The following is a 55,217-nucleotide window of genomic DNA, read 5'->3' as shown; positions in this document are numbered from 1 at the left end:
TTTGCGACCGATCTCGTGGCCCGAGGCGGCTACGCCGGTGGCGTCGACTTCCTGCTCGAGCAGAAGCTGATGGCGCCCAATATTGTCACCAACCCGCCGTTCAAGCTGTGGCAGCAGTTCGCCAACCACGCGCTCGATCTCGGCGCCGAGAAGGTGGTGCTGCTCGGCCGCGTGCTCAATCTCGAAGGCAAGGCGGCGTCGGCGCTGATGCAGCGGCGCGGGCTGGCGCGTGTGCTGGTCTCGGCCGGCCGGGTCGACATCCTGCCGCCCGGCGCCAAGTCGACCGGCAAGGGCGGCATCATCGCCTACGCCTGGTACGTCTTCGAGCGCGGCTTCCGGGGCGATCCCGTCATCAAGTGGTTCACGCCGGAGAAGGGCTGACATGCGCAAGGTTCGTGTCGCCGACCTCCTGTGCGGTGCTGGCGGCTCCTCGACCGGCGCCGTGCGCGCGCTGGAACCGCAGGGGTTCGACGTCGAGCTCTATTGCCTCAACCATTGGGAGCTGGCGCTGGAAACCCATCGCCGCAACCATCCGAACGCGCGCCACATCTGCCTGCCGATCGAGCACGCGCGCCCGACGGAGCATGTGCCGTCCGGCCATCTCGACCTGTTGATGGCGTCGCCGACCTGCACGCACCATAGCCGGGCGCGTGGCGGCCGGCCGACCAGCGACCAGCAGCGTGCCGACCCGTGGCAGGTGCTTCAGTGGCTCACCGAGCTGCGCGTCGACCGGGTGATGATCGAGAACGTGTGGGAGTTCGTCGATTGGGGGCCAGTCGACCCACGGACGGGCCGGCCGATCAAGAGCCGCAAGGGCGAATACTTCCGCGCGTGGCTGGGCGCGCTCGATGCCTGCGGCATGGCGCTGGAATTCCGCAAGATCAACTTCGCCAACTTCGGCGACCCGACGACGCGCGAGCGCTTCGTCGGCATGGCGCGCCACCGCCGCCTTCGGTCCAGGATCACCTGGCCGGAAGCGACGCATGCCCGTCGGCCGACGGGCGAGTTGCACCGCTGGGTGCCGGCGCGGGTCTGCATCGACTGGACCATTCGCGGCGCCAGCATCTACGCCCGCGACCGTCCGCTGTCGGCCAAGACGATCCTGCGCATCCATGCCGGCGTGACGAAGTTCGACTGGCCGGAACGCTATGTCCGCCGGCTCGAGCACTACATGCTAATGCGCGGCATCGAGATCCCGGCGCGGCGGCGGGCGACCTCGCAAGGCTCGCTGGCCTTCATCGACGTTGCGCGAAACAACGCGCACGGCGTGTCGTGCGACGAGCCGCTGCGCACGATCGCGGCGGGTGGCACGCATCATGCGCTGGTTGCGCCGTTCATCCTAGCCCAGGGCGAAGGCAGCGAGGGCCGCCCGGTCGACCAGCCCATGCCGACGATCCCGTGCGGCGGCGCGCATGCGCTGATCGCGCCCTATTACGGCAGCGGCTCGGGCACGACGGCGCAGTCGATCGACCGGCCCTTGCCGGCCATAACGACGCTGGCGCGATTCGGATTGATCGTGCCGGTGATGCACGGCGGCGGCTTCGATCGCGTGCACTCGCTCGAGCGCCCCTTTCCGACGATCACGACCGCGAACCGCGGCGAGCTCGCCTTCATCACGTCGAGCATGGGCGAGCGCGACGGCCAGTTGCCGCGCGTCCACAGCCTCGAGGAGCCGATGCCGGCGGTGCTGGCGTCGGGCTACAAGCCATTGGCACAGGCGGCCGAGGACGACGACCTGCTGTACCGGATGCTGCAGCCGCCCGAGCTGGCGCGCGCCATGTCGTTCTCGTCGCCGAAGTGGGGCGAATACCAGTTCGCCGGCAACAAGACGCAGGTGACGAAGCAGATCGGCAACGGCGTGCCGTCCGAAGGCTGGCAGGCGCACGTCGCGGCGCTGTGCAGCGACCTGGTGCGCTGATGGACGGTCTCGAAATCACGCGGCCTGCGGTGCGCTGGTACGGTGGCAAGTATCGCCTCGCGCCGTGGATCATCGGCCACTTCGCGCCGCATCGGATCTACATCGAGCCGTTTGGAGGGGGGGGCTCGGTGCTGCTGCGTAAGCCGCGCGCCTATGCCGAGATCTACAACGATCTCGACGACTGGATCGTCAACCTGTTCAAGGTGCTGCGCGATCGCGACCAGGCCGCACGCCTGATCGAGCTGCTGCGCCTGACGCCGTTTGCCCGCCTCGAGTTCGAGGAAAGCGATCAGCTGGCCGACGATGCCGTCGAGAACGCCAGGCGCATGGTGATACGGGCGTTCATGGGCTTCGGCTCCAACGCGCACGCTTCGGCGCCGGCGTCGCGTTCCGGCTTCCGGTCGATCGTGCGCGGTGTCAACCACAACGATCCACGAACCGGGTTCCGGTCGACCGGCTTTCGCGCCAACAGCAACCGCAGCGGCACCACGCCGGCGCAGGACTGGGCGAACTATCCGAACGCGGTCGGTGCGCTGGTCGAGCGCCTGCAGGGCGTGGTGATCGAGCATCGCGATGCCTTCGAGGTGATGGCGCAGCACGACACGCCGGCGACGCTGCACTACGTCGACCCGCCCTATCTGCCGGAGACGCGCTCGCCGTCGAACCGCTACGATCTCAAGTACCGCATGTACCGGCACGAGCTGACAGTCGAAGATCATAGGCGGCTGCTGGACGTCGTGCGCGGCTTGTCGGGCATGGTGGTGCTCTCGGGCTATCCGTCGGATCTGTATGACCAGGCGCTGAAGGGCTGGCGGCGCGTGACCAAGCGCGCCTTTGCCGACGGCGCGCGCGAGCGCACCGAGGTCCTGTGGCTCAACCACGCGGCACACGAAGGCCTCGACGGTGGCCCGCTGCTCGCGAGGGCCCATGCCTGACGGCAGCAAGCCCCCCGAGAGGCCGAAGCTCGACGAGCTGGCGGCGCAGTTGTCGGAATCGTTGAACAAGGCGGAGCCACGGCCGCGCCGGCGGCGGGCGAAGGAAGCCGATCCGCCGCAGGAGCCGCCGCCGCCCGATCCGCCCGACGATGACGGCGGCGGCGATGACGATGGCGAGAACAGCTACTTCCGCGTGCCGCGCGGCTGCCCGGTGATCCCGCTCGGCATCGACGGCAAGGAGTTCCTGTTCATCGACGCCAACCGGCAATACGTGAAGGTCCATCACCGCGATTTCGGCGGGCAGGGGCTGTCGGCGCTGTTCGGCAAGTTCCAGCTCTATCTCGACAGCGCCTGGCCCCGCACCAATGCCAAGGGCACGGCGCTGGGGCTCGACAAGGATCGCGCGGCGCGCTCGCTGATGGCGGCCTGCGCGCTCAAGGGCGTGTTCGATTCGGACAACAAGATCCGGGGCGTCGGTGCCTGGACCGATGCGCACGGCCGGCTGATCTGGCACCTGGGCGACGTGGTGCTCGTGGTCGATGCAGATGGCCGCCACACCATGGAGCCGATCGGCACGGTGGGCGACCATGTCTATCCGCAGGGGGTGCCGCAGGTCCGGCCGGCGCTGCTGCGGCGCGATGCGCGCGCGGCGATCGACCGCTTCTACACGCTGCTGCAAAGCTGGCACTGGAAGCGCGGCGAGCTCGACGCGCGGCTGCAGCTCGGCTGGATCGGCTGCGCCCTGATCGGCGGCGCGCTCAAGTGGCGGCCGGCGGTGTGGGCAACGGGCGGGCAGGGCACCGGCAAGTCGACGCTGCACGATGCCGTGCTGAACCCGGTGCTGGGCGGCACGCCGTCGGTGGTGCAGACCGCCGACGCGACCGGGCCCGGCCTGTACCAGGCGCTGCAGAGCCGCAGCACGCCGGTCATCTTCGACGAGCTCGAGCCCGATCCCGAGCTGCGGGCGCGGATCGAGGCCACGATCAAGCTGGCCAAGATCAGCGCCTCGGGCGCGCGCATCGTGCGCGGCACGCCCGACGGCACGCACAAGGAGTTCGTGGCGCGTGCGGCGTTCCTGTTCTCGTCGATCCTGGTGCCGCGGCTCGAGCCCGAGCTGGCGATGCGCATCGGCATCCTCGACCTGCGGGCGCTGGGCGATCGCAAAGAGCCGAAGATCGCGGCGGCCGACATGCTCGAGACCGGCGCACTCTTACGCGCGCTGCTGGTCGAGCGCTGGCGTTACTGGCCCGATCGGCTGGAGCGGCACCGCCAGGCGCTGCGGACGAAGGGCTTCGAGGCGCGCATCGCCGACACGTGGGGCACGCTGCTGGCGATGGCCGACCACCTGCTGTCGGCCGAGCCCTCGGCCGAGGAGGCGCCGGCCGACACGTTCGACGTGTGGGCCGACGAGCTGAAGCCGTGGCTCGATGCGCTGGTCGAGCAGGCGGGCAGCGATCACGCGCGGCTGCTGCAGACGCTGCTGACGACGACGGTCGATCCGTTCGCCAAGGGCCAGCGCTGGCCGCTGTCGACCCTGCTGTCGATCACGGCAAGCCGCAGCGTGAGCGGCGAGGACCCGACGTCGAAGGATCCCGAGATGACGCACGAGCGCGCGGCGTCGGGGCTGGAAAGCCTGGGAATGAAGTACATGCTGGTGACGCCGCCCAGGCCGGACGACGCCGACGAAAAGGCACCGCCGCCGGCGAAGATCTGGGCGGTGGCGATCGCGAGCAACCACACCGAGCTGAACAAGCTGCTGAAGGACACCAAATGGGGCCGCGGCGTCTACACGCAGACGCTGCTGCGCATCCCCGGCGCGTGGTCGACGCAACAGCGCATCGCCCGCCACAAGACGCAGTGCGCGATGATCCCGATCGACCTGGTGCTGCCACCGGAGGGCGGGAGCGAGGGGTTGTTCACATGACGCTTCGATGCATCGTCCCTTTCTGCCCCAAGACCGGTCGCGGTGATCCTGACCAGGAGGAGTTCATCTGCCGGGCGCATTGGCGCCGTGTCGATCGGGCGACGTGGCGTGCCTACAACGCAGCGCACGCCAAGGCCTCCGCTGCTGACCGCCTGCCCGGCCCGCCGGACACGCCGGAGAAGGTCGAGGCCTACAAGGCCGTGACTGACCTTTGGGAGCGCTGCACGGCGCAAGCGCTCGCGAGCATTCATCTGGCGCATTAGGAGAAGGCAATGGCAGACAAGCCAACCCCCGGCCCCTGGGTGGCGATCGAGATCGGCAGCCTGCTGGGCGGCGAACCCGGTCCGGCCTTCATCCGCATCAAGAGCGCCGACGGCGCGCGGATCTGCGACCTGATGGTTCACGGCATCGTGGGCGGGCCGGGCGTCGCCGCCGCGCGCGCTAACGCCGCCTGGATCATCGAGCACGGGCCGAAGGAGTAGCCATGGGTGAGAACACCGCGATCGAGTGGTGCGACCACACGTTCAATCCGTGGATTGGCTGCACCAAGGTCTCGCCCGCCTGCGACCATTGCTACGCCGAGAAGCTGGCGACCTTTCGCGGCTGGGCCGAATGGGGGGTGGGCAAGCCACGCAAGCGCACGGCCCGCTCGAACTGGCAAAAGCTCCAAGCCTGGGACAAGGCGGCGCGACGGGCGGGAGTCCGTCGCAGCGTGTTCTGTGCGTCGCTCGCCGATTGGGCAGATCCCGAGGTGCCTGAGGATTGGCGTCGCGAGCTGTTCGAGGCCTTGGGCGAGACGACGAACCTCGACATCCTGCTGTTGACCAAGCGCCACGCGCTCGCCCGTCGCTACCTGCTGGAACACTCGTTCAACAAACGGATCGATATGCGCCGCCGGCTTCGCATCGGCATGACGGTCGAGAATGAGACGCTGGCCCGCATCCGGCTGTCTCGGCTGGCGCAGCTGGCCGATGACGGGTGGCGCACGTTCGTGTCCTACGAGCCGGCGCTCGGGGCGGTGAACTGGCGGCCGTGGATCGAGCGGGGCGCAATCGGCTGGCTGATCGCGGGCGGCGAAAGCGGACCGCATGCCCGGCCGGCGCAGCCCGATTGGTTCCGCGCGGCGCGCGATGCCTGCGCTTCCGGCGGTGTGCCGTTCTTCTTCAAGCAATGGGGCGAGCACGTGCCCGTCTGGGTAGATGAGCTGCCGGGCGACCCGGTCGTGCAGATGCGCAGAGTCGGCAAGAAGGCGGCCGGCGCCATGCTCGAGGGGCGCCTGTATCGAGAAGTTCCAGTCGCCTAGGGTCGATCGGCCGACTACCGCTGCGGCTACGATCGCAGTCGAGGCACTTCGCGCGCAGGCGATCGCCGCGCGCGGCGACCTGGTCGGCGGTTAGTTCATTCAACTTACGAGGGCGTCTGGCTTCGCAGCTGTCGGCCATCTTAGTCCGCCCGCTCCTCGGGACGGCGGCCGACGCATATGCGGCGGATCTCACGTTGGTTCGCGGTCAGGTTGGCGACGAGGTCATCGTCCAGGCCGGTCAATTCACACAGCCGGCTAAGCTCCACGCCTCGTTGCCAGTTGCCGCCCTCGGCAATCAGGAACAGCACGAACAGTATCCATGCGAGGGGATTCTTCGAGAAGCTCTGGCTGAGGCGGGTGAGCATCGCTGGGCCATCATATAGTTCGCTCGCGCGCTTGGTAACGGCACGCGCGGCTCGGCCGCGCGTCTCATGAGAATAACTCCGGCGCGGTGACCGCACGGATGTTGTCACGTCGTCGCCTTGGGCGACGACGTGGCGCTGGCGATCGCTGCGCGCGCCGCTTCCGCTCCCTCTCCCTGATCCCAAGGCAAGATTTGAATTCAACGTTAAGTTGTGCGCAGTCGGGGTCGCGCTCGACCCCAACCCGTTCCCATTCCTTCCTAGACAGAGCTTCGCGCTTGCGGCAGCATCCTCGCCGCTCGAGCGCACTGGTCGGAAAGACAGACCAGACACCCCCGGGACAGGGGGAAGACACTCAAGCCATTGTTTCATAAGGATAAATCCGTCTGTCTGGCGTGTCTGGTCGCAAATGGCCGTCGCGTGACATGCGCGCGTGCGTGCGCATGCGCGTAAGGACGGAGCGACATGGCCAGACAGACCAGACACATACTTAATAGATATATATATCAATGGCTTAGGTGTCTTTGCTGTGTCCCGCGACTGTCTGGCGTGTCTGGTCGCGTGGTCTAGGCGATGGCAAAGAATGCCGGAAATAGGGGAAAAACCGCGCAAGCCGGGACGCATCGGGAGGCGTTCGACAGGGCGGCGGCGTTGGAGGCGCTGGCGTGGGCGCAGGGCGGGCAGCAGCTCGAGCTCGCGGGGTTGGGCGTGCAGCGGTTCGTGGGCGTGGCGGGGCTGCCGGATGACGCGGTGGAGCGCGGGCCGGGCCGGCCGCCGGGGGCGAGGAACCTGGTGCCGCAGGCGTTCCGCGAGTACCTGGTGGCGCGCTACGGCAGCGCGATCGAGGGGCTGGCGCAGGACGCGACGCGGCCGATCGTGGCGATCGTGGCCGAGCTCGCCCAGGCGTACATCGCGGCCTGCCAGGTGTTCGGGCGCGAGGTCGAGCCGACGTCGGCGCAGATCTCGGAGTGGGTGCAGTTCGCGAAGAGCCTGCAGCTGCAGGCCAGGCGCTACGTGGCGCCGTACCAGCACACCCAGGCGCCGCAGCCGATGACGGCACCGCCGGCGGTGACCCGCATCGGCGTGGCGATGTTCACCAACGGCACGCCCTCGCCCGGCCAGGTGCAGGCCGCAGGCGCGACCTTGGCCGGCCTGCTGGGTATCGAGCAAAATCAACAGGTTGGCGACGCGCCAGCGCTAGAGTTGGACGCGGAGGAGTTGGACGCGGATGGCTAAGCCCTTGTTTCAGCGGGCTTATGTGCCCGCGCCCCGCTCATTCGTGATCAGCTGGCCACCGCCCCCGCCCTCGATCGCCCAAGGGGGGCCCCAAGCCACCCGGCCCCCCCATTTCGCGCCCCGCCGGCTCGGTGCGGGGGTGTATTGCCGGGCACCGGCACCCGGTAGCGGAGCCCGGGCCACGCGAAAAAAATTCCAAGGGTCGGCCCGGGGGACGGGGGTTCGGCGATGAGCGGCGTCGGCGCGATGCTGAACGGCGTGCTGTACGAGCAGCGGGAGTGGATCTCGCCCGGCCCGACGATCGACGCCTTCATGGACTCGATGGTCCGGCCGCGCGCGCTGCCGACCTCGCGCGACGTGCGGATCCTGACCGGCCCGGTCGGCGGCGGCAAGAGCACCGGCGGGATGGGCGCCACGATGCTGAACGCCGCCCGCCAGCCGCGCTGGCAGGACGGGATCAGGCGCTACCAGCTGATCGTGCTGCGCGACACCTACGTGAACGCCTGGTCGCAGTTCGTGCCGTTCTTCCAGGAGTGGTGGCCCGACGGCAAGCCGGGGATCGAGTACACCGGCCCCAAGGGCGGCCCGCTCGACGTGACGCTGAACCTGCGCTTCCCCGACCCGATCGGCAACGTGGACTACATGCTGAAGCTGCGCGCCCTGGGCGACCATCGCAGCGACGAAGCGATCGAAACATTCTTCCGCGGCCTGCCCACCACCGACATCTGGCTCGAGGAGGGCGATAGCCTGCCGGAGGCCGTCTACAACAAATCGATCACGCGGCTGGGCCGCTATCCCGCGCGTGCCGTCGACGGGATCGGCGCGCGGCATCCGACGCTGTTCGTGATCAGCAACCAGTTCCTGATCGGCTCGTGGCCCTACCTGCTCAAGATGAGTGGCGCCTGGCGGCCCGGCCTCGAGCTGTTCGAGCAGCCCGGCGCGCGCTCGCCCAACGCGGAGAACCTGCACAATCTCAGCGAGGGCTATTACGAGATCATGGTCGCCAAGTCGGACGAGCGTACCGTGCGGCGCCAGGTCGACAACGAGCATGTGCTGCCGAACGCCGGCAAGCCGGTCTATCCCGAATTCGCCGACCTCACGCACTCCAAGCCGGTGGTGCTCGATCCTCGCCTGCCGCTGCGCATCGGCTTCGACGGCGGCACCCAGACGGTCAACCCCGCGGCCGCGATCGGCCAGCGCGGCATGGCGCGCCAGCTGCGCTTCAAGGCCGAGATCACGGTCGAGCACGGTACCGGCGTCGAGCGGTTCGCCGCGGCGGTCAACCAGGAGCTCGGCAAGCCGATCTACGCGCCGTGGGTGCTCGACAGGAAAACCATCATCTGCACCGTCGACCCGTCGGCCCAATGGGGCGCCGACGCCAAGGCGGGCCAGGCCAATTGGATCATGGGCATGGAGGCGCGCACCGGCCTGCGCATCCGGCCGGCGCGCACCAACAAGATCGCGCCGCGGCGCGAGGCGCTGCGCAAGCCGATGACGACAATGATCGAGGGCTATCCCGGCATCGTGGTCGATCCCGACGGCTGCCCGGTACTGCGCGCCGGGCTCGGCGGCCTTTTCCACTTCCCGCGAATCCGCGCCGGTCTCGGCTCGCGCGATTCGGACACGCCGGCGAAGAACCATCACAGCCATGTCTGCGAGGCGGCGGAATACCTCGCCCTCGACGATGAAGCCTATGGCGAGTTCGAGGGCCGCGCCGCCGGCGCCAAGCCCAACGGCCCGCGCCAGACCGAAGCCGAGACCGACTGAACGCCTTCACGGGGGACACCATGTCGACCATCCACCGCCTCGAGATCGTGATCGACCGCGCCGCCGACCTGGCGCCGCAGGTGATCGTCTATCGCAGCATGGGCGTGCCGTGGAAATTCCTCGAGCGCCTGAGCGGCCGGCCGAAGAACCGGCTCGAGGAGCTCGTCGCGCGCTTCGAGCGGGAGAGTGCCGCCCGGGCAATTTCGCCCGGCCTGACCCTCTTGCGGTGAAACACGGACATGGGACAGTTTACCGGTCGACATGCAGTCGGCACCCTCTCCTCCCGCGTTCATCTGGCAGCAGCCCTCGGCGCCGCCGGCGCAGACCGACCCGTCGGTCGAGGAGGCCGCTCGGCGCGAGCGCGTGATCGAGGCCGGGCTGGAAGGGCGCGGCTCGACCCTGCTGGCCGGCGGGGCGCAGACCGATCCGACCCGCCGCGTGGGATCGCGGCTGCTCGGCGACTTCGGGGCGCTCGGATGAGGGCGCAAATCTTAACATCGATTCTGAGAGGGGGCTTCGCGCCCCCGTTCGTGACGGTCGCCGGAGAAGTCGGCGATCGCAGGGAGGCGGCCGGCGTGTACGTGCCGGTCGCCTCCCCTTGGCATAACCCCCGCGAGCAACTACCGGCCCGGGGAATTCGCCCCGGGCCGGGCGAGGTGCGCAAGGGGCACGATGCGGGCTCTCGCGCCTCAGAAGGCGCTGCCGCCCGCCGCTGCTTTATCGGGCATGGTTCCCATGCCCGATAAACAGCTCGACCGCCTTCTCGGTGACCACGACGCGATGAAATCGAAGCGCGTCGGGCACGAGGCGTCGTGGCATCACATCACCGAGATCCTGTATCCCGACGGCACCTCGCCGTTCGGCATCGGCACGGCGGGGCAGGCGACGCGCGGCGAGATCTACGACAACACCGGCGAGGATGCGGCCGAGACGGCGACGGCGGCGTTCCACGCCATGACGACCAATCCGGCGACGCGCTGGATGGAGCTCGGCGTGTTCGATCAGCAGTGGGCGCGCGACACCTACGGCGGCGCCTGGCTGTACGAGCAGACCTCGCGCCTGTTCCGCAACTTCCGCCACCCCTCGACCCTGTTCAACCTCGCGATGGACGAGGACAACACGCAGCTCATCATGCTCGGCAACTCGTGCCTGCATGTCGAGGAGCGCTCGGGCAAGCTGCCGCTCTATCGCGCCTGCCCGATGGCCAATATCTGGTGGGACGAGAACAGCGACGGCATGATCGATGAGGTGCATCGCGAGTTCGAGCTGACGGCGATCGCCGCTGTCGAGCGACCGGGCTGGGCCCGTCAGCTACCCGAAGAGGTGCTGAAGATGGCCGACGCCAAGGGCCAGGCCTATAACCCGGTCAAGTTCCTGCACGTGAACGCGCCGCGGCGCGAGCGCGATGCGTCGAAGCGCGACCGGTCCAACATGGCCTTCCGCTCGATCTACATCTGCCTCGACTTCCCGGCGATCATCGAAGACGGCGGCAGCCACGAGCTCGAGTATGTCTGCTCGCGCTGGCGCCGCCGCGCCGGCGAGATCTACGCCCGCGGCTGCGGCCACAAGGGCCTGGGCGACGTCGAGGTGCTGCAGCGCATGAACCGCGTCACGCTGCTCGCGGGCGAGCGCACCATCGACCCGACCATCCTGGCGCCCGACGACGGCATCACCGGGGCGATCTCGCTCAAGGCCCGCGCCATCGTCTCGGTGCGCGCCGAGTATCTCGCCAACGGCGCGGCGCCGCGCGCGCTCAACCCGAACACCCGCGTCGACATCGGCATGGAGCTGATCCAGGACCGCCGCGAGCTGGTGCGCCGCAGCTTCCTCAAGCAACTGATCGAGATCGTGCGCGATCCGAAGTTCACCGCCACGCAGTTCCTCTCGATCGAGGGCGAGCAGAAGCGCGGCCTGGCGCCGATCCTCGGCCGCCAGCAGCAGGAGCGCTTCGGCCCGCTGGTCGAGCGCACCTTCAACATCCTCGCCCGCATGCCGGGCGTGCTCGATCCGACGCCGCCCGAGCTGCGCGACCAGCCGCTGCAGCCCAACTTCGACAGCGAGGCGGCGCAGGCGATGCGCATGGGCACCGCGCGCGCCATCGCCCAGGCGTTCGACTCGATCGGCCCGATCGTGACGGCGACCGGCGACACCGCGCTGTGGGACAACTTCGACCTCGACGACAACGTTCGCGCGATCGCCGAAGGCGTCGGCATGCCGGCGCGGCAGATCAAGCCGGTCGAGGTGCGCGACCGCATGCGCGTCCAGCGCCAGCAGATCGCCGAGGAGCGCGCCCAGCTCGAGAACGCGAAGGACTTCACCACCTCGCTGAAGAACGCCGCGCCGATGGTGCAGGCGCTGACCGGCGCGGCGGCGAACCAGAACGGCAACGCGCCGGCGGAGGCTGCAGCGTGACCCTGCGCGATACCTACGGCCACTTCAGCCACCGCCCGCTGGCCGAGCGCATCGCCAGCATGGGCGGGCTGACGGACTTCGAACCCGGCATCGCCGACAAGGTCGACCGCATCGACGGTATCGAGCTGGTGCGCCAGCGCGCGGCGCGCGACTTCGCGCGGCAGCTGCTGGCGGAACTCGGCTGGACACTCGAGCTGAAGCCGCCCGCGGCCGCGGCGCCGGCGCGCCAGGCGACGGCCGAGAGCGATGGAGTGGCGCATGAGTGACGGCGAGCCCGAGGTCGATCCGCTGGCGCTCGCCGCGCTGCAGTCGCAGATCGTCGACCTGCGCGAGCTGATCGCCGGCCTTGCTGCGAAGCTCGACGAGCTCGCCCCCGCCGATGCGCGCCTCGCCGTGATCGAGCGCGTCGCCTGCATCGTGTCGGCGATCGCCGGCGAGCTGCACACCAACGTCGCGCGCAGCGATATCGCGCCGCTGGTCAAGGAGCTGAAGGCGCTGGTCGCGCCGTTCCTGAAGGAGGATGTCCGTGCTGCTGCGTAGGAGGTTTCTGTATGCGCCCGATGGCGAAGGGGCTGGCGCGGGCGGCGGTGCTGGCGCTGGGAATGGTGCTGCTGATAGCGGCAACGGCACCGCAGCGGGGACTGGCGGTGGGGCTGGGACTGGTGCTGGTGCTGGCGGCGGCGAGACCGGATCTGTTGCGGCCTGGCGGGCCGCCATCGCGCCGGAATATGCCGAGGTGCATCAGGTCAAGACCGCCAAGGATCTGAACGACATCATCAAGTGGGGCGTGAACGCCGAGAAGATGGTCGGCGCCGACAAGCTGGTGCTGCCGGCGAAGGACGCCAAGCCCGAGGAGCGCGACGCCGCGCTGGGCGCGATCTGGGACCGGCTCGGCCGGCCGAAGGACGCCGCGGGCTACAGCTTCCCCGAGGTCAAGGATCGTCCCTACACCGAGGCCGACAAGGCGCTGCAGAGTGAGTTCGCGCCGATCGCCCACAAGCTCGGCCTGACCCAGGAGCAGGTCGCCGGCATCGCCGAGTTCCAGACCGGCCTGGCCATGGCCGGCATCAAGGCCGCGACCGAAGGCTATGCCAAGGCCGAGGCCGACCTGCGCAAGGAATGGGGCAACGATTTCGACGCCAAGTCCGCCAACGCCAACAAGGCGCTGGCCATGGTGCTGACGGCATCGGGCATCCCGGTCGCGGAGTTCACCACCATGAAGCTCGCCGACGGCACGTTCGTCGGCGACAACCCGCGCATGGTCAAGCTGTTCGCCGCGATGGGCGAAGCGATCAGCGAGACGGGCTTCACCGGCGGCAGCGGGGGCGGCGGCAGCGGCTTCGGCGCCTTCACCTCGCCCGCCGCGGCCAAGGCCGAGCTCGACAAGCTCTATGCCAAGGATTTCACCGATCCCAAGCATCCCTACAACGACCGGTCCAGCCCGCAGCACAAGCACTGGCAGGATCGCGTGATGAAGCTCACGGCCAAGTCGACCGAGCCGCCGAAATAACCCCCGCCCCGAAGGCGGCCGGGCAGCCCTCGCAAGAGGGTCCGGCCGCCACCGGGCGAGACGACGAACGCGGGGAGTGGCCGGGCCGGCCATCCGCCTGATCACGGCGCACAGCGAGCGCCGTCGCCGACACGGGGTGTCCCCGTGAGGTCTCGGATCCTGCAAATCGCAGGGGAGTCCTGACCGTCCAGTAGTGATTTGGACGGAGACACAACCATGTTGACCGACACCGATCGGATCAGCTTCCAGGACAAGTACAGGCGCGACTACATGCTGCTGTCGCAGCAGATGACGGCACGGCTCGTGCCCTACTGCGATCCCGAGCCCGAGGCGATCGACGCCCGCTACTTCTGGTTCGACTTCATCGGCAAGACCGCCCCGCGCGAGAAGCAGGGCTTCGGCGGGCCGACGCCGAACATGAACCCGCAGCACAGCCGCATCCGCGGCAACGTGGTGCCCTACGAATGGGGCGGCAGCTTCGACGAGGCGCAGCTGCGTACGCTCGTCTCCAACCCGCAGGCCAAGCACAAGATGGCGGCGATGGCCGGGTTCAAGCGCAAACAGGACTCGATCATCATCACCGCGGCGCTGGGCACGCGCGTGTCGTACAACGCCGACGGCACCACGACCGACAATGCCCTGCCGGCAGCCCAGCTCATCGCTCACGGCTCGGCCGGCATGACCTTCGACAAGGTGCGCGGCGCCAAGCGCCTCCTGGACGCTGCCGAGGTGCTCGAGAACACGCCAGGCGGCAAGTATGTGATGGTCTACACCGCTGCCCAGGCGTGGGACCTGCTGGCCGAAGCCAAGGCGACCAGCCGCGACTATGTCGGCCCGGCCGAGATCCTGGTCGCCGGCGAGATGACGCACTGGATGGGCTTCGACTGGGTGCGCAGCGAGCTGCTGCCGGTCGACGGCTCCTCGCGCCGCCGCTGCTTCGCCATGGCGACCGGCGGCGTCGGCCTGTTCAGCGAGCTCGAGCCCCGCGTGAACATCGGCAGGGACCCGAGCTCTTCGTTCATCGAACGGCTGATGCTCGACCAGAACATGGGCGCGACCCGCACGGAAGACGTGAAGGTGGTCGAGGTGCCGTGCGTCGAGACCGCTGTGACCTGATCGGCCGGGGCGGCTTCGGTCGCCCCTCCCGCAACCCTCTTTCACGGAGACTCCAATGGCTGTTCGCAAGTCCACCATGATCACCGAGCTGGATGCCCACACCATCCAGGGCACGGAGAAGTTCGGCGGCGCGCTGCATCGCATCGCCGCCAACGGCGCCAAGGCCGCCGGCGAATCGACCAACGACATCTACCCGGTGTTGCGGCTCTTCACCGGCTGGGTGATCAACTCGCTCACGCTGCAGACGGCGGCGTGGGGCACCTCGGGCGTGGTCGAGATCGGCTGCTACGACACCGCCGAGAACGGCGGCGCCGTGATCGACGCCGACGTGTTCGCCTCGGCGGTCGACGTCTCGGCCGCGCTGGCCAAGATCGACCTGGTGATGGAAGCCACCACCCAGGCGCCCGACAAGGTCAACACCAAGCTGCGCGACCTGCTCGGCATGTCGGCCAGCGCTGCTGACAAGTGGGTCGACGTCTGCCTGACGGCGACCAACATCGGCGCGTCGCAGGCGGCGAAGTTCGCGCTGACGGCGACCTACACCGGCCACGCCTGACCGACAGGCGCGCATCGTGGGCGACTGGTCGAAGACTTCGATCTGCAACTCTGGCCTCGGCATCCTGGGCAAGCCCGACCTTGTCCGCGACGCCGAGAGCGGGGCGGCGCAGGAATACGGCATCGCCGCCACCGTGGTGCGCGCCTACGACGAACGCATCGGCCGGGTGCTGCGCTCGCACCCGTGGAACTTCGCCATGGCGCGGGTGTCGCTCGACGCCGACGCCACCGCGCCGCCGTTCGGCTTCGCCCGCCGCTTCCCGCTGCCGTCCGACTGCGCCCGCGTCTGGAAGCTCGACGAGACGCGCCACGGCCGCGACCCGAAATACGCCGTCGAGGGCCAATGGCTGCTGACCGACGAAACCGCGCCGCTGCTGCTGATCTACATCCGCAACGAGCGCAACCCGTCGAAGTTCACCGACGACTTCGCCGAGGCGCTGGCCGGCGAGATCGCGAAGAAGAGCGCGGTTGCGGTGCTCGGCTCGCTCGAGGCGGCCGATTTCTTCCGCAAGCTGGCAAAGGAGGATGTCGGCGAGGCGAAGACCAACGATGGCCAGGAGAACCCGCCGCAAGAGCTCGATGAGGGCTCGTGGCTGCGGGGGAGGCGTACGGGATGACCGTGCAGCTGATCGAAGCCGGAAACAGCGGCGAGCTCGACCCCCTTCTGCTCGGAAGGCGTTCTCTGCCGTCCTACGCCACCGGCCTGCGCCGCGGCCTCAACTGCATCGCCCTGCCGCATGGGCCCACGGTGCGCCGGCCGGGCAACCGCCGCGCCGGCACTGCGGCCAGCTCGACCCGCTGGACGGCCTCGTTCGTGTTCGGTGTCGGCGACGCCTACACGATCGAGTTCCTCGACAGGAAGCTGCGCTTCTGGCGCAGCGACGGCAGCCGCGTGATGGACGGGCCGATGTCGCCGCTCGAGGTGAGCACACCGTGGACCGCCAGCCAGGCGCGCGCGCTGCGCTGGGTGCGCTCGGGCGACGTGATGTGGTTCGTCCATCCCGACTTCCCGATGCAGGAGCTGAAGCGCACGGCGCTCGCGCCGGCCGAGGCCTTCACCCTGGCCGAGGCCGACGAGAAGGACGGCCCCTACTTCAGCGAGAACAGCACCGAGGCCTTCGTCACCCTGTCGGGCACCGGCACCGGCGACCTCGTCGTCACCTGCAGCCGCAACATCTTCGACGACTCCTCGCCGTCGAAGGACATCGGCCGGCATTTCCGGGTCAAGCGCGGCCATGCCGACAACCAGTCGTGGGCATGGGGCACGATCAAGTCGGTCGCCGACCGCAAGCACGCCACGGTGACCTTCGTCACCGAGGTGATCAGCGCGACCCAGACTGCGGCGTGGCGGCTCGGCCTGTTCTCCAAGCGCACCGGCTACGCCAGCTCGATCGCGATTTTCCAGGAACGCCTGGCGCGCGGCAGCAACGTGCGCGGCTCGTTCCCGCGGGTCGACCTGTCGAAGTCCGGCAACTTCCTCACCTCCTCGCCCGGCACCGATGACGACTTCGGCATCCAGGCGGTGATCGCCATCACGGTCGACGACAACGGCGTGCCGGTGATCCGCGACCTCCGGCCGTCGATCGGCGCGCTGCTGGTCGCCACCGGCGCCGGCATCCTGCGCATCGCCGCCTCGGGCTCGACCACCACGCTCACGCCGCTCAATGTCGATGTCGGCCCGGTGCTGGGCAGCACCGGCTGCGGCACGGTGCCGACGATCGGCGCGCGCGGCAGCATGCTCTATCTCGACCTGCAGGGCCGCTCGCTGGGCGAGATCCGGCCGACCAGCGCGGTCTATCCCGATTCGCTGGGCTATCGCGAGATCTCGATCCGCAACGGCCACCTGCTGCGCCAGTCGCCGATCGTGTCGATGGCGTGGGCCGACAAGCCGTGGGGCCTGATCATCATGGCCCGCGCCGACGGCGGGCTGGTGTTCGGCACCTATGCGCCCGATCAGGAGGTGGTCAACTTCACGCCCGGGCGGCTCGCGGCCGACGGCCGGGTCGAATGCGTCAACGTGCTGCCGACCGCCGACGGCAACGAGCCGTGGATGCTGGTCGAGCGTGGCGGCGTGCGCGGGCTCGAGGTGCAGACCAACCTCTTGCGCGAGGACCAGCCCGACCGGCTGGCGGTCAACCTCGATTCGGCGATCAGCAGCAAGGTTGCGCCGAGCGCGACCTTGACCCGCACCGGCCCGGACACCTGGCAGGCCTCGGCCGCGGTGTTCGTCGCCGGCGACGCCGGCCGCGCCATCCGCGTGCTCGAGCCGGGCGAGCCCGATGCGCTCAACATGCCGACCTGGCTCGCGCGCACCCTCCGCATCCTGACAGTGCCTGCGGCCAATACGGTCACCGTCACGGTCGAAAGCGCCGCCGCGCCGGCCTCGCCCGTGGCGTCGGGCGAGTGGCTGCTGTCGCGTACCACGATCGAGGGCCTCGACACGCTCGACGGCCAGTCGGTGCTGGTGCTGGGCGATGGCGCCGAGCTTGGGCCGTACACCGTCGCGGCCGGCGCGGTCACCACCGAGGTCGAGCTGTTCTACGCCACCGCCGGGCTGGCCTACCGCAGCGAGGTCCAGCCGATGCCGCCCAACCCGCAGACCCGCAAGGGCAGCGCGCTCGGCCGGCCGGTGTCGGGCCAGAACCGGGCCACGGTGGTGCGCTCGGGCGGGCTGAAGCAGGCGCGCGAGTTCGGCGTGCTGTCGGGCCTGCGCCCGTTGCGCCACGGCACCCAGCCGATGGGCGTGGCGCCGCCGTTCTACACCGGTGACCTCGAGCTGGAACCGCTGCCGGCGTCGGATACGCCGGTCGGGCCGCTGCTGGTCGCCGATGGCGCCTACCCGTTCTGCATCGCCGCGCTGGCGCCCGACTACACGGTCGGAGAGCTGGGATGAAACAGTTCGCCTTTGTCCCGCTCGAAGCGTGTCACGTGAAACAGGTTCGCCCGCAGAGCGCGCAGCAGACCGTCAAAATCGACCTGCACGATGCCCTGGCGGCTGAGCTGGCGGCCGGACGCGCGGCGGAAACGCTGCTCTGTGACGGGTTCCCCGTGGCCTGTGGTGGCCTGCTCGACGAACAGGCCGGCCGGGCCAAGGCGTGGACCCTGATCGGCGAGGCGATGCCGCGCGCGGCGTGGCCGGCGCTGGTCGAGCGCATGCGCACCGAGATCGGCAAGGCGCTCGATCCCGACGCCGGCTGGGCGCATCGCGTGTGGGCCGAGACGGTCTACGACTGGGCGGCCGGCCACAAGCTGCTGCTGCATCTCGGCATGGAATACGAGGGGCTGACGCGCGGCACCTTCGGCCGCGATCGCCATGCCGCGATCTACGCCCGCGTGCGCGGCGACGTGGCGGCGCTGCCGATCCGCGTGCGCTGCATGAACATGACCGCCGAGCGCTGCCTGTGGGAGGACAGCCTGGGCGGCGACGTGCCGTGGCCGGTCGAGCAGGCGATGCGCGAGCGGAGGGCTGCCTAATGCAGACCGCCGCCGCCGTCGGAAGCGTTGCCAGTGCCGGCCTTCAGATCTACGGCGGCCTGCAGCAGGCGAGCGCCGCCAACCAGGCGGCGAGCGTCAACTCGACCCTGGCGCTGCAGCGCGCGCGGACGGCGCGCGACGTGGCCGCCGCCGATGCCGCCGACATCGCGATCAACACGCGCAAGACGCTGGGCAGCACGCGCGCCGCGGCCGGCGCCTCCGGCCTGCTGATCGAGGACGGCTCGCCGCTCGAGGCGCTGATGGACAACGCCGCCACCGGCGAGCTCAACCGCCAGCGCCGCCTGTGGGCGGGCGAGCAGGAAGCCCGCGGCTTCATGGTCGACGCCTACGGCGAGCAGGTGCGCGGCTGGCAAGGGGCGCAGAAGGGCTATGCCGCGGCGGCCGGTGGTGCGGCCGGCCTGCTGACCGGCGGCAGCAAGCTGTACGGCCTGCTGAACGGTGGGGGGAGCTGATGGCGCTCAAGCTCCTCGCGGTCGATCCCGTGGGCGGTGGCGGCGCCCGGCCGGCGGCCTCGCGCGTGCCGATCGCCGACGGCGGCGGCAGCGACGCGCTGCTCTATTTCACCGCCAAGCTGAACGACACGCTGGAGCGCGAGGCGGCGATCTCGCGGGTCAGCGCCCTGGCCGATGCGACCTCGGGGCTGCAGAACGCGCTCGACCAGAAGCGCATCGAGCTGTCGACCGATCCCGACATCGCCGGCCGCGAGGCGAAGTTCCGCCAGTTCGCCCAGGCGCAATATGCCCAGGCGTCCGGCGGCATGGACCGCGAGACGGCGGCGCTGTTCAAGCGTACCGCCAACCCGATGGCCGACGCGATGTCGTCGTCGGTCCGCCATGGCGCGCAGAAGGACACGCTCGACAAGGCGCTCGGGGCGCTGAACGACAGCACCGACAAGCTGGTGACGGCGTCGGGCGACGCGCGGAACGCCAACGAGCGCGCCGCGCTGCTCGACCAGGCCGACACGCTGCTGAAGCAGGCGCGCGACGGCCAGATCCTGAGCGAGGCGCAGTACCAGGCGGCGCGCAAGGCGACCCTGGGCAAGGCCGACCAGGCCTTTGCGCTGAAGCTGATCCGCGACAATCCGGGCGGCACGGCGGCGGCGCTGGGCAAGGCCGAGTTCCTGCCCAACCTCGATCCGGTGACGCGCCAGAACCTGGTCGACCGCGCCGGCGCCGAGGTGCTGCGCCGGACCAACCTCGCCTACACCCAGGAAGCCCGCCGCGAGGTCGCCGAGCGGCGCGCCACGGCGCTCAACTCGAACACCATCATGAAGGAGGTGGTCGACGCGGCGGCGACGCCGGACGGCATCTCCGACGATCTGCTGGCGCGCGCCAAGGCGGTGGTGCCGTGGCACGACTACCAGGCGGCGAAGAAGCTCAAGGTCGGCGGCGGCGATGTCGACAGCAAGGCGGCGCTGGCCACTATCGTGCCCGACATCGACACGCGCGACGTGTCGAAGGATCTGTCGGACGCGCTGCTGAAGAACGAGATCACGGGGCCAACCTACAAGAGCCTGCTGGAACGCAACCGCGCGGCGCTGAAGGACGATCAGCCGCAGAGCCCGTACCGGCAGGGCCGCGACTACATCAAGACCGTGCTCGATCCGGCCGCGGCGGGGTTCGGCGGTGGCGGGGCGCTGGGCGGCATCACCGCCGGCCTGCGCGCCGATGCGCTGATGGAATACGACACCTGGGCGGACGCCAACCGCGACAAGATCAAGGCCGATCCGCGTCTCGCCAGCGATTACGCCCTCGAGGTCGGCCGACGCTACAAGCTGGCCGAGTTCGCCGGCACCACGCAGACCCTCGGCCTGCCGCGCTTCACTGAGGTGCCGAAGGCGCAGTTCGACGAGCCGGCGCTGGACGCGGCGACCGCCGAGACCAAGCGGCGCTTCGAGGCCGGCGAGATCACGCCGGCCGAGGCCATCGTGCAGGCCCGCCTGCTGCAGCAGTGGAAGGCGGCGCTGCAGTCGCGCAAGGCGGTGCCGGGTGAGCCTGCGAAGCCGGGCGGTGCGAAATGAGCACGCCGCCGCTCGAAATCACCATCCGGCGATCGAATCCCGACCAGCAGTTCGCGCCCGACATCCTGCGCGAGGGCCAGCTGCCGGGCGGCCCCTCGCGCAGCGACGATGCCGGCAATCAGTACATGGTCCAGCGCCAGACACAGGAGGGCGAGCGCCTCCTGCAATGGCTGCAGTCCGGTGGCGCCGCGGCAACCTCCCCCGCGGCTGCCCCGCCGGCTTCCCCCGCCGCCGAGTCCGTGGCGGCGGGGGGAGAGCCTCTTTCCACTATTACGCCTAGTGTAACAGGCGCGCCCGGCGCCGCCGTCGATTCGACCGCGATGGACGGCCCGCCTGCCGACGTCTCCTCCATGGGCGGCGACAGGTCGCCCGCCGACCTGGCGCGCGCCGTCGGTCGCAACGTCGTCACTGCGCCGCGGGCGGCGGCGGCCGGCGTGGCGGCGGCCGGCAAGGAGCTGTTCAACGCCGTCGATTCGCTGGCGACCTGGCTGAACGACAACGTCGCCGACCTGAAGCTGAAGGTGCCGAAGACCGGCAGCGAGACGGTCGACGACGTGCTGGCCAATCCGGCCAAGGCGATCGCCGCGGCGATCCCGCAGCCCGACACGCCGAACACCGCCACCGGCCCGATCGTGAAGGACATCGCGCAGTTCCTCGCCGGCATGGTGGCCGGCGGCAAGCTGCTCAAGGGCATGGGCGGCGCCACGCAGGGCGCGCGCGGCACGCTCGCCGCCGGCGTGATGAGCGACGCGCTGTTCTTCGACCCCAAGGAGGAGAACCTTTCCGCGCTGCTCAAGAAGGTCCCCGCCCTCGACGGGCCGGTGACCGAATTCCTGGCGACCAACCCCGACGACAACGAAGCCCTCAACCGCCTGCGCCGCGCTGTCGAAGGCCTCGGCCTCGGCGCCGCCACCGAAACCCTGCTGCTCGGCCTGCGCGCCTACCGCGCCCAGCGCGCGGCGCTGAAGGGCGAGGGCGCCCCCAATGCGCAAAAGGGGCCGGCCGATCCGATGGCCGCCGACAGGGTGAAGTACGGCGAGCTGAAGGAAGAGGACCTCGCGGCCAAGCTCGGCGGCAACGCCGATCCCGAAGCCAAGTTGGTCGAGTTCGGCGCCAAGGTCGATGCCAAAGCCGGGCCGAGCGCCGAGCAGCTCGCGGCGGCGGCCGACGATCCCGCGCGCCAGGCGGCGTTGAAGGCCGAGCCCAAGCCCGCGGCGGGTGACCTGCCGGGCGGCCGGATCGCGGTCAACTGGGCGCGCATCGCCACGCCGGACGACGTCAAGGTCGCCATGCGCGACATGGCCGATCATTTCCGGGAGGAGATCAAGGCGGCGCGGCGCGGGCGCATCAGCGAGGGCGAGACGAAGGCGCTGGCCGACGATCTCGGCCTCACGGTCGACGAGCTGTTGCAGCGCCGGCAGGGCCAGGCGCTCAATGCCGAGGAGACGCTGGCGGCGCGGCAGCTGCTCGCCATGGCGTCAGAGAAGCTGCTCGAGGCGGCGCGCGCCGCGGCGGCGCCGAACGCCGGCCCGGTCGACCTGTTCGCTTTCCGCCGCATGCTGGCCACCCAGGCGGCGATCCAGAACGAGGTGCTGGCGGCGCGCGCCGAGGCGGGCCGCGCGCTCAATGCGTGGAAGATCCCGGCGACCGCCAAGGGCGACGTCGAGCGCTCGCGCGCCGTGATCGAGGCGCTCGACCAGGGCGTCGGGCGCGACGCCGCCGGCAAGGCGATGAACGGCGAGGAGTTCGCCCGCGACCTCGCGCGCCGGATCTCGATCCTCGCCGACACCGGCGCCGATGCCGCCGGCATCAACGCCACGGCACGCACCGCGGCGCTGGCGACGCGCTGGGACATGGTCAGTGAGGCCTGGGTCAACGCGCTGCTGTCGAACCCCAAGACGCACCTGGTCAACATCACCAGCAACACGGTCACCCTGGGCCAGCAGATCCTCGAGCGCGGCCTCGCCGAGAAGGTCGCGAGCGTGCTGCGCGCCGAGGGCGGCACCGTCGCGGGCGTCGCGCCGGGCGAGGCGATGGCCATGATGCAGGGGCTGATCTCGGCGCAGAAGGATGCCTGGAAGGCGGCCTGGCTGGCGGTGAAGAGCGGCGAGACCGGCCATGCGCTGGGCAAGGTCGACCAGACCCATTCGGCCGCCATCAGCGCCGAGAACTTCCGGCTCGAGGGCGGGCCGATGGCCGCCTTCGTCGACTACATCGGCGCCACCGCGCGCGTGCCGGGCCGGCTGCTCGGCGCCGAGGACGAGTTCTTCAAGTCGATCGGCTACCGCATGGAGGTCCATGCCCAGGCGCAGCGCCAGGCAACCATGGAAGGCCTGTCCGGCCAGGCGCTGCGCGAGCGCTATGCCGAGCTGGTCGCCCATCCGCCCGAGAGCATCCGCCTCGCCGCGACCGATGCCGCGCTCTACACGACCTTCACCAATGCCGCCGGCGATGCCGCGCGGGCGCTGACCCGGCTGCGCGAGGCGTGGCCCGCCACCGTCTACATCCTCCCGTTCATCAAGACGCCGATCAACATCCTGCGCTACAGCTTCGAGCGCACGCCGGTGGCGCCGCTGATGAGCGGCTTCCGCGCCGACGTGGCGGCCGGCGGCGCGCGCGGCGAGCTCGCCCTGGCGCGGCTCGCGACCGGCACCTCGATCATGCTGCTGGCGGCCGACTACGCCGATCGCGGCCTGGTCACCGGCCGCGGCCCGACCGATCCGGGCAAGCGCGAGGCGCTCGAGCGGCAGGGCTGGAAGCCCTATTCGATCCGGTCCGGCGACCAGTGGGTGACCTACGACCGGCTCGATCCCTACGGCATGCTGCTGGGCTTCGCCGCCGACATGGCGGAATACGCCAACCGCTTCGAGATCGACGGCGACAAGCTCGACGAGTTCTCCGAGATCTGGGCCGGCGCGATCGCCGCCGTCTCGCAGACCACGGTCAACAAGACGTACCTGCAGGGCCTCTCGGACTTCATGTGGATGATCGAGGACCCCAAGCGGCGGGCCTTCGATTACGCCGGCCGTCTGGCGGGCAGCACCGTGCCGGCCGGCGTCAACATGATGCGGCAGCTCGGCGATCCGGTGGCGCGCGAGCACATGAAGCTGTGGGATTACGTGCAGGGCCGCATTCCCGGCTTCTCCGAAGGGCTGATCCCGGCGCGCGACCTGTGGGGCCGCGAGCGCCAGCCCGACCCGGGCAACGGCCCGTGGTTCAACACGCTGTCCCCGGTGCAGGTCTCGGCGCTCAAGCCGTCGCCGATCGACGCCGAGATGGGCCGGCTCAACATCGGTATCGAGAAGATCGACAAGCGCGCCGCCTTCATGGGCGCGCAGATCAACTTCCGCGACTGGCCCGAGGTCTACGATCGCTGGGTCGTGCTCGCCGGCAACGGCTTCAAGAACCCGCTGTGGGGCGACAAGGGCACGATGGACCATCTCAACGAGGTGGTGCAGGGCAAGGGCGTCGATGGCCAGCTCTACCGCATGGCCACGGACGGCCCCGAGGGCGGCCGGGCCGAGCTGATCCGGGGCATCGTCGCGACCGGCCGCAAGCTGGCGCAGCAGGCCATCCTCGCCGATCCGAAGTTCGGCGCCTTCAAGGATGCCTGGCGCCAGCAGCTCGATCTCCAGAACGAGCGGCGCGCCCCGCTGCAGGGCATCGCGCCGCCCTCGACACCGAACGTGCCCATTCCCATGCCGCCGGGTGGCCGGCCGGCGACGCCGCCGCCGTCGATCTCGCCGATGAGGACGCCCTGATGCTGACCACCACCACAGGCCCGTGGACCTTTACGGCGTCTGGCGCGTCGGGCTCGTTCGTCGTGAACGCCCCGGTCTACGATGCCGCGGCGCTGGCGCTGTACGCCTTCGATCCCGCGACCGGCGCAACCTACCATCCGGCGGCCGTGGTCACGCTGGCGGCCGATCTGAGCGGCGCCACGGTGACCGTCGCGGCGGGCCTGACCAGCGGCCACACCGTCGTCGTCCATCGCGTGCCGATGCAGACCCAGCCGCAGCGGCTCAACCCCTCGGGGCCGTTCCCGGCGCCGAGCGTGGAGCGCCAGCTCGACCGCGCCTTCGCCGACATCCAGGCGCTGCGCGCCATGGTCGAGCGCTCGCTGCGCATCGCGCAAGCCGATGCCGCGGTCGAGGAGCTGGGCGTGGCGCTGCTGCGCGCCAACAAGGTGGCGGGCTTCGACGCCGACGGCCTGCCGGCGCTGCTGTCCAACGTGCCGACCGGCGCGGTGGCGATCGCGGCCTACATGCAGACCGCGCTGGGCAAGAGCAGCGCGGCGGCGCTGCTGACCTATTTCGGCATCTCGGCCTATGTCCAGACGCTGCTGTCGCTGACCGACGTGGCCGCGCTGCAGGCTGCGCTCGGCATCGACTACGCCACGGCGGCCGAGGTGCAGGCGGCGGTGTCGTCGGTCAAGACCGTGACGCCCGCTTCGCTGCTCGGCCTGTGGCAGAGCGGCAGCGCACTGTCGAGCGCGGCGACCCTCGACCTGACCGCAGGCACCGACGGCTACCAGCGCACGATCAGCGACGCCGCCACCGCGATCGCGACGGTGCAGGGCACCCAGCCGCTGGTGCGGCTGACGGCCGGCGCCAACGGCGTGACCTTCACCCATCACGCCAGCAACCTGATCTCGCGCACCGCGTCGGACATCGTGATGCGCAGCGGCGATTCGGTGACCCTGCTGCGCATCGGCACCAACCAGTGGCGCGAGATCGGCTTCGATGCGGTGCCGTCGTGGAAGACCGGCAACCTCAGCGTGGCCAACGGCACCATCCTGTCGCCGGTCAGCCACTATCTCGGCAAGCGGGTCGGCGCCATCCGCCTGATGGGCGCCTGCACCGACGACGACGCGAACTACACGCCGTCGATGTTCAGCGGCGGCAAGCGGATCGAGTTCGAGCGCGGCGTGCAGCAGAACCTCGGCTGGGCGTCGATCGTGTCGGACACCACGGTCACCGTCCAGATCGCGGTCGACGGGCTGGGCATCGTCTACGGCAGCGCCGGCGACGGCACGGCGGCGATCGACCCCTCCAAGTGGAACCTCTGGCTCGAAATCGACGCGCGCTGAGCACGGAAAGGAAGACTCATGGCCACCAAAGCTCCTCCCGATACCATTTCCGCCGGCCTCACCACCGGCGCGCTGACCTCGGACAGCTACGCCAGCGCCGGCCCGTTCGACGTGCTGGTCGAGGGCACGTTCGTGGGCGTCGTGCATGTCCAGTCGAGCAAGGACAACGACGCGACCTGGCAGGATCTCGCGGTGCTCGCCGCGCCGGGCCGAATCACCGTCAAGCCGATCGGCACGCCGCTGGTGCGGGCGACCATGTCGGGCAGCTACACCTCCGGCACGGCCAACGTCTACATGGGCCGCCTCGGGGCGGAGGCTGCGGCGGCCGTGCAGCTCGTCGATACCGTCGCCGGCCGTCCCGTCACCTACGGCTTCACGCCGACCCAGATCACGACCAGCGCCAGCACGCCGGTCAAGAACGGCCCCGGCATGATCGGCTCGTGCAAGTGCAACAAGTCGGGGTCCGGCGACACCGTCACGGTGTACGACGCGCTCTCGGCGACCGGCACGCCGATCGCGACGATCACCGGCGCGACGGTCGGCATGGTGTTCTGCGAAGGCTACATCTTCAACGTCGGCTGCTATGTCGTCACCAGCGGCGGCACGCCCGGCAACTACACCTTCGCCGTCGCATGATGTACCGGCCGCCCGCGCTGCGCTTCGCGAGGCCGAGCGTTTTCGAAGCCTGGTCGCCGCTCGACCTCGACGAGGACCTGCTCGCGTGGTGGCCGGCCGATCGGCCGGACCTGGTCACGAAGGACGGCAGCAACGTCGTGACGTCGTGGCGGGATGCGGTGCACGGCTATGAAGCCACGGCCGCCGGCAGCGCGCGGCCGACGTGGCAGGAGACCGGCTACGGCACGCGCAACGCCATCTCCTTCGACGGCTCGGCCAACGTCATGGCCTACGAGAGCATGGAGGGCCTCCCGACCGGCGCGACGCCGTGCGAAGAGTGGATGGCGGTCGATCAGCGGTCGCTCGCCGCGGCAACCTCGACCACCGTGCTCGGAACCGCCGGCGGCACGAGCACCGGAACACGCCGCGGGATCAACCGCGCGGTCGTGTCCGGCGTCAACCGCCTGCAGGTCGGCGACACCAGCGTATCGGTCACCGTGAGCACGGTCGATTTCAGCGGCCCGTGCGTCGTGCGCTCGATCGCGACCGGCTCGACGCTGAACGCCGAGATCAACGGCGTCGCCGGCACGCCGGCCGCCTGCACGCCGAACATCGGCACGGTGCGCGTCCGGTTCGGCGCCAACCAGGCGACCACGCCGGCCTCGAACGCGACCGCCGCGATAGCAGACCGGCTCTTCACAAGAATTCTATCCGCGATGCAGGCGGCCCTGCTCCGCGCATACCTGGCGAGGGTCTGACCATGCAGCGCGATGCCGGCACCCGCTACGCCACCCGCGAACAGGCCATCGCCGCCGAGCTGAAGCACGCCGCGATCTCGCCCGACACGCTCGGCGCGACGCTGGACAATCGCTTCGGCAAGACGTTCGTTGTCCAAGGTCCCGAGTCCCATGTCGGTCCCGTCACCCAGGGCTATGTCGACGCTGTCGCCGAGCTGAATGCCGCCGGCGGTGGACGGCTCGTGTTTCCACAACGCAAGGCACTCCTGCGCGTCGGCATGGCCGCCATCACGGTCGGCAACGTCGAGATCACATCCGTCAACGGCACGGAAATCATCGCCGACCAGGCGTTTCCGGCGAACGGCGCCAGCCTCATCCAGATATCAGGTGCCGGTATCGGCAGCCCGCTCGCGACGCTGACGACGTCCGTTACCGACCCGCGCAACACCTACGAGATATCCGTGTCGAGCGAGGCCCCGTTCGCGCCCGGCGATCTCGTCATGATCAAGGCGCGCCCGCACGCGTCGAACTATTTCTACGGCATCTCCAACCGGCCAGGCTTCGCGCCCGTCTACTATTCGGAAAGCGTTCGCGTGCGCGATACGGCCGACGGCCTCCTGAAGCTGGCGGCGGCGCTGCGCTACCCCTATGCCGTCGCCGAAGGTGTCGTGGTCGACATCTACAAGGTGTCGTCGCTCAACAACGTAAGCGTATCGGGCCTCCGCGGCGTTGGCCTCGGCCCCGGACCCGGCAACATCTGGAACGGCTACACCGGCTCGCATTTCATCCAGGCCCTGCACGTCGAGGGCTTCACCGCCGAGAGCATCGACGCGCGGCGGTTCAACAGCGCCGGCGTCAACATGACGAACGTGCGCAAGAGCAATCTGCGCGACATCAACGTCATCGGTATCGACTACAGCGATCCGAACGCGGCGGGACTGATCGACAACGCCCACGCCGGCATTCAGTGGGTGGGCTGCGAAGACGGCCTGTGGACCGGCGGCAATATCGAGAATGTGCGCCACGCGACGGACCTGTCGTCCACATCGACGACGCCGATCTGCAACAACACGATCGTCATCGGTGTCACCGCGGACGGCGTTGTCGGTTGCGTGTTCGGCGGGCACGTGTGCGACAACCACCGGCTGATCGGGTGCGGCGCGCAGCGCGGTGGCGCCTACATGCGCGGCAAGAACTGGGCCGTCATCGCGTGCGACTTCGACGCCAGCGGCTCGCTCGACGAGGAGACGGGCGAAGGCACCGACACGAGCGGCGGTATCGTGGCCGGCAACGGCTACAGCACCCTGGAATACGACCAGAGCCCGAACATGGGCATCTGCCGCGTCATCGCCAACAAGATCCGCGGCGCCAACGGCGTCGTGCTGCGCAACTCGTGCGACGGCCTGATCGTCGAGAGCAACCAGTTCGATTGCAACGGGACGTGCGTCAACGCCTACGGCAAGTCGTTCCGGGACTTCCAGTTCAACGGCAACACCTTCGACATGTCCCGGCGCGTCGGGAACCGCTACGCCGTGCAGTTCGGCTACAGCGATATCCCGCTGCTCGAGACACTGTTCAACATCGGCGGCAACGACAATACGGCGATCGAAGCCACGGCCGTCTATCGGATCGCCGGCACCCGATACGCCGCCAATCCGGCCGATGCCATCATGTTCGTGGCGACGACCATGATCAACGTCGCAACGACGCCGTCCGCCGTCGCGAGCTTCCGACAGGGCTTCTTCGGCTACAGCTACGGGGTGGACGGCATAACCGTCGTCGGCAATGTGCCGAACGACATCGTCAACCTCGACGATGAGCTCGGCCGCCATGCCGCGCGTCCGCAGATCTCCGGCTACAACAGGCGCGAGCAGCGGAACGTCGGCTACAGCAACAACCTGCCGACCCTGCCGCGGCAGAACATCGGCTTGTTCGACACCTGGCAGCGCACCGGGTCGGTCACTAAGCATATCTGCACGGTGCCGGGAACGATCGGCACGCTGACCGGCGTCACCGGGTCGATCGCGGCGACCTCCAACGTGCTCGCCCTGGCAAGCGTCGAAGAGTTCGAGGTCATGCGGGGCATGTACCTGCTGGTGCCCGGCGCCGGCGTCGCGTCGGCCGATCTCGTCGGGCGTGTCGTCTCGGTGACCCTGACGCCGGGCACCAACATCGCGACCGCCTGCGTGCTGGACACCGCGGCCGGCACGGCGGTCAGCAACGTCGCCATCGCCTATCGCAACCCGACGTGGCAGCTCGGCGCGTCGTTCGACACCGCCGACGAGCTCGCCGCGCTCAACGCTTCTGTGGCCGATCTAGAGACCGGCATGGCGACTGCGGCCGTCGCAGTGGCCACCGTGACCATCCTGAAGACCCGTGCCATCCCGGCGAACGGGACGGTCGCCTCGACGCGCGGCCGCCTGGCGGCGGGCGACGGCGGGCGCGGCGACTGGATGTTCTCGACCGCCGATTGCTCCGCACTCGTCGCGCGCGACCCGCTCAATGGCCTGTCCGCCGCCCCCGCCAGCGCGCCGACCGGCGCGAGCGGCGCGTGGCTCCGTCAGTATAGCGGCCGAGCCAAGACGTGCTGGTGGGGCGACACGATGGCGGCGATCCGCGCGTGCTCCGTCGCGCTTGGTCCGAATGCTCAGTACATTGAGGTCACGCCAGCCACCTACACGTCTACGACAGTAGGAACGCCCGTCATATCGGCGACGAATCAAGATTTCGACGTCGACTACAGCAAAGCGAAGATAGTCCCTGTCGAGGGCGGGGATACGTTCATTCAGGTCGTCGGCGACTTCGAGGGCGAAGCGACGGTAACTGCGATCAACGGCAACGTGCTGACGCTTTCAGGCGGCACCACGCCGCCCGGCGGCACCGGCCCTGCAGACTGGTTCGAAAAAGGTGCTGTGGCGGCGATCTCCGACGGGATCACGCCGCACTACTTCCATCAGCGGACTACCGTACAAGGCGTTTACAGCGGGGCTTTCCGCGCGGGTGAGAACGTCGTGGCCATCGCCGGCAGTGGATCGACGCTGACCTTGGCCAAGGCCCCGGAGTGGGCAAGCGATCGCGTCCCGCCGTACCTCGCAACGCTGATGAACCGCGACATCAGCTCGGTATCGGACAACGGTTCGGGGTTGGTTCGGATCGTCACCACCAAGCCGCACAGGATGACGACCGGCTTGAATTCGTTCGTTGCCGGTCTGACCGGCACGCCTTTGGCGAACGGCTATCAGCAAGTTATCGTCATCAACCCGACGACCGTCGATCTCGTCGGCACGACGTACATCGGGTCTGGCGTCACCTCGGGCACGATCCGCAAAGCGCTTACCTATTCGACGCATGCGGCGGCCGGGCTCAAGATCGGCAAGCTGCGCAACAACGTGCTGCGGATCAAGTCCGGTCTTTTCTTGGCCGACAAGTCTATCGTGGACCCCGGCATCCTGATCCAGGTCGTTGCGCGCAAGATCGACGAGATCACCGCTCCGCTCATCACGAAGGGCGGCGGGACGCCCGTCATCACCACAACGGCGTGCTACGGCGGCAAGATCGGCGCGCGCGGTGGCGCGACCGGGCAGGCGGGCAACACGCTTGGATACATCGGGCGTGCGAACGGCGGCTCGTGGACCGAGTGGGAATTGCATGTAAACGCTGTTCGGCACGGGTTCGACACAAACGAGCCGTCCGGCGATTTCGCGGTCGGTCTCGCCGGTGCTGGCGTGGCCTCCTACATGACCGTGCGCGGCAGCAGCCTGGGTGCGGTCGTAGCGCCGTTTGCAATGCACGCGCAGTACCGCACGAGGATCAAGGATGTCCGTGTGGGGCAAACCCTGAGCGGCGGCGGCGCATCGGCTCGCGGCGTCGGCTGCACCGTCGATGGCGTGCAAGTGTCCAACGGCACGGGATTCGCAGGCTTCAGCCAGTACAAGGGCACGATCACGTCGATCGAGAACAACGGCTCCGGTCTCGTGCGCGTGAACTATGAGTGCGACATCGCGATGCTGGATGATGACAAGATCCGGCTCATGGGTGCGACCGGCACAGCCGGTTCGGGCGCCAGCACGATCAACAAGGATTGGTACATCCTCAACGCCACCGGCACCTGGAATGGCAGCACGTACGTTGGTCGCTTCGATCTGGAGGGCTCGACCTTCACGTCCACTTCGTCGATCCAGGAGGCTTTCTTCGACGCCGGGTTCGATTTCAGCGACGAGCTCCGCGTGGTCAATTGCACCGGCGAAGACTTCGAGACGGCCTTCCTTGGCGGCAGCAACGCCGGTGTGCAGGAGATGCAGGGGAACCGCTTCAGCAGCCGCACGATCGGCGTCAACATCGTCGAGGCTGGCCGCGAGTTGTACATCAAGGATGAAAACTGGCGGTTCGGCACCGTCACCATCCCGGATACCGGTCAGCGGGGTGTCATTCAGGTGCGCGCACAAACGCGGCTCATCGACATCGACAATCTGACCATCTTCGCCGCGAGTGATCTTCCTCACTTTATCGATGCATGGACTTACCGCACGACACATACCGGCGACCTGATCCTGCGTATCCGGGACCTCAAGATCATCAACCCCGGCTACTCGATGTTGTCGCTGTTCCGCAATTCGGTGGGCTTCGTCCCGTCAGCGGGTAGCAGCATCGGCAACGTCACGATCGAAGGCACGCTCTCCGAATATCTCGGGGGCAAGCTTCTCGTTCTGGACGAGTTGATGCCGTTCATTAAAGGCACGCTGAAGGTCAACGGCAAGATCGTCGCGCGGCCGGGCTCCCTGATCACGTCTCGCAGCTTGGGCACGGTCACGAGCGGCACGCTCACGCTCGATCCTGCAGGCTGCGACATCCAGCACTACACCAACAACGGCGCGCACACGCTGGCGCCGAGCACGGACGGGGGAGACTTCACCCTCGATATCACCAATGGCGCGAGCGCCGGCGCAATCACCACGAGCGGCTGGACCAAGGTCGCCGGCGATTCTTTCACCACCACCAACGGCCACAAATTCCGGTGCCGCTGCACCATCGGCAACGGCGGCTCGCTCCTCGAGGTGAGGGCGATGCAATGAACCGCCAGGATCTCCGCGATCTGTGGGACGTGCTGTGGCCGTTCGTGCCGCCGTCGATCGGCGCCTACTTCGGGCTGCGCCAGTCGATCGAGCGGACCCGCAAGGAGCAGGTCACGACCTGGTTCTGCTCGGCCTTCCTCGCGCTCTTCCTGGGCCAGGCGGTCGGCGAATACTGGTCGCTCGGGCGGGCCTCGACCTCGGGCGTGACGATCATCATCGCGATGGGGCTCTCGGATCTGACGGCCGTCCTGTTCGCGGCGCTGCGGCAGTTCTCGGGCGATCCGGCCGGCGTCTTCCGGCGCTGGCTCGACGCGATTCTCGGCAGAGGAGGCGGCACATGACGGGCATCGATCTGTTCATCTGGGCGCTGGTCGCCGGCTACCTGCTGGCCCGGCGGCGGCGATTTCACCTGCAACTGCAACGGAGGTATCGGAGATGACCCCTGACCTGTTCAATACCCGCATCGTCGAGCCGACGCTGCAGTTCATGGCGGCAAGCCCGAGCATCGGCATCCCCGTGACGGATGCCGCCCGCGTGGAGGTGATGGCGATCGCCGGGCAGGAGAGCCGCTGGAAATACCGCAAGCAGATCGGCGGCCCGGCGCACAGCTACTGGCAGTTCGAGCGCGGCGGCGGCGTGGCCGGGCTGTTCAGCCATCCGGCGACCAAGCTCAAGCTCGGCACGGTGTGCGCCGCCCTCGACATCGAATACGACCCGGACGTCGTCTACCAGGCGATGATCTGGAACGACACGCTGGCCTGCGCCATGGCGCGGCTGCTGCTCTACAGCGATGCCGCGCCGCTGCCGGCGGTCGGCGACAAGGAGGCGGGCTGGGCCTACTACCAGCGCACCTGGCGGCCGGGCCTGCCCCATCCCGAGGCGTGGCCCGGCGTCTACCAGCAGTCGCTGGCGGCGATCGGGCGGGCCTGATGTTCGCCTTCCTCGGCACCATACAGGCCAAGATCATCGCCGGCCTGCTCGCCGTCGCGCTGGTCGGCGGTGCCATCGTCTACATCTACGGCAAGGGCGAGCGGGCCGGTTCGAGCGAGATCAAGGCCAGGGTCGCGACGGAGACGGTCAAGACCCTCGACGCCGCCCGCATTTCCAAAGAGAGGACCGATGAAGAAGTGCACCGCACTCCTTACGACGATCGCGCTGACGGCCTGCGCTGAGGGCGCGCCGGTGGTGACCACCGTCGACACGCTGTGCGTGGTGACGACGCGCTACCACGCGACCGATGCCCAGGTCGCCGCCTTCAAGGCCGACAAGCCGCTGTGGGAACCGCTGGTCGACTGGCTGCTGGGTTTCAACAAGGAGCGCGACAAGCGCTGCCTCAAGCCGACGGAGGGCCCGTGATGCCGATCCCCGAGGGCGACATCGTCTACAACAGCACCGTGCCGCTGGAGATCAACCGCTCCATGCCGGGGCTGGCGGTCACGGCCGGTGCGGCGGCGAACTCCGTGGCATTGCCGGAGCCGAGCTACAGCAACCTCGGCGACATCATGACCGTCTACTGCGAGGACGGCGTGGACGTGTGGTTCGCGATCGGCGCTGCGGGCGATCTCGCGACGTTCGCCTCGGTCGTGGCGCCGGCCGGCCCGCCCTCCATCTACCTGCTGGGCCGCGACATCCAGGGCGCGACCCACATGTCGTTCCTGATCCGCGAGGGCACCGCGCGGGTGACGGTCAACTTCTTCCGCCGAGGGCAGTGACGGCGTCCAACCGGGCTCGCCGGGAGGGCATTTTCGGGCGGTTCGCGTCCAACTCGCGACGTGGCGAAAGTGCAGGCCGGCGTGCGTTTTGCGCTGTTGGACAGTGCCTACTCTTAATCAGCGGGTCGTAGGTTCGAGCCCTACTGCGCCCACCATTCGCCGGAAGGATAGAGAGAAGCCCTGCATTTGCGGGGTTTTTTGCTGGGCAATCAGTTAGCTCTTTAACTAAGTATTTCTTCCTGATACTTAGCCATATGGAACAGTATTCCAAGCGGCTGGACGGCGTCTTCCAGGCGCTTGCCGATCCGACGCGGCGGGCCGTGCTGGGGCAATTGAACAAGGGTCCGGCCAGCATCAGCGAGCTGGCGAAACCGTTCGGCATGGCGCTGCCGTCGTTCATGAAGCACATCCGCCTCCTCGAGGAGAGCGGCTGGATCCAGACACGCAAGGTCGGCCGCGTGCGGACCTGCAGCCTGGAGAAGAATGCGTTCATGGCAGCCAATGCGTGGCTGTCCGAACAGCGCACCCTGTGGGAGGCGCGCTTCGATCGGCTCGATGCATTGGTGGAAGGAAGGAACGATGAGTGACGGCAAGCTTGATCTCGAGATCGTGCGCCTCGTCGCGGCGCCGCGCGCGAAGGTGTGGCGGGCCTGGCAGGATCCGGAAATCCTAAAGCAGTGGTGGTGCCCCAGGCCGTGGAAGACGGAGGTGCGCGCCCATGACTTCCGCAGCGGCGGCGCCTTCCATACCTTCATGAGCGGCCCCGACGGCGGCGAGAGCGATAATCCCGGGGTGTTCCTGGAGGTCGTGCCGATGGAGCGCATCGTCTGGACGTCCATGCTCCTCGGCGGTTGGCGCCCCGCGACGCCGTGGCTTCCCATGACCGGGATTTTCCTCCTGGCCGACGAAGGGGCCGGCACCCGCTACACCGCGCGCTGCCTCCACAGGGACGATGCCGATCGCAAGAAGCACGAGGAGATGGGCTTCTTCGACGGCTGGGGCACCATGATCCAGCAGATGGAAGAGGTCGCCCGCGCCCTGCCGTGAGGCGGCGCGGTCAGGCCCGTCCCGCTTCGACCTCGCGCTGATGGTAGAGCAGGTCGAGGACCAGGCCGCGATGGCCGAGGGCGCACAGGATGGTGTGTGCCTGGCCGCGATGATGGGTCTGGTGATTGAAGAAATGGGCGAGGGCCGGCTCGAGGGCCTGCACGAATTCCTCCGGCGTCGAGACGCGGCGATAGCGGATCGTGCCGGCGAGCTGCGCCTCGGTGAGGCCGTCGACATAGTCGACGATGCGCCGGTCCTCGGCCTCGCGCGTGCGCCGCAGGTCGGCGAGCTGCTCGTGATGGATCATGTCGAGCCGCTCGGGTGAAGGTCCCTGGCCGGTGAAGCGGTGCATCCAGACCCAGTCGGCGGTGAGCAGATGATTCAGCGTGCCGTGCATCGACTTGAAGAAGGCGCCGCGGTCGGCACGGTAGTCCGTATCGGAAAGCTCGGCAGCGGCGTCGTAGAGGCGGCGGTTGGCCCAGGCGTTGTAACGGGCAAAGGCGGCGTAGTGGGCTTTCATGCCGCCATCATGTGACAGCGGAGACGGGCGGCAAGATTGATTCAGCCGCTCAAGCTTCTTTGTCGATAGGACGGCGGCACAGGAGACATCTCATGCTCTTCCGGACCGCGAGCCTCTGGCTCGCTCATGCGCATGAGCGAGCCAGAGGCTCGCGGTCCGGAAGAGCATAAATGCATCTTTTCTTGCTTCCTGCTCTCAGCCGCAATAGCCGCGTTTTCCCGCATCTCGCAGCCACAACCGCACCAGATGGCGTTTGCGCTCGCGCTCCGGGAAGTCGACGAACTCCGTGCGGGCGTGACCCGTCGCTCGGTTGTTGACGTATTGGATCTGGCCCGGCGCAAAGCCCAGCTCGACATGCAGCTCGGGCTGATCGAACACCGACTGCACGGCCGAGAGTGCAGCGGCCGTCTCGTTGTCCAGCCGCTCGCCGCGCAGCTCGTAGCCGGCGTGGATCTCTCCCAGGGCCAGCCGCGCCTTGATCGTGCCGTCCGCGCCGCGCTCGAAGATCGGCGCGGCGTAGGTGGTCGGTTCGCCGGCGTGGTGCTCGGCATGGCGATCGTACCAGAATGGCTGGTAAAGCCGCGGCATGAGCTCGGGATAGCGCGCCTGCAATGCCTCGTGGACGGTGGCGACGCTCATCACCTGGCTGACGCCGCCCTGCTTCGCGGGGTGCAGGCAGAGCAGGCAGACATATTCCGGTGGCGTCTCATTGTAGGAATTGTCGTTGTGAAAGCGCAGGTCGACGTTGGTCACGGTCGGCCGGATGCCCGAGCCGGGCTTGAGCGTCGCGCCGGTGTCCGTCACGTCGAAGAACATCTGCCCGGTGATCTTCTGCGCCACCGGCCGTGCCAGCAGGCTCGACATCAGCCAGTAGAGCTGGATCGCCTCATCGCGCGTCACGTCGTCCAACGGCAGGCGGTCCAGCACCGCGAACATCGGTCCGTCCTGGGTCCTGCGGCGGACCTCGTCCATCGTCGCGCGGCAGCTATCGAGCGCGAAGTCCTTGGGATCGAGCAGGAAGGTCGGCACCGGCGCACGGCGGATCTCATCGCGCACGGCAAGCAGCTCGGCGACCGCGATGTCGGGCAGCGGCACGATCCAGTCGGCCGGCGCGATCGTGTCGCGTGTCCAATTCCGTACAACGGCGCCCATCAGCGTTCCTCCCCAGCAATCAGGCCATAGAGCATGACGCCATGCCATTGGCCATCGACCAGCCAGCGGTCGCGAAGCGGCCCGCCCTCCAATCGAAACCCCAGCCGCTTGGCGAGCGCCGCCGACGGCTTGTTCTCGGGCCGGATCAAGGCCTCGACCCGGTGCACCTTCAGCGTGTCGATCAGGTAGCGCAGAAGCGCCCGTCCGGCTTCGGTCATGTAGCCCTTGCCCTGCGCCTCGGGCCGGATCAGCCAGCCGACTTCGACACGGCGCTCGCGCAGGTCCCGCCGGAAATAGTTGATCATGCCGACCACACGCTTGCCCTTCTTCTCCTCGACGGCCCAGATCATGTAATGCCTCGGGGCGCCGGTGATGTGCCAGCGCATCATCTTGCGGGTGCTGTCGAGCGAGGGGCTCGGTTCCACGCCCCAGTAGCGCAGGTTTTCCCCATCGCCATACAGCGTATGCACCGCCTTGAGGTCGGTGGCCCGGAAGGGCCGCAACCGCAGCCGGTCGGTCTGCAGAATCGGGGCTGTCTTCGGGGTCCTCGCCATGCGTTACACTAGCCGTGGAGGTCTTCATGACCAAGTGCATCGGCATCCTCACCAGCGGCGGCGATTGCGCCGGCCTCAACGCCACCATCCGCGCGGTGGCGCTGCGCGCGCACCACGGCTACGGCTGGAGGACGATCGGCATCAGCCATGGCACGCACGGCCTGCTGCATCGGCCGGTGGCAGCGGAGCCGCTCGACCCGGCGCGGCTGGGCGCGGCGCTTGCCCGCCAGGGCGGCACCTTTCTCGGCACCACCAACCGAGGCAACCCGTTTGCCTTCCCGATGCCCGACGGCACGATCAGGGACCGTTCGGCCGAAATGGTCGAGGGCCTGCGCGAGCTGCACCTCGACGGTCTGATCGGCGTCGGCGGCGACGGCAGCCTGGAGATCCTGCGCCGCCTGATGTCGAAGACCACGCTGCCGTTCATCGGGGTCCCGAAGACCATCGACAACGATGTCGGCCAGACCGAGCGAGCGATCGGTTACTCGACGGCCGTCGCCATCGCCACCGAGGCGCTCGATCGGCTGCAGCCGACCGGCGCCAGCCACGAACGGGTCATGGTGCTGGAGGTGATGGGCCGCGACGCCGGCCACATCGCCATCGCCGCCGGCATCGCGGGCGGCGCCGACATCGTGCTGATCCCCGAGGTGCGCTGGCGCCTCGACCATGTCGTCCGTCGTATCGCCACCCTGCGCCGCGCCGGCCGCACGTCGGCGCTGGTGGTGGTCGCCGAAGCGGCGGGCGACTCGCACGAAGAGGGCGCGCGCGGCGACGCGAGCGTCGGCGAATGGCTGGCGCATCGGCTGATGACCGCCACTGGCGCGGAGGCGCGCGCCACGGTGCTGGGCCACGTCCAGCGCGGTGCCCAGCCCACGGCGGAGGACCGCCTGCTCGCCGCCGCGCTCGGCGTCGGAGCGGTCGACCTGCTGGCCGCCGGCAAGGCCGACCGCATGGTCGGCTGGTGGAACCGCACCGTCATCGACGTACCGCTTGAGAAGGTCGTTGGCCGCTCCCGCACCGTCGATCCGGACGGCGCCCTGCTTCGCACCGCCCGCGCCCTCGGCATCTGCCTCGGCGACTCCGCCTGAGTTTCTGCTTGCCAAGCTCTTGCTGGGAGCGCGGGTCTCCAGACCCGCTCAGGATCATGAGCGGGTCTGGAGACCCGCGCTCCCAGCAAGAGCGGCGGCTGACAGCCAGAAGACTTCGCCTTCGCTCTGCTCGGTATCGAGCCAGACGAACGGTGCCTTGGGATAAGCCCGTTCGAGTGGTGCGCGGCCGCGGCCGATCTCGCACAGCAGCGCGCCGCCCTTGCGGAGTTGCCGCGGCGCCTCGGCGAGGATCCGATGGACCAGGTCGAGGCCATCGGCGCCGGCGGCCAGCGCCATGCGCGGTTCGTGCCGGTACTCCGGGGGCAGCATCGCCATGCCACCGGCATCGACGTACGGCGGGTTGCCGATGATCAGGTCGTAGCGTGCCGCGCCGAGCGGCTCGAAGAGATCGCCGCGATGCAGTGTGATGCGGTCGCCCAGCCGGTGCGTGGCCACGTTGCGTCGCGCGAGGGCAAGGGCTCCCTTCGAGAGATCGACGGCGTCGATCGTCGCACGCGGGAAGGCGAAGGCCGCCAGGATCGCGAGGCAGCCGGAGCCGGTGCAGAGATCGAGCACTCGCTTCACCTTTCCCGGCTCGATCGGCAGCACCTCATCGGCCAGGATGTCACCGATGAACGAGCGGGGAATCAGGGCGCGCCGGTCGATGTGGAAGCGCACGCCGCGCATATAGGCGGCGCCCAGGAGATAGGGGGCGGGCACTCGCAGGCTCACCCGCGCATCGATCAGCGTCAGCAGCCGCGCGCGCTCGGCTGCCGTGGGCTTGAGATCTAACCACGGATCGATGTTGTGGATCGGCAAGCGCAACGCCTCCAGCATCATGAACGCGGCCTCGTCCACGGCGTTCGTCGTCCCATGGCCATAGGCCAACCGCGCGGCGCGGAAACGTCGCACCGCGAGACGGAAGAAATCGCCCAGAGTAACGAGAGAGGGTTTTGCGGCGGTCACCATGCGGCTCTAGATTACTCTACATGAATCGCCGCGCCTTTCTTTTCGCGAGCCTCGCCGCGTCCTCGACGTGGTCGGGGATGTCGTGCGCCACGCACGCGGCCTCGGACATCCAGCTCATCTACATCGGTGGCCAGGACTGCGGCGGCTGCAAGCGCTGGCGGGCAAACGCCCATCCGCGCTGGCTGGCATCGGAAGAGATCCAGAAGGTAAGCTATTTCGAGATCGAGCCGATCACCCTGAAGGACGCATACGACGAGCGAAGCTGGCCGCGGGGCTTGCGGGCGGTCTTGGCGCAGGTTCCCCACAAGTCGGGGACGCCCCGCTTCCTGATCGTGCAGGACGGCAGGATCGTGTCGAACCAGCTCGGTGTCTCCGCGTGGACGAGCACGCTGGCCGACCTCAAGCAGCTCATGGAGTGATCGAATGGTAGCCGCGCTCGACGGGCTGGTGGTCCTCGACCTGACGACGCACCTGTCGGGCCCGTTCTGCGGCATGCAGCTCGCCGACATGGGCGCCGATGTCATCAAGATCGAGAGCCCGCAGGGCGATTCGATCCGTGGCGCGCCGCCATTCGTCGAGGGCGAGGGCGCGCCCTTCATGCTGTGGAACCGCAACAAGCGCGGCATCGTGCTCGACCTCAAGGCGGCCGATGATCTCGAGATTTTCTGGGACCTGGTCGATGGTGCCGACGTGGTGCTGGAGAATTTCCGTCCCGGCGTGCTCGACAAGCTCGGCATCGGCTGGAGCGCGCTGCACGCGCGCAACCCGCGGCTGATCCTCGGCTCGATCTCGGGCTTCGGCCAGACGGGGCCTTACGCCAGGCGCGGCGGCTTCGATCTGGTGATCCAGGCGATGTCGGGGCTGATGTCGGTGACGGGGCCGAAGGACGGCCCACCCTATCGCATCCCGCTCGCCATCTCCGACGTGGGCGCCGGCCTTTATCTCACCATTGGCGTGCTGTCGGCCTTGCAGGCGCGGCACAAGACGGGCGAGGGCCAGTGGGTCGAGACCTCGCTGCTCGAGGCGACGGTGTCGCTCGGCGTCTACGAAGCGGCCAACTATTTCGCGACCGGCGTGCGGCCGGAGAAGCTCGGGCAGGGCCATCGCGGCTCCTCGCCCTACCAGGTGTTCCAGACCAGCGACGGCTGGCTGACGATCGGCGCGGCGCAGCAGAATTTCTTCCGCAAGGTCTGCGAGCTGATCGGCAAGCCGGAGCTGCCCGACGATCCGCGCTTCAAGACCAATGCGCTGCGCGTAAAGAATAACGGCGAAATCGTCGCCCTGCTTCAGGCAGAGATCGTCAAGTGCTCGACCGCCCACTGGATGGCGGCGCTCGAAGCCGCGGGCATTCCCGCCGGCCCCGTGCTGCATCATGACGAGGTCTTTGCCGATCCGCAGATCCTGGCACGCGGCATGGTGGCCGAAGTCGAGCATGCCAAGGCCGGCAAGCAGAAGACGCTCGGCGTGCCGATCAAGATGTCGGCGACACCGGGCGGCGTGCGCCGCGCCGCGCCGACGCTCGGCCAGCACAATGCCGAGCTGAAGAAGAAGAAAAAGGCAAAGGGAGAGAAATCATGGCCCGCGTCGCAGGAGTCCTCGCAGCGCTCGCGTTGATGCCGGCCGCCGCATCGGCGCAGAACGGTTACAGCTTCCTCGATTCTGCACAGTCGCCGGTGCGCTACAGCGTGGCGGGCACCAAGGCGGCGATGCCGTGCGCAGCGGTCGCTCACCTCGCCTGGGCGTCGATGACCATCCTCTCTGCCCGCGTGATTCCCGCCGCCGATGGTGTCCCCGAGCATTGCCGCGTAGCGGGCATGATCGCGCCGGAAGTGCGCTTCGAGCTCAACCTTCCGGCCAACTGGAACCGGCGCTTCTACATGCATGGCAACGGCGGCTTCGCCGGCGAGAATCCGGAGTCCGGACCGCGGCTGATGGTGCGTGCCAATGCGCTGAAGCAGGGTTTCGTCGCCGTCCAGACCAACACCGGCCACGATGCCGCCGCAGAGCCGCTGGCCAGCTTCGCCGCCGACTACGCCAAGCGGGTCGACTATGCCTTCCGCGCCGTCCACATGACGGTGACCGAAACCAAGAAGATCGTCGCCGCCTATTATGGGCGCGCGCCGGCCTACTCCTATTGGGACGGCTGCTCGACCGGCGGCCGCCAGGGGCTGATCAGTGCCCAGCGCTTTCCGGAGGATTTCGACGGCATCCTGGCCGGCGCGCCGGTCCTGAACTTCGTCGACACGGTGACGCAAAGCCTGTGGAACGGCCAGGTGCTGAGCGAGACTCCGGTGTCGCTCGTCAAGCTCAAGCTGGTCGCCGATGCGGCCTACGCGCGCTGCGATGCCAAGGACGGCCTGAAGGACGGGCTGATCGACGATCCGCGGCGCTGCGACTTCGATCCGGCGCGCGACGTGGCGCAATGCCCGGCAGGACAGGATGGCGACAACTGCCTGACGCCGGCGCAGAGCGCGGCGGTCAAGAAGATCCACGAAGGGCTCAAGGTCAACGGCAAGCCGCACCTGTTCGGCTATCCGGTCGGTGCCGAGGCGACCGGCATGTCCTTCACCGCCGGCGGCACGATGACCAGCGGCTGGGACATGTGGCTGACACCGCGCGCCGGTCGGAAGTCCAACCAGCACGCCTATGGCGACAGCTTCGTGCGCTACTGGTCCTCGCCCAAGGCTGATCCGTCGTTCGATTCGACCAAGTTCGACTTCGACAAGGACATGGCGAAGTTCGCCGATGCCCGCACGCTCCTCAACGCCACCGACCCCAACCTCTCTTCGTTTCGCGCGCGCGGCGGCAAGCTGCTGATGTATTTCGGGTGGGCCGACACGGCGCTGCCGCCGCTGATGGGCATCGACTATTACGAGAAGGCGGTTGCCGCCAACGGTGCCGACACACCCGACTTCTTCCGGCTGTTCATGGTGCCGGGCATGTTCCATTGCCGCGGCGGTGTCGGACCGGATCGGCTCGACGGGCTGACGGCCCTGATCAACTGGGTCGAGAACGGCACCGCGCCGGCCACGATCACCGCCACGCAGGTGACGGACGGCAAGCCGGTCCGCACGCGTCCGCTCTGCCCCTATCCGCAGGTCGCGCGCTACTCGGGCTCGGGCAGCCCCGACGACGCGGCCAACTTCGCCTGCAAGGCGGCCGACTGACGCTGGCGCCGGATCACGAGGACTGATCCGGCGAGCAGCAGGGCGACGCCGAGCGCGGCTGCCGCGGCGAGGCCGGTGTGCCGCTGCACCAGGTGCTTGATGCGCTTGGGCCAGTAATCTCGCGCCGCGTCGAAGTCGGGATGCGGACATTCACGGCCGAAGAGCTTGGCCCAAGGCTGCAGGGGCCCCGTCGCAATGTAGCGGCGATAAATGCTCCTGGCGCGGTCCGCGTCGTCACTGTCGAAGGCGAAGCGGGTGGCCCAGCATAGTGCCGCCGCGTAAGCCTGCGATCCTTGCGGCAACAGGTCTGCGGCCTCGAGCGCGCGGTCGGCGGCGATGACGCGGTAGTGGAAGCGCCGGTTCGGATCGGGAGCGCTCGCCGCGAATCGTGTGGTTTCATCCGGCCCGAGCAAGGGGTCGCGCGTGTCGGTGCGGGTCGTGGTGTCGACAATCCCGCGCGGGCTCTGCTGGCCGTAGCCCCAGCTGAAATTGCCGTCGACCGCGGCCACGTCGGGCGGTCCCTCGGTGCCCAGCAGCTCCATCCCGCGCTTGCGCGAGAGCATGGCGACGTTGAACAGGGCTTCGGCACGCGAGATGTTGCGCCAGCGCCAGGTCGGTTGCGCCGCCTCGATCGCCTCGGCGTAGATGCGCGCCTCGGCGGCGAGCCGTACCTCGCGCTCCGCGGGATCGTCCGACCAGCGGTCGAGCGATGCCGGATAATATGGAAGCGCCTCGGCGATCCTTCCCTGCCGCGCCAGCCGACGGGCAAGCAGTGCGCGCAGGTCTTCGGTGCGATCCCTCGGCGGGGGCTCGTCCGACGAGGTGCGCCGGGGTTTCGGATCGGCGGGGGGCAGGCCATCGACGAAGCTCTTCAGCTCGCCGACGGTCAGGATGCGCTCGGCGACATAGGCGACATCGCCCCAGTAGGTTTGCGCGGCTGGAAACAGCAGTCGCAGCGAGTCCTCGTAAGCACCGGCGCTCAGCTTGGCGACGGCAGCTTCGCCGCGCAGGCGCGTGCGCGTTTCGTCGTCGAGATCGCTGGCATCGCCGGCCTTCTGGCTGGCCGTCAACGCCGCGGTCCAGTCGCGCACGGCCGCCTCCCGATCGCTGTGACGAAGGGCGAGCTTCGCCCGCACCCATAGGCCGAGCGGCCGATCGGTCTTCGCGGTCAACCGTTCGGCGACGTCGTAGCGGCCGGTCTGGTAGGCGAGAGCGGCCAGGCGGTCGATCTCCTCGCCGGCTGCCGGCGTGGGCAGCCTCAGCGCCGCGTCGATCACGCTCGCGCTGACCACGTCGCTGCTTTCCTCGTCCCACGGCCCTTCGCGCGAGACGGCGTAGGCGACGAGCAGCCGCCGCGTCAGCGGGTCTTCGATGATCCGGTCCAGTACGTCGGCGTCGGCGACCAGGAGCGACGCCACCTGGCGCAGCGACAGCAAGGCGATCTTCGATTCGCGCGCGGCCTGTTCGGCATAGAGCCGCACGGCATGGCTGATGAGGGATGACGCCTTCGCAGGATCGTCCACGACCTCGATCGGCCATGGCGCGGGGGTGATCAGCCCCGCCTCGACAAGGTCGACCCTTGCCTCTTCGCCGAAACTTGCGACCGCGAGGCCCATCGGGTCGGGGGCGCCGGCCTCGGCATCGGCGCGGGCGGCCTGGAAGGCGCCGCGCGCAGCCGCAGCCTCGCCCCGAAGCTGATGGATGCGGCCTTTCATGTAAGCCGCAGCGACCTGGCGGATCTTGCTCTGCTCCGGCGGTAACGCATCGATCGCATCGAAATAGGCAGCCGCCCGATCATAGCGCTCGGCCCGGAACTCGACGGCGCCGGCAATGTAGTTAACCACGGCGGACGGGAGGCCGGCCCCTGCAGCCAGTGCCGCGGGGCCATCCGCGGCAGCGCGCGCGGCCTGCAGCTGCTGCCGGAATGCTTCGGCGGTCCGCCGCTCGGCGGGAAGATCGGTCGCAAGCGCCTGCCACGCCCCGGACTCCGCCTCGTGCCGCTCGATCACGACGATCTCCGGCTCGGGCGGCGGCATAGGGCTGCTGTCGGACTGTTCCACGGCGCGCAGGGTGTCCCGAGGCGCTGCTACCAGGCGGCCGGCGTCGAACGAGAAGCCGAAGGCGACCGGCTCGGTCATGGTGGTGTGGCGGTCGTCGAGCAGTTGCCAGGGAAAATCAGGGCCGCAGGCGAGCGCGCCGCCCACCGCCGCGACGGCGACCAGCGCGGCGAGGGCAATCTCATGGCGCGGCATCGAGATGCCTCCGAGGTTCGGTGCAGCGTGCCCAGCCGATGACGCGCGTGCGGTGCGGGCGAAGGCGGCCGGTGCCACTACCTTCCAGCGCAAGCGGTGCGCCATCGACCAGGCGGAAGCCGTTGGCGCCGTCGGCCAGCGTGCACGCCGGATCGAGCTGCACCCGGCGCGGGACGGTGGCATCGATCGCCCCGTCGTTGGACAAAGTCACGGTCCAGAGATCCGCGGCTTCGGCCGGCACGAGCGACGCGCTCAACCGCGCAGGCGGCAAGCGATCTGTCAGGACGGCGCGCCAGGTCTCGTGGCTCCAGGCGCGCCTGTCGGCGTCGGTCGGCAGCCGGAACCATGCGATGCCGATCAGATTGTCCGGGGCGGCACGCTGCATCGCGTGCAGGAAGGCGAGGATCGCGTCGGGCGCCGCGCGCAACGTTTCGCCCGGGGCGGCACCGGTCAGCAGCGGGACTTCGCCCTCGACGCTCGCCAGGCCGCCGTCGCGGCTCCAGGTCACGCGCACATCATAGGCGGGGAGCGCCACCCGGAACGGACGGCCGATGCGGCGGGCGAAAGCTCGCACCCTGCTCTCCGCCAGGGTCGGGTTGAACAGGCCCCGGCGGGGATCGTCCACTGCGTGGACCTGCAGCACCACTTCGTCGAGTGGCGGGACCAGCCTCTCCAGATCGGCCGAATTCATCCAGGTCGGCAGGGCGGTGATGGAGAGCTCGAGCGACGCCGGCAGCCGCATCCTCAAGCCTGAGAGGAAGCGCGCATAGGTCGAGAGCTTCGATGTGGGACAGTCGTAGTCGATCTCAACGCCGGACAGCGGGCCATCGGCGCCAGCAACGATCGCAGCGGCTTGGCCGAGCAGCGCCGGCATGCGCTCTTCATCCAGCCGGCCGTCTATCCGCAGCACGGCGATTATCGGCCGGCCTATCGCGCGGAGTTCACCCCACGGGATGGACGCCTTGGACCAATGTCCGGACCGATCGGCTTCGGCCAACAGAATGCGCCAGCTCCGCACCAGCTCCGCGGAACGTTGCGCCGCTGCCACGACCTTGGGAGTCCAGATCCGCTGCCAGACGTAAGCGTCGTGCGGCAGGGGTGCAGCGCGCGTGCTGGTCTGCAACGTCGATGCCGACAATCCGACCACGCACAACATCAACGCAACGACCAACCTCATCGGGCGCCATCATATCAGCCGGCGCCCGAGTGGTCTGCATCCGCCGGATGAAATCAGCCCCGACGGTCGGGTTTGCCGTCGCCGTCGCGATCGCGATTGTTGCCGCCGTCGTGCCGATAGCCACCGCCTGGGCCGGGCCTCGGTCCGTTGTTGTTGTTCGCCTGCGGCGGCGGATTGTTCGGCCGATCCGTCCGCGGCGCTTGGCGGCGGTAATCCTTGTCGTTATCCCGGCCACCCCAGCGATGATCGTTCCAGCGATCGGGCTGACGCACCGGCACCGGGGTCGGCACGGGCACGTAGCGGGTCTGGGTCACGACCGTGGGCTGGGGGTTGTAGTAGTAATTGTTCACAGGGGCCGGCCGGCTGTAATAGCTGCCGCTTGATGGATAGTAGGCGTTCGAATAACCGCTCGGATAGGCGTTGCTGTAGCCATAGCCGCCATTATAGCCGTAGCCCTGGTTCACCGACTCCACGCAGCCCGTGGTCGATGCCACCAGCACCGCCGCGACGAGCCATTTGACGTTGCGCATTTCGCCCTCCTGAGGGGAGCCCCTGTATCGGTCTTTCCCTTGCAGGACATACGCAGCCGACCAAGGCGCGGGGTGACTTAAATGTGTCAAGAAAACCGCCGCTCCTCACATCGACGTGAGGAGCGGCGTCCTTGCGGCCTGTTTAGTAGCGCGGCCGGCTTTGGTAGCGGTCCGGCACGCCGTCGCCGTTGGCGTCGCGGTCGTAGCGGTTGGGAACACCGTCACGGTCGGCATCGCGGTGGGCGGAGTTCCAGTAGTTGCCGCTGCGCGGGGCGTTGTAGCCAGTGTTTGGATAGTACCGGTTGTCCTCGACGCAGCCCGCCGTGAGCGTGACCACTCCGAGGGTGGCGATGAGCCATAGGGTCTTTCCCATCTTTAACTCCATCGATTTCAGCCCGTCTGAGGGGACGGTGATGGAACGAGATACGCAGGGGAAAGTGCCAACATCCCGGTGACTAAAATAAGTCGTTGGAGGGGAACCTCACACCTGCTGGGAGCGCGGCTCTCCAGAGCCGCTCTTCCTCGGCTGCCACATCTCATGAGCGGCTCTGGAGAGCCGCGCTCCCAGCGTGCGACACAATCAAGATGTAACGGGCTTTAGAGCGCCCCCGGTGCCGGGCCCTTGCTCGCCTTGGCATCGAGCTTCGGCGGATGGGTCACGATCGACTTCAGCGCGGGTGTGGGTTTTTCAAGCTTCCTGAAGTTGGGAAGAGGCCGGGCGAGGCCGGGGATGGCCTTGAACGCCTGCTCCATGGCGTGCGCCGCGCCCAGCACCTCGCCGTCGCCGCGGAAGCGGCCGACGACCTGCAGGCCGAACGGCATCTTCATGTGGTCGAGGCCGCAGGGCAGCGATACGGAGGGATTGGTGGTCAGCGTGACGAAGTACTTCGTCGCCATCCAGTGGTAGTAATTGTTGAGCTTCCTGCCATCCATCTCGTCGAGGTAGAGCTGCTTCCACGGGAAGGGCGTGAAACCGACCGTCGGGCCGATCACCAGGTCGTAATCCTTGTAGAGCTCCTGGAAGCGGCGGAAGATCCGGGTCTGCTCGGCATGCGCCCAGGCGAAGTCGGTGAGCGTGAGCTTCGCGCCGAGCTCGTAGTTGGCGATGATGTTGGGCCCGAGCAGCTCGCGCTTGTTGGTGTAGAGTTCCTGGTAGCGCGACAGGAAGGCGACGGCGCGGATCACGTCGAAGCAGCGGTCGGCGCCGCCGTAATCGACCTCCACCTTGTCGAGCCGGGCAAAGAGCGGCTTCATCGCCTTGATCTTCTCGCGGAAGGTGACGCGGATGCCCTTTTCGACCGGCGCGCCGCCGAAATCCTCGGTGTAGGCGACCTTGAGGCTGCCGAGATCGACGGGCCACGGCTCGGCATAGGCTTCCGGCTCGAGCGGGAAGCTGAGCGGATCCATGTCGTGCTGTCCGATTTGCGTCGCGAACAGCAGGCAAACATCGGCGACGCTGCGGCCCATCGGTCCGAGCACGGAGATCGGCGTCCAGCCGAGCGCGCGACGTTCGACCGCGACCATGCCGGGCGAGGGGCGGAAGCCGACCACGCCGCAGAACGAGGCCGGATTGCGCAGCGAGCCGCCGGTGTCGGAACCGGTGCAGACCGGCAGCATGTCGGTCGCGAGCGCCACCGCCGAACCGCCCGACGAGCCGCCGGGGTTGAGCATCGGATTGAACGGATTGCCGGAGGCGCCCCACACCGGGTTGCGGCTGTTCGAGCCGGCGCCGAATTCCGGCACGTTGGTCTTGCCGACAACGACGGCACCGGCGGCGCGCACACGCGCGACCATGACGTTGTCGTGGTTGGGCACGAAGTCGCGATAGAGCGGCGAGCCGTAGGTGGTGAGAAGGTCCTTGGTCTCCTCGAGGTCCTTGATTCCGGTCGGCAGGCCGTGCAGCAGCGGCAGGTCCTCGCCACGACGCACCGCCTGCTCGGCGGCTTTCGCTTCCTTGCGGGCGCGGGGGATGCACATCGCAGTGACCGCATTGACGGCGGGATTGATCCGCTCGATCTGCTGCAGGCACGCCTCGAGCAATTCGACAGGCGAGATCTCCTTGGTGCCGATGCGCCGGCGCATCTCCACGGACGAGAGCGCGAGCAGTTCTTCGTTGGCCAATTCTTTGCTCCTGGTTTGTCGATTGCGTCCCTGTCGATTACGGCCTGTGCAGGCGCACGGGCTCGCGGGTCACCGTCCGCCGACCGCGCTTGAAGGCAGCCAGCACGGGCGCCACGGTGCGCAGCGCCATGATCGCATCGGGCGCGTCCAGCATCACCAAATCGGCGGGATTGCCGACGGCGACCCCGTAGTCGTCCTGTCGCATCAGGCGCGCGGCGCTCGACGTGGTCATGTCCCACAGCGCGCGCACTTCGTCGTCGTTGCCGCGCTGGGTGACGATGCCGTGCATGTTGACCTGGCGCAGCAGCTGGCCGTCGCCGAACGGCGTGAACGGGTTGAGGATGTTGTTGGAGGCGACGGAGCAGGTGACGCCGCGCTCGGTGAGGAAGTTCAGGTCGACCACGTTGCGTGGCACGTTGTGGTCGGTGTGGCGGCCGCCGAGATAGAGATCGGTCGCGGTCAGCACCGTGGCGGCGACGCCGGTGTCCGCCATGCGCCGGGCAACCTTCTCGAGGTCCTTGAACGGCATCGTCGCGAGCTTGCCGACATGGCCGACGGCGACCCGGCCGCCCCATTTGTATTTCTCGGCGAGGTCGCAGACCAGCAGCGTATCGAGCTCCTCGGCCGACGCGCCGCTGTCGAGATGCATGTCGATGTCGACATCGAATTCGCGTGCCATCTCGAAGACGCGCCGGATCTGCGCCGCGCGGTCGGTGTCGTAGTTCGGCGCCGCGCCGACGACGGTCGCACCGTTCTTGAGTGCGGCGACCATCAGCTCGTCGGTGCCGGGATTGTTGGTCAGCCCCTCCTGCGGCATGACGCAGAGCTCGATGTCGATCGCCCACTTGTACTTGTCGATCAGCGCCTTCACGCCTTCGAAGCCGCGCAGGCCGACCTTGGGGTCGACTTCGACATGGGGACGCATGCGTGTGGCGCCGTGGCCGATGCATTTCTCGATGGTCGCCGAGGCGCGCTCGAACACGTCCTCGACGGTGAAGGTGTGCTTCACGGCCGACACGCGCTCCATCGCGAGATGGGGGTTGCGCCTCTTTGTGTGTTCGCAGCGGCCGAGAATGCAAGCCTTGTCGAGATGGATGTGGGTATCGACGAAGCCTGAGCAGACCAGCCGGCCGCCTCCCTGCACTTCCTCCCTGGCATTGCCGCCGAGCTTCGGTGCGATGGCGGCGATGCGCCCGTCCTGCACGCCGACGTCGGTCGAGGGTTGATCGGACTTGAAGTCGACAAGCCGTACGTCGCGCAACACGAGATCGAAATCCATCGAAAATTCTGCCCCCATTGATGGCGGCACACATGTTGCACCACACTGCTCTGCATTTATAGAAGGTTCGTCGTCCATGCTCTCTCGACGGCAATTCGTCATCGCCGCCTCGGCAGCGTCCGCGATCGCCCCGCGCATCGCGTCGGCGCAAGCTTCCTGGCCGTCGAAGCCGATCCGCTGGATCGTCAACTTTCCGCCGGCCGGCGCCGCCGACATCCTGTCGCGCACGCTCGCCGAATGGTTCGGTACGCGGCTCGGCCAGCCGATCGTGGTCGAGAACAAGCCCGGCGCCGGCGGCATGGTAGGTGCCGACATCGTCGCCAAGGCACGTGGCGACGCGCACATCGTCATGATGTCCAATGCCGCCTCGCACGGCATCGGGCCGGTGCTCTACAAGGACGTGCCGTACGACGCCTTGGCGGATTTCCTGCATATTCACCTGGTCGGCACGTTCCCGACGGTGCTCGCGGTCAACGGTTCGTCCCCGATCACCACCGTGGCACAGCTGATCGAGCAAGCGCGCGCAAAACCGGGCGAGGTTACTTACGGCTCGGGCGGCAACGGCACGATGAACCATCTCACCGGGCAGTTGCTCGCACGCGAGTCGGGCGTGCCGCTGACGCACATTCCATATCGCGGCTCGGCGCCGGCGATGAACGATCTCATGGGCGGCCAGATCGTGGCGCTCATGGAAAGCCTGCCGACGGCAATCGGCTACTTCACCTCCGGACGCATGCGACCGCTGGCGGTGAGCGAGAACGAACGCTCGCCATCGCTCCCTGACGTGCCAACCTTTCGCGAAGCGGGATTTCCGGGCGTCGTGACGACCAACTGGTTCGGCTTCTCGACGCCGGCCGGCATTCCGCCGGAGGTCGCCAAGCGCTGGGAGACCGAGATCGGCGCCGCTCTGCAAAGTTCCGAGATAAAGGAGAAGTTTGCAAAGATCGGCGTCCGGCCCGGCACGCTGGGCCCTGAAGGCTACACCGCCCTGATCCGCAGCGAGCTTGCGCGCTGGCGCGACGTCATCACCGCCGCAAACATCCGCGCGGACTGAACCCCTGCGAGTGCACGAGACATCGCCGGTTCCTTGAGGCACGATGCGCGCCGGAGGAACATATGGCGCATGCGCTTCGCGAGAAGGCCGCGGTCAGCGGCATCGGTGAGACGGCCTACACACGCGGCACCCAGAAGAGCGGGCTTGCCCTGCAACTCGAGGCCAGCCTCAAGGCGATAGAAGACGCTGGCCTGAGCCCACGCGACATCGACGGCGTCGTCCCCTATTTCCCGGGCGGAGCAATCGCCGAGGACTTCATCGCCAATCTCGGACTGCCCGATCTTACGCTCTCGCTGTTCGTGCCGATGGGCGGGGCGACTTGCGTTGCCGCGATCCAGAGTGCGGCGATGGCCGTGGCGACCGGAGTCTGCAAGAACGTTCTGATCGCGGTCGGCCGCACCGGCTATTCCGGCGCGCGCGTGTCGACCCGCCTGCAGCAGTTTCCGCAGTTCGCCCTCGCCAACGAGTTCGAGGCGCCGATCGGCATGTTCGCGCCGGCCCAGCTCTACGCCCAGGGCGCGCGGCGGCACATGGAACTCTACGGCACCACGCCGCGGCAGTTCGCCGAAGTGGCCGTAACCATTCGGCAGCACGCGATCCTCAATGGCAATGTGGTGATGAACAAGCCGCTCACCGTCGAGGAGCATCATGCCTCGCGCATGATCTCCGATCCGTTCCGGCTGTTCGACTGCAGCCTCGAAAGCGACGGCGGCGCGGCGATCATCATCAGCGCCGCAGACCGCGCCCGCGACCTGCGAAAGCCGCTGGTGACGGTCATGGGCGTGGCCGAGGGCCATCCCGAATCGCCGGCCTCGATCGCACAGCGTCCGGACCTGCTCGACTTCGGCCTCGTGAAGGCAGCGAAACGCGGTTACGCGATGGCCGGTGTCGGCCCGAAGGACATCGATGTCGCCGAGGTCTACGACTGCTTCACCTTCACGGTGATCCGCCAGCTCGAGATCCTGGGTTTCTGCAAGGAAGGCGAGGGCGGGCCGTTCGTGATGGACGGCCGCATCGGGCTGGGCGGCGAGCTGCCGATCAACACCCATGGCGGGCTGCTGAGCCAAGGCCATGTCGTCGGCCTCAACCATGTGATCGAGCTGACCCGCCAGTTGCGCCGCGAGGCGGGCAAGGCGCAGGTGAAGGACGCGGAGGTTGGCCTCGTCACGGGCTACGGCGACATGGGCGACGGCTCGCTCGCCATCCTGCGGAGGGCGGCATGAGCACCGCGCCGACGCCCGCGCCATTGCCCGAACGGCCCCTGCCGACGCCGACGCGCGAGAGCCAGCCCTATTGGGACGGCATGCGCGAGGGCCGCTTTATGCTCCAGCACTGTGCGTCGTGCGGAAAGGTGCGGCACTATCCGCGTCCGGTCTGCCCTCACTGCTTCTCGATGGAGAGCGAGTTCCGGGAAGCGCCGCTCGGCGGCACGATCCACGCCTGGACGGTATGCCATCACCCGTTCAATTTCTTCTTCAAGGCTCAGGCGCCCTACATCGTGGCGCTGGTCGACATGGATGCCGGGGTGCGCGTGAATGCGCCGTTGCGCGGAGTCGATGCGGCGGGGCTCAAGCTCGGCCAGAAGGTGCGGCTGCAGTTCGAGCCGGTCAGTAAAGAGGTGACGCTGCCGTTCTTCGTCGCGGCGTAACGAAGGAAATCAGGGAGGACTGAAGTGAAGCGTTCGACATTCCTGGCCGCCGCGGTGTCGGCGGCGCTGCTGCCGCTTGCCGCGACGGCACAGACCGACTGGCCGACCAAGCCGGTCACCATGGTCGTCCCCTATCCGCCGGGCGGCGTGAACGACGCGGTCGCTCGCGTCTATGCCGACAAGCTGACGGCGATCCTCGGCAAGACGGTGCTGGTCGACAACCGCGCCGGCGCCGCGACGACGGTCGCCTCCAACTTCGTCGCCAAGGCGCCGCCTGACGGCTACACGATCTATGCGGGCGGCACGTCGCTCGTGATCAATCCGACGCTCCAGGGCAACGTTCAGTACGATCCGCACAAGAGCTTCGAGCTCGTCTCGCTGATGTCGTTCACGCCGTTCATCCTCCAGGTGAACGCAGACTTCCCGCCCAAGACGATGCCCGAGCTGATCGCGTACGTGAAAGCCAATCCGGGCAAGTTCAACATCGCGAGCTCCGGCATTGGCGCGATGAATCACATGTCGGCCGAGCTCCTCAAGGCGCGCGCGGGACTGCAGATCACCCACGTGCCCTACCGCGGCGGCGCGCAGGGCGGCCAGGACGTGGCGGCCGGCAATGCGCAGATGATGTTCTCCGCCTCGCTCGAGGCCAAGCCGTTCCTCGATTCGAAGAAGACGCGCGCGATGGCGATCTCGAGCCTGACGCGCTCGCCCGCCTTCCCGGACATACCGACGGTCGCGGAGGCCGCGAACCTGCCCGACTTCCAGTCGATCTTCTGGCAGGTCATGGTCGTGCCGGCCGGAACGCCGAAGCCGATCGTCGACAAGCTGCGGGCCGCCATCGTGAAGGTCGCCGCCGACCCCGAGGTGATCGAGCGCTTCAAGATCCAGGGCGTCGAAATCAAGAGCCTGACAGGGGAGGAACTCCAGGCGTTCTATCTCAAGGAAGAGAAGGTCTGGACGACCCTGATCAAGGAACAGGGGATCAAGGGCGAGTAGCCCATCCGCGCGCTATTCCTTCTTCAGGAAGGAGGCGATCGCGTCGGCGGCTTCCTCGCCGTAGAGGTCGAGGAAGAAATGGCTGGCGCCGTCGATGACGACCGGTTTCACCTCGGACGGCAGCTTGGCGGAGAGGTCGGGCACGACCTCGTCCTTGCCGGCAACGACGACCAGCGTCGGATGGCCGGTCTTCGCTGCCAGGCTCGGCCGAACCTCCGCGTAGCCGTCGAGGAAGGTCGCGTTCAGCACCGGCGCCTGCTTGCAGGTCAGGAAGTCGATCGTGCGCTTCTGCAGCGGCTGTTTGCGGGCTGCTTCGATCTCGGGGGCCAGCGGATGGCCGAAGGCGCGCTGGTAGATTTCCGCCTGCTCGTCGGCCGTGGCGAAGGCCGGTGCGAGGAGCACCACGCGGCGAGCCCGCGCCAGTTCCGGCGCGAAAGACGCTACCTGCGCTCCGCCACGCGAGAAGCCGAGAAGGTCGACCGTCCTGGCGCCCTGGCCGGCAAGCCATTCGAGCCAGAGGCCGACTTCGCGCTTGGCGCCGGCGATCGCATAATCGTGCACGACATCGCATTGCCGGGTGCGCTGGCGGTCGTCGACGCCGAGCGACAGGGTGATGGCCAGGGAGCCGACGCCCCTCGCCTTGAGGTTCTTCTGGAGTGTCGCGATCGTCTCCTGGCCATGCCAGGAGAGCGTGCCGTGGACAATCAGGACCACGCCGTCGGCCGCCGTCTTCCCCGCCGGCAGTTCCAGGTTGCCGTTCAGCCTCTGCAGGCCGGGCTTGATCTGGACGGGCTCGGCGTGTGCGCCACCGCTCACGGCCGCCAACAGGAACAGTGCCAGGCAAAGGGGCTTGCGCATGGCCGACAATCTATCACTTGAATCCCGACGAAACGTCAGCAATCTCCAGCCTCACAGAGTGGGAAGACGGTCATGAGAAAGACAACGTTCGCACTGTCCGTGTCGATTGCCGCCATTCTTGTCGCAGGCAGCGCATCGGCCCAGAGCGGCAACGAGGCACGCGGCGAGCGGCTGTTCAACCAGCAGTGCAAGGCCTGCCATACGCTGAACAAGGACGGCGCCAGCACCGTCGGCCCGAACCTGCACGGCCTGATCGGCCGCAAAGCGGGCTCGGCGGAAGGCTACTCGTCGTCCGATGCGATGAAGAACTCCGGCATCGTCTGGGACGACAAGACGCTCGTGGAGTATCTGAAGAACCCGAAGGGCCGCGTGCCCGGCACCAAGATGGTCTACGCCGGCCTGAAGCAGGAAGCCCAGCAGGCAGACATGATCGCGTTCCTCAAGAAGGCGACGCAGTAGGTGCGTCTGCTCGCATCGCTCGTTGCGCTCATGATCTCGACGGCGCCGGCCTTTGCCCAGGCGCCGCTGGCTCTGGATGGTTCGGCCGCGCCCTCGCCCTGGCAGCGCTATCCCGGCTGGAACAAGACCAACTGGGATAACTACAACACGCTCGCCAATCCCAGGGCGACGCCGGCCAGCGGCAGCGAGATCATCGTCGACAAAGTGACGGGCGACGCGGCAAAGGGTCAGCAGCTCGCCTTCGATCGCAGCCGCGGCGGCGGCTGCCTCGCCTGCCACGTGATGGGACCCCGGACGCAGGAAACGCCGGGCAATGTCGGGCCGGATCTCTCGGAGATCGGCAATGCCGGCCGCACCGACCAGTGGCTGTTCAACTACCTGTTCGATGCGCGGGTCTATAATCCGAAATCGGTCATGCCGCCCTGGGGCAAGCACGGCTTCTACAGCGAGGCCGAGATCCGGGACATGGTCGCGTTCCTCAGGACGCTGAAGACGCCGGCAAGGTTCGCCAATCCGCTCGACGATCCCGAGAAGCGGCCGATGCCGGTGGAAGACCGCGACGCGCTCG

General features: G+C 68.3%; 56 protein-coding genes (2 of these 56 cut by a window edge). 44 read left to right on the top strand and 12 right to left on the bottom strand.

Annotated features, from left to right (window positions below; translation table 11 throughout):
* The 7 genes in view from ACQY8M_RS38960 to ACQY8M_RS38930 are tightly spaced (at most 9 nt apart) and all read left to right on the top strand, a layout consistent with a single transcriptional unit that may run on beyond the window.
* A protein-coding gene (locus ACQY8M_RS38960) for a hypothetical protein (RefSeq protein WP_428668073.1) crosses the window boundary here: on the top strand, positions 1 to 381 show its 3' portion. 249 nt of this gene lie to the left of the window's left edge; 381 of the gene's 630 nt are visible here — the last part of the coding sequence; its start codon lies off the left edge, out of view; the stop codon is at positions 379 to 381.
* A 1-nt stretch (position 382) separates the two neighbouring features.
* A complete protein-coding gene (locus ACQY8M_RS38955) occupies positions 383 to 1,918 on the top strand; it encodes a DNA cytosine methyltransferase (protein WP_428668071.1) in 1,536 nt (511 codons plus the stop codon).
* Complete coding sequence (locus ACQY8M_RS38950) at positions 1,918 to 2,853, top strand: DNA adenine methylase (RefSeq protein WP_428668069.1); 936 nt, start codon at positions 1,918 to 1,920, stop codon at positions 2,851 to 2,853. The genes ACQY8M_RS38955 and ACQY8M_RS38950 overlap by 1 nt, the downstream gene beginning before the upstream one ends.
* A complete protein-coding gene (locus tag ACQY8M_RS38945) occupies positions 2,846 to 4,777 on the top strand; it encodes a hypothetical protein (protein WP_428668067.1) in 1,932 nt (643 codons plus the stop codon). Before ACQY8M_RS38950 ends, ACQY8M_RS38945 begins: the two co-directional genes overlap by 8 nt.
* Positions 4,774 to 5,040, top strand: coding sequence for a hypothetical protein (locus ACQY8M_RS38940; protein ID WP_428668065.1), 267 nt, complete (start codon positions 4,774 to 4,776; stop codon positions 5,038 to 5,040). The genes ACQY8M_RS38945 and ACQY8M_RS38940 overlap by 4 nt, the downstream gene beginning before the upstream one ends.
* 9 nt (positions 5,041 to 5,049) lie before the next feature.
* Positions 5,050 to 5,259 (top strand): hypothetical protein, encoded by a 210-nt coding sequence (locus tag ACQY8M_RS38935; RefSeq protein WP_428668063.1) that lies wholly within the window; start codon positions 5,050 to 5,052, stop codon positions 5,257 to 5,259.
* 2 nt (positions 5,260 to 5,261) lie between these two features.
* Complete coding sequence (locus ACQY8M_RS38930; protein ID WP_428668061.1) at positions 5,262 to 6,080, top strand: DUF5131 family protein; 819 nt, start codon at positions 5,262 to 5,264, stop codon at positions 6,078 to 6,080.
* Between the two features lie 140 nt (positions 6,081 to 6,220).
* Here the strand turns inward: ACQY8M_RS38930 and ACQY8M_RS38925 are convergent, their stop codons facing one another.
* The gene (locus ACQY8M_RS38925; RefSeq protein WP_428668059.1) at positions 6,221 to 6,445 is read right to left on the bottom strand and encodes a hypothetical protein; all 225 of its coding nucleotides are present in this window, start codon (positions 6,443 to 6,445) and stop codon (positions 6,221 to 6,223) included.
* A gap of 705 nt (positions 6,446 to 7,150) precedes the next feature.
* Between ACQY8M_RS38925 and ACQY8M_RS38920 the strand changes: the two genes are divergently transcribed.
* From ACQY8M_RS38920 to ACQY8M_RS38790, 27 genes are all read left to right on the top strand, one after another.
* Positions 7,151 to 7,678 carry a hypothetical protein gene (locus ACQY8M_RS38920; protein WP_428668057.1) on the top strand — a complete coding sequence of 176 codons (528 nt, stop codon included), beginning with the start codon at positions 7,151 to 7,153 and terminating at the stop codon, positions 7,676 to 7,678.
* A 228-nt stretch (positions 7,679 to 7,906) separates the two neighbouring features.
* Entirely contained in the window at positions 7,907 to 9,445 is a 1,539-nt protein-coding gene (locus ACQY8M_RS38915; protein ID WP_428668055.1) for a hypothetical protein, read from the top strand.
* A gap of 20 nt (positions 9,446 to 9,465) precedes the next feature.
* Entirely contained in the window at positions 9,466 to 9,675 is a 210-nt protein-coding gene (locus ACQY8M_RS38910; RefSeq protein WP_428668053.1) for a hypothetical protein, read from the top strand.
* A gap of 31 nt (positions 9,676 to 9,706) precedes the next feature.
* Positions 9,707 to 9,925, top strand: a complete 219-nt coding sequence (locus tag ACQY8M_RS38905) for a hypothetical protein (protein WP_428668051.1) — start codon at positions 9,707 to 9,709, stop codon at positions 9,923 to 9,925.
* A gap of 255 nt (positions 9,926 to 10,180) precedes the next feature.
* On the top strand, positions 10,181 to 11,857 hold the full coding sequence (locus ACQY8M_RS38900; RefSeq protein ID WP_428668049.1) for a portal protein: 1,677 nt from the start codon (positions 10,181 to 10,183) through the stop codon (positions 11,855 to 11,857).
* Positions 11,854 to 12,123: a hypothetical protein gene (locus ACQY8M_RS38895; protein WP_428668047.1), complete on the top strand. Its 270-nt coding sequence runs from the start codon at positions 11,854 to 11,856 to the stop codon at positions 12,121 to 12,123. The genes ACQY8M_RS38900 and ACQY8M_RS38895 overlap by 4 nt, the downstream gene beginning before the upstream one ends.
* On the top strand, positions 12,116 to 12,397 hold the full coding sequence (locus tag ACQY8M_RS38890) for a hypothetical protein (RefSeq protein WP_428668045.1): 282 nt from the start codon (positions 12,116 to 12,118) through the stop codon (positions 12,395 to 12,397). Before ACQY8M_RS38895 ends, ACQY8M_RS38890 begins: the two co-directional genes overlap by 8 nt.
* Positions 12,384 to 13,367 (top strand): hypothetical protein, encoded by a 984-nt coding sequence (locus tag ACQY8M_RS38885; protein ID WP_428668043.1) that lies wholly within the window; start codon positions 12,384 to 12,386, stop codon positions 13,365 to 13,367. The genes ACQY8M_RS38890 and ACQY8M_RS38885 overlap by 14 nt, the downstream gene beginning before the upstream one ends.
* Positions 13,368 to 13,583: 216 nt before the next feature.
* Entirely contained in the window at positions 13,584 to 14,483 is a 900-nt protein-coding gene (locus tag ACQY8M_RS38880) for a phage capsid protein (RefSeq protein WP_428668041.1), read from the top strand.
* A 55-nt stretch (positions 14,484 to 14,538) separates the two neighbouring features.
* Complete coding sequence (locus ACQY8M_RS38875; RefSeq protein WP_428668039.1) at positions 14,539 to 15,039, top strand: hypothetical protein; 501 nt, start codon at positions 14,539 to 14,541, stop codon at positions 15,037 to 15,039.
* Between the two features lie 16 nt (positions 15,040 to 15,055).
* The gene (locus ACQY8M_RS38870; RefSeq protein ID WP_428668037.1) at positions 15,056 to 15,655 is read left to right on the top strand and encodes a hypothetical protein; all 600 of its coding nucleotides are present in this window, start codon (positions 15,056 to 15,058) and stop codon (positions 15,653 to 15,655) included.
* Complete coding sequence (locus tag ACQY8M_RS38865) at positions 15,652 to 17,931, top strand: hypothetical protein (RefSeq protein WP_428668035.1); 2,280 nt, start codon at positions 15,652 to 15,654, stop codon at positions 17,929 to 17,931. Before ACQY8M_RS38870 ends, ACQY8M_RS38865 begins: the two co-directional genes overlap by 4 nt.
* Positions 17,928 to 18,512 (top strand): hypothetical protein, encoded by a 585-nt coding sequence (locus ACQY8M_RS38860; RefSeq protein WP_428668033.1) that lies wholly within the window; start codon positions 17,928 to 17,930, stop codon positions 18,510 to 18,512. Before ACQY8M_RS38865 ends, ACQY8M_RS38860 begins: the two co-directional genes overlap by 4 nt.
* Positions 18,512 to 18,985 (top strand): hypothetical protein, encoded by a 474-nt coding sequence (locus ACQY8M_RS38855; RefSeq protein WP_428668031.1) that lies wholly within the window; start codon positions 18,512 to 18,514, stop codon positions 18,983 to 18,985. The genes ACQY8M_RS38860 and ACQY8M_RS38855 overlap by 1 nt, the downstream gene beginning before the upstream one ends.
* Positions 18,985 to 20,553, top strand: a complete 1,569-nt coding sequence (locus tag ACQY8M_RS38850) for a hypothetical protein (RefSeq protein WP_428668029.1) — start codon at positions 18,985 to 18,987, stop codon at positions 20,551 to 20,553. Before ACQY8M_RS38855 ends, ACQY8M_RS38850 begins: the two co-directional genes overlap by 1 nt.
* Positions 20,550 to 24,314, top strand: coding sequence for a hypothetical protein (locus ACQY8M_RS38845; RefSeq protein ID WP_428668027.1), 3,765 nt, complete (start codon positions 20,550 to 20,552; stop codon positions 24,312 to 24,314). Before ACQY8M_RS38850 ends, ACQY8M_RS38845 begins: the two co-directional genes overlap by 4 nt.
* Entirely contained in the window at positions 24,314 to 25,642 is a 1,329-nt protein-coding gene (locus tag ACQY8M_RS38840; RefSeq protein WP_428668025.1) for a hypothetical protein, read from the top strand. The genes ACQY8M_RS38845 and ACQY8M_RS38840 overlap by 1 nt, the downstream gene beginning before the upstream one ends.
* 18 nt (positions 25,643 to 25,660) lie before the next feature.
* Positions 25,661 to 26,278, top strand: coding sequence for a hypothetical protein (locus ACQY8M_RS38835; RefSeq protein ID WP_428668023.1), 618 nt, complete (start codon positions 25,661 to 25,663; stop codon positions 26,276 to 26,278).
* Positions 26,275 to 27,015 (top strand): hypothetical protein, encoded by a 741-nt coding sequence (locus ACQY8M_RS38830; protein ID WP_428668021.1) that lies wholly within the window; start codon positions 26,275 to 26,277, stop codon positions 27,013 to 27,015. The genes ACQY8M_RS38835 and ACQY8M_RS38830 overlap by 4 nt, the downstream gene beginning before the upstream one ends.
* Before the next feature lie 2 nt (positions 27,016 to 27,017).
* On the top strand, positions 27,018 to 32,066 hold the full coding sequence (locus tag ACQY8M_RS38825) for a hypothetical protein (protein ID WP_428668019.1): 5,049 nt from the start codon (positions 27,018 to 27,020) through the stop codon (positions 32,064 to 32,066).
* A complete protein-coding gene (locus tag ACQY8M_RS38820; protein WP_428668017.1) occupies positions 32,063 to 32,407 on the top strand; it encodes a hypothetical protein in 345 nt (114 codons plus the stop codon). Before ACQY8M_RS38825 ends, ACQY8M_RS38820 begins: the two co-directional genes overlap by 4 nt.
* Before the next feature lie 94 nt (positions 32,408 to 32,501).
* Entirely contained in the window at positions 32,502 to 32,996 is a 495-nt protein-coding gene (locus tag ACQY8M_RS38815; protein ID WP_428668015.1) for a hypothetical protein, read from the top strand.
* Positions 32,996 to 33,238: a hypothetical protein gene (locus ACQY8M_RS38810; RefSeq protein ID WP_428668013.1), complete on the top strand. Its 243-nt coding sequence runs from the start codon at positions 32,996 to 32,998 to the stop codon at positions 33,236 to 33,238. Before ACQY8M_RS38815 ends, ACQY8M_RS38810 begins: the two co-directional genes overlap by 1 nt.
* 10 nt (positions 33,239 to 33,248) lie before the next feature.
* Entirely contained in the window at positions 33,249 to 33,422 is a 174-nt protein-coding gene (locus ACQY8M_RS38805; RefSeq protein WP_428668011.1) for a hypothetical protein, read from the top strand.
* A complete protein-coding gene (locus tag ACQY8M_RS38800) occupies positions 33,422 to 33,778 on the top strand; it encodes a hypothetical protein (protein WP_428668009.1) in 357 nt (118 codons plus the stop codon). The genes ACQY8M_RS38805 and ACQY8M_RS38800 overlap by 1 nt, the downstream gene beginning before the upstream one ends.
* Positions 33,779 to 34,032: 254 nt before the next feature.
* Complete coding sequence (locus ACQY8M_RS38795) at positions 34,033 to 34,365, top strand: ArsR/SmtB family transcription factor (RefSeq protein WP_428668007.1); 333 nt, start codon at positions 34,033 to 34,035, stop codon at positions 34,363 to 34,365.
* Entirely contained in the window at positions 34,358 to 34,825 is a 468-nt protein-coding gene (locus tag ACQY8M_RS38790; protein WP_428668005.1) for an SRPBCC family protein, read from the top strand. The genes ACQY8M_RS38795 and ACQY8M_RS38790 overlap by 8 nt, the downstream gene beginning before the upstream one ends.
* A 10-nt stretch (positions 34,826 to 34,835) precedes the next feature.
* Here ACQY8M_RS38790 and ACQY8M_RS38785 read toward each other — a convergent pair whose 3' ends face one another.
* The 3 genes from ACQY8M_RS38785 to ACQY8M_RS38775 all read right to left on the bottom strand — a co-directional run bounded on the left by ACQY8M_RS38785 (position 34,836) and on the right by ACQY8M_RS38775 (position 37,051).
* Positions 34,836 to 35,345 (bottom strand): DinB family protein, encoded by a 510-nt coding sequence (locus ACQY8M_RS38785; RefSeq protein WP_428668003.1) that lies wholly within the window; start codon positions 35,343 to 35,345, stop codon positions 34,836 to 34,838.
* 195 nt (positions 35,346 to 35,540) lie between these two features.
* Entirely contained in the window at positions 35,541 to 36,497 is a 957-nt protein-coding gene (locus ACQY8M_RS38780) for a TauD/TfdA family dioxygenase (RefSeq protein ID WP_428668001.1), read from the bottom strand.
* Positions 36,497 to 37,051 (bottom strand): GNAT family N-acetyltransferase, encoded by a 555-nt coding sequence (locus ACQY8M_RS38775; RefSeq protein WP_428667999.1) that lies wholly within the window; start codon positions 37,049 to 37,051, stop codon positions 36,497 to 36,499. Before ACQY8M_RS38775 ends, ACQY8M_RS38780 begins: the two co-directional genes overlap by 1 nt.
* Before the next feature lie 26 nt (positions 37,052 to 37,077).
* On the opposite strand from ACQY8M_RS38775, the gene ACQY8M_RS38770 reads away from it, so the two are divergent.
* Positions 37,078 to 38,139 (top strand): ATP-dependent 6-phosphofructokinase, encoded by a 1,062-nt coding sequence (locus tag ACQY8M_RS38770; RefSeq protein ID WP_428667997.1) that lies wholly within the window; start codon positions 37,078 to 37,080, stop codon positions 38,137 to 38,139.
* Between the two features lie 54 nt (positions 38,140 to 38,193).
* Here ACQY8M_RS38770 and prmB read toward each other — a convergent pair whose 3' ends face one another.
* Positions 38,194 to 39,108: a 50S ribosomal protein L3 N(5)-glutamine methyltransferase gene (prmB, locus tag ACQY8M_RS38765; RefSeq protein ID WP_428667995.1), complete on the bottom strand. Its 915-nt coding sequence runs from the start codon at positions 39,106 to 39,108 to the stop codon at positions 38,194 to 38,196.
* 20 nt (positions 39,109 to 39,128) lie between these two features.
* Here prmB and ACQY8M_RS38760 point away from each other — a divergent pair, with 20 nt between their 5' ends.
* Genes ACQY8M_RS38760 through ACQY8M_RS38750 form a run of 3 tightly spaced genes read left to right on the top strand, consistent with a single transcriptional unit; the run spans position 39,129 to position 42,275 of the window.
* Entirely contained in the window at positions 39,129 to 39,527 is a 399-nt protein-coding gene (locus ACQY8M_RS38760) for a hypothetical protein (protein WP_428667993.1), read from the top strand.
* 4 nt (positions 39,528 to 39,531) lie between these two features.
* Positions 39,532 to 40,722: a CaiB/BaiF CoA transferase family protein gene (locus tag ACQY8M_RS38755; RefSeq protein WP_428667991.1), complete on the top strand. Its 1,191-nt coding sequence runs from the start codon at positions 39,532 to 39,534 to the stop codon at positions 40,720 to 40,722.
* Positions 40,683 to 42,275, top strand: a complete 1,593-nt coding sequence (locus ACQY8M_RS38750; protein ID WP_428667989.1) for a tannase/feruloyl esterase family alpha/beta hydrolase — start codon at positions 40,683 to 40,685, stop codon at positions 42,273 to 42,275. Before ACQY8M_RS38755 ends, ACQY8M_RS38750 begins: the two co-directional genes overlap by 40 nt.
* Here ACQY8M_RS38750 and ACQY8M_RS38745 read toward each other — a convergent pair.
* The 6 genes from ACQY8M_RS38745 to ACQY8M_RS38720 all read right to left on the bottom strand — a co-directional run bounded on the left by ACQY8M_RS38745 (position 42,215) and on the right by ACQY8M_RS38720 (position 49,634).
* The gene (locus ACQY8M_RS38745) at positions 42,215 to 44,527 is read right to left on the bottom strand and encodes a hypothetical protein (protein ID WP_428667987.1); all 2,313 of its coding nucleotides are present in this window, start codon (positions 44,525 to 44,527) and stop codon (positions 42,215 to 42,217) included. The genes ACQY8M_RS38750 and ACQY8M_RS38745 overlap by 61 nt on opposite strands.
* Complete coding sequence (locus ACQY8M_RS38740) at positions 44,514 to 45,704, bottom strand: DUF3142 domain-containing protein (RefSeq protein WP_428667985.1); 1,191 nt, start codon at positions 45,702 to 45,704, stop codon at positions 44,514 to 44,516. The genes ACQY8M_RS38745 and ACQY8M_RS38740 overlap by 14 nt, the downstream gene beginning before the upstream one ends.
* A gap of 53 nt (positions 45,705 to 45,757) precedes the next feature.
* Positions 45,758 to 46,234, bottom strand: a complete 477-nt coding sequence (locus ACQY8M_RS38735) for a hypothetical protein (RefSeq protein WP_428667983.1) — start codon at positions 46,232 to 46,234, stop codon at positions 45,758 to 45,760.
* Between the two features lie 142 nt (positions 46,235 to 46,376).
* A complete protein-coding gene (locus tag ACQY8M_RS38730) occupies positions 46,377 to 46,607 on the bottom strand; it encodes a hypothetical protein (protein ID WP_428667981.1) in 231 nt (76 codons plus the stop codon).
* A 224-nt stretch (positions 46,608 to 46,831) separates the two neighbouring features.
* Positions 46,832 to 48,355: an amidase gene (locus ACQY8M_RS38725; protein WP_428667979.1), complete on the bottom strand. Its 1,524-nt coding sequence runs from the start codon at positions 48,353 to 48,355 to the stop codon at positions 46,832 to 46,834.
* Positions 48,356 to 48,392: 37 nt separating this feature from the next.
* Positions 48,393 to 49,634 (bottom strand): amidohydrolase family protein, encoded by a 1,242-nt coding sequence (locus tag ACQY8M_RS38720; RefSeq protein ID WP_428667977.1) that lies wholly within the window; start codon positions 49,632 to 49,634, stop codon positions 48,393 to 48,395.
* 76 nt (positions 49,635 to 49,710) lie between these two features.
* Between ACQY8M_RS38720 and ACQY8M_RS38715 the strand changes: the two genes are divergently transcribed.
* From ACQY8M_RS38715 to ACQY8M_RS38700, 4 genes are all read left to right on the top strand, one after another.
* The gene (locus ACQY8M_RS38715; protein ID WP_428667975.1) at positions 49,711 to 50,688 is read left to right on the top strand and encodes a Bug family tripartite tricarboxylate transporter substrate binding protein; all 978 of its coding nucleotides are present in this window, start codon (positions 49,711 to 49,713) and stop codon (positions 50,686 to 50,688) included.
* A gap of 62 nt (positions 50,689 to 50,750) precedes the next feature.
* Positions 50,751 to 51,911 carry a thiolase family protein gene (locus tag ACQY8M_RS38710; protein ID WP_428667973.1) on the top strand — a complete coding sequence of 387 codons (1,161 nt, stop codon included), beginning with the start codon at positions 50,751 to 50,753 and terminating at the stop codon, positions 51,909 to 51,911.
* Positions 51,908 to 52,336 carry a Zn-ribbon domain-containing OB-fold protein gene (locus ACQY8M_RS38705; RefSeq protein WP_428667971.1) on the top strand — a complete coding sequence of 143 codons (429 nt, stop codon included), beginning with the start codon at positions 51,908 to 51,910 and terminating at the stop codon, positions 52,334 to 52,336. Before ACQY8M_RS38710 ends, ACQY8M_RS38705 begins: the two co-directional genes overlap by 4 nt.
* A gap of 24 nt (positions 52,337 to 52,360) precedes the next feature.
* The gene (locus tag ACQY8M_RS38700; RefSeq protein ID WP_428667969.1) at positions 52,361 to 53,332 is read left to right on the top strand and encodes a Bug family tripartite tricarboxylate transporter substrate binding protein; all 972 of its coding nucleotides are present in this window, start codon (positions 52,361 to 52,363) and stop codon (positions 53,330 to 53,332) included.
* 12 nt (positions 53,333 to 53,344) lie between these two features.
* Here ACQY8M_RS38700 and ACQY8M_RS38695 read toward each other — a convergent pair whose 3' ends face one another.
* Positions 53,345 to 54,190, bottom strand: coding sequence for an alpha/beta hydrolase (locus ACQY8M_RS38695; RefSeq protein WP_428667967.1), 846 nt, complete (start codon positions 54,188 to 54,190; stop codon positions 53,345 to 53,347).
* Positions 54,191 to 54,262: 72 nt separating this feature from the next.
* On the opposite strand from ACQY8M_RS38695, the gene ACQY8M_RS38690 reads away from it, so the two are divergent.
* Both ACQY8M_RS38690 and soxA read left to right on the top strand, forming a co-directional pair.
* Positions 54,263 to 54,649 carry a c-type cytochrome gene (locus tag ACQY8M_RS38690; RefSeq protein WP_428667965.1) on the top strand — a complete coding sequence of 129 codons (387 nt, stop codon included), beginning with the start codon at positions 54,263 to 54,265 and terminating at the stop codon, positions 54,647 to 54,649.
* On the top strand, positions 54,650 to 55,217 hold the start of the coding sequence (gene soxA / locus ACQY8M_RS38685; RefSeq protein ID WP_428667963.1) for a sulfur oxidation c-type cytochrome SoxA. It continues 629 nt past the right edge of the window; only the first 568 of its 1,197 coding nucleotides appear in the window; the start codon lies at positions 54,650 to 54,652; the stop codon falls past the right edge of the window. It begins immediately after the preceding gene.

The organism is Reyranella sp. (assembly GCF_965279465.1).
Classification (GTDB): Bacteria; Pseudomonadota; Alphaproteobacteria; order Reyranellales; family Reyranellaceae; genus Reyranella.
This window is presented reverse-complemented; position numbering and strand designations above follow the sequence as displayed.

What these genes read in the sequence shown, in the direction of transcription:
- ACQY8M_RS38955 (WP_428668071.1), top strand. Translation starts at nt 383, where the DNA reads ATGCGCAAGGTTCGTGTCGCCGACCTCCTGTGCGGTGCTGGCGGCTCC.
- ACQY8M_RS38950 (WP_428668069.1), top strand. Translation starts at nt 1,918, where the DNA reads ATGGACGGTCTCGAAATCACGCGGCCTGCGGTGCGCTGGTACGGTGGC.
- ACQY8M_RS38945 (WP_428668067.1), top strand. Translation starts at nt 2,846, where the DNA reads ATGCCTGACGGCAGCAAGCCCCCCGAGAGGCCGAAGCTCGACGAGCTG.
- ACQY8M_RS38940 (WP_428668065.1), top strand. Translation starts at nt 4,774, where the DNA reads ATGACGCTTCGATGCATCGTCCCTTTCTGCCCCAAGACCGGTCGCGGT.
- ACQY8M_RS38935 (WP_428668063.1), top strand. Translation starts at nt 5,050, where the DNA reads ATGGCAGACAAGCCAACCCCCGGCCCCTGGGTGGCGATCGAGATCGGC.
- ACQY8M_RS38930 (WP_428668061.1), top strand. Translation starts at nt 5,262, where the DNA reads ATGGGTGAGAACACCGCGATCGAGTGGTGCGACCACACGTTCAATCCG.
- ACQY8M_RS38925 (WP_428668059.1), bottom strand. Translation starts at nt 6,445, where the DNA reads ATGCTCACCCGCCTCAGCCAGAGCTTCTCGAAGAATCCCCTCGCATGG.
- ACQY8M_RS38915 (WP_428668055.1), top strand. Translation starts at nt 7,907, where the DNA reads ATGAGCGGCGTCGGCGCGATGCTGAACGGCGTGCTGTACGAGCAGCGG.
- ACQY8M_RS38910 (WP_428668053.1), top strand. Translation starts at nt 9,466, where the DNA reads ATGTCGACCATCCACCGCCTCGAGATCGTGATCGACCGCGCCGCCGAC.
- ACQY8M_RS38905 (WP_428668051.1), top strand. Translation starts at nt 9,707, where the DNA reads ATGCAGTCGGCACCCTCTCCTCCCGCGTTCATCTGGCAGCAGCCCTCG.
- ACQY8M_RS38900 (WP_428668049.1), top strand. Translation starts at nt 10,181, where the DNA reads ATGCCCGATAAACAGCTCGACCGCCTTCTCGGTGACCACGACGCGATG.
- ACQY8M_RS38890 (WP_428668045.1), top strand. Translation starts at nt 12,116, where the DNA reads ATGAGTGACGGCGAGCCCGAGGTCGATCCGCTGGCGCTCGCCGCGCTG.
- ACQY8M_RS38880 (WP_428668041.1), top strand. Translation starts at nt 13,584, where the DNA reads ATGTTGACCGACACCGATCGGATCAGCTTCCAGGACAAGTACAGGCGC.
- ACQY8M_RS38875 (WP_428668039.1), top strand. Translation starts at nt 14,539, where the DNA reads ATGGCTGTTCGCAAGTCCACCATGATCACCGAGCTGGATGCCCACACC.
- ACQY8M_RS38865 (WP_428668035.1), top strand. Translation starts at nt 15,652, where the DNA reads ATGACCGTGCAGCTGATCGAAGCCGGAAACAGCGGCGAGCTCGACCCC.
- ACQY8M_RS38860 (WP_428668033.1), top strand. Translation starts at nt 17,928, where the DNA reads ATGAAACAGTTCGCCTTTGTCCCGCTCGAAGCGTGTCACGTGAAACAG.
- ACQY8M_RS38855 (WP_428668031.1), top strand. Translation starts at nt 18,512, where the DNA reads ATGCAGACCGCCGCCGCCGTCGGAAGCGTTGCCAGTGCCGGCCTTCAG.
- ACQY8M_RS38850 (WP_428668029.1), top strand. Translation starts at nt 18,985, where the DNA reads ATGGCGCTCAAGCTCCTCGCGGTCGATCCCGTGGGCGGTGGCGGCGCC.
- ACQY8M_RS38845 (WP_428668027.1), top strand. Translation starts at nt 20,550, where the DNA reads ATGAGCACGCCGCCGCTCGAAATCACCATCCGGCGATCGAATCCCGAC.
- ACQY8M_RS38840 (WP_428668025.1), top strand. Translation starts at nt 24,314, where the DNA reads ATGCTGACCACCACCACAGGCCCGTGGACCTTTACGGCGTCTGGCGCG.
- ACQY8M_RS38835 (WP_428668023.1), top strand. Translation starts at nt 25,661, where the DNA reads ATGGCCACCAAAGCTCCTCCCGATACCATTTCCGCCGGCCTCACCACC.
- ACQY8M_RS38830 (WP_428668021.1), top strand. Translation starts at nt 26,275, where the DNA reads ATGATGTACCGGCCGCCCGCGCTGCGCTTCGCGAGGCCGAGCGTTTTC.
- ACQY8M_RS38825 (WP_428668019.1), top strand. Translation starts at nt 27,018, where the DNA reads ATGCAGCGCGATGCCGGCACCCGCTACGCCACCCGCGAACAGGCCATC.
- ACQY8M_RS38820 (WP_428668017.1), top strand. Translation starts at nt 32,063, where the DNA reads ATGAACCGCCAGGATCTCCGCGATCTGTGGGACGTGCTGTGGCCGTTC.
- ACQY8M_RS38815 (WP_428668015.1), top strand. Translation starts at nt 32,502, where the DNA reads ATGACCCCTGACCTGTTCAATACCCGCATCGTCGAGCCGACGCTGCAG.
- ACQY8M_RS38810 (WP_428668013.1), top strand. Translation starts at nt 32,996, where the DNA reads ATGTTCGCCTTCCTCGGCACCATACAGGCCAAGATCATCGCCGGCCTG.
- ACQY8M_RS38800 (WP_428668009.1), top strand. Translation starts at nt 33,422, where the DNA reads ATGCCGATCCCCGAGGGCGACATCGTCTACAACAGCACCGTGCCGCTG.
- ACQY8M_RS38795 (WP_428668007.1), top strand. Translation starts at nt 34,033, where the DNA reads ATGGAACAGTATTCCAAGCGGCTGGACGGCGTCTTCCAGGCGCTTGCC.
- ACQY8M_RS38790 (WP_428668005.1), top strand. Translation starts at nt 34,358, where the DNA reads ATGAGTGACGGCAAGCTTGATCTCGAGATCGTGCGCCTCGTCGCGGCG.
- ACQY8M_RS38785 (WP_428668003.1), bottom strand. Translation starts at nt 35,345, where the DNA reads ATGAAAGCCCACTACGCCGCCTTTGCCCGTTACAACGCCTGGGCCAAC.
- ACQY8M_RS38780 (WP_428668001.1), bottom strand. Translation starts at nt 36,497, where the DNA reads ATGGGCGCCGTTGTACGGAATTGGACACGCGACACGATCGCGCCGGCC.
- ACQY8M_RS38775 (WP_428667999.1), bottom strand. Translation starts at nt 37,051, where the DNA reads ATGGCGAGGACCCCGAAGACAGCCCCGATTCTGCAGACCGACCGGCTG.
- ACQY8M_RS38770 (WP_428667997.1), top strand. Translation starts at nt 37,078, where the DNA reads ATGACCAAGTGCATCGGCATCCTCACCAGCGGCGGCGATTGCGCCGGC.
- prmB (WP_428667995.1), bottom strand. Translation starts at nt 39,108, where the DNA reads ATGGTGACCGCCGCAAAACCCTCTCTCGTTACTCTGGGCGATTTCTTC.
- ACQY8M_RS38760 (WP_428667993.1), top strand. Translation starts at nt 39,129, where the DNA reads ATGAATCGCCGCGCCTTTCTTTTCGCGAGCCTCGCCGCGTCCTCGACG.
- ACQY8M_RS38755 (WP_428667991.1), top strand. Translation starts at nt 39,532, where the DNA reads ATGGTAGCCGCGCTCGACGGGCTGGTGGTCCTCGACCTGACGACGCAC.
- ACQY8M_RS38750 (WP_428667989.1), top strand. Translation starts at nt 40,683, where the DNA reads ATGGCCCGCGTCGCAGGAGTCCTCGCAGCGCTCGCGTTGATGCCGGCC.
- ACQY8M_RS38745 (WP_428667987.1), bottom strand. Translation starts at nt 44,527, where the DNA reads ATGCCGCGCCATGAGATTGCCCTCGCCGCGCTGGTCGCCGTCGCGGCG.
- ACQY8M_RS38740 (WP_428667985.1), bottom strand. Translation starts at nt 45,704, where the DNA reads ATGAGGTTGGTCGTTGCGTTGATGTTGTGCGTGGTCGGATTGTCGGCA.
- ACQY8M_RS38735 (WP_428667983.1), bottom strand. Translation starts at nt 46,234, where the DNA reads ATGCGCAACGTCAAATGGCTCGTCGCGGCGGTGCTGGTGGCATCGACC.
- ACQY8M_RS38730 (WP_428667981.1), bottom strand. Translation starts at nt 46,607, where the DNA reads ATGGGAAAGACCCTATGGCTCATCGCCACCCTCGGAGTGGTCACGCTC.
- ACQY8M_RS38720 (WP_428667977.1), bottom strand. Translation starts at nt 49,634, where the DNA reads ATGGATTTCGATCTCGTGTTGCGCGACGTACGGCTTGTCGACTTCAAG.
- ACQY8M_RS38715 (WP_428667975.1), top strand. Translation starts at nt 49,711, where the DNA reads ATGCTCTCTCGACGGCAATTCGTCATCGCCGCCTCGGCAGCGTCCGCG.
- ACQY8M_RS38710 (WP_428667973.1), top strand. Translation starts at nt 50,751, where the DNA reads ATGGCGCATGCGCTTCGCGAGAAGGCCGCGGTCAGCGGCATCGGTGAG.
- ACQY8M_RS38705 (WP_428667971.1), top strand. Translation starts at nt 51,908, where the DNA reads ATGAGCACCGCGCCGACGCCCGCGCCATTGCCCGAACGGCCCCTGCCG.
- ACQY8M_RS38695 (WP_428667967.1), bottom strand. Translation starts at nt 54,190, where the DNA reads ATGCGCAAGCCCCTTTGCCTGGCACTGTTCCTGTTGGCGGCCGTGAGC.
- ACQY8M_RS38690 (WP_428667965.1), top strand. Translation starts at nt 54,263, where the DNA reads ATGAGAAAGACAACGTTCGCACTGTCCGTGTCGATTGCCGCCATTCTT.